The organism is Blastomonas sp. AAP53, assembly GCF_000331245.1.
Lineage (GTDB): Bacteria > Pseudomonadota > Alphaproteobacteria > Sphingomonadales > Sphingomonadaceae > Blastomonas.
Map to the genome: position 1 here is coordinate 285,970 of NZ_ANFZ01000009.1, position 56,496 is coordinate 342,465.

Genomic DNA, 56,496 nt, shown 5'->3' on the forward strand with positions numbered 1-56,496 from the left:
CCGAGCGCAGACGCGGAGCCCGGCACCGTGGTGCAGGAACTGCAGGCAGGTTACATGATCAAGGATCGTCTGCTGCGCCCGGCGCTGGTCGCGGTGGCCAAGAAGCCCGACTAAACCGGGAAGGGCAGGATCTGCCGATAGGTGGCAAGCGGCGGTGCTCCTGGCACCCCGCTGCCCTGGCGGATCATGAAGGCATGGCGGACCAGTTCCGCCTGCTGCTCCAGCCCGTATTTGGCAAACCGTTGCCCGGGCTTGATGGCATAATCATAGCGGCAGAACGGGTGGCGCTTCAGCGGCAGGAAAATGCCGTGCTGATACTGCCAGACATGCACCATCTCGTGGATGAACAGCCCCTGGCGGGACACGCTGGCGCAGCTGAAATCGTCGCAATAGGCGGTACCGCCGGGGTGAAAGTGGATATGCCCCATCGGAGCCATGATGGTGCGCCGGGGTTGAAAGAAAATCCATTTCTTCAGCCGGATGCGCACCTTGTCATAGGCAATCGTATCGCCAAACACCGACCGCGCAAGATCGATCTCCTGCGCGGTCAGCGGCCTGTCGATAACGGGTCGGCCCATTAATGCGCCATACCGTCTTCGGGCTTCATCGCGTCGATCCTGGCATCGACTGCGATCTTTTCGCCGTTGCCGAAGGCAAAGACGAACTCCGCCTTGCCGGCCTTCTTGGCGGCTTCATCGATGCCCCAGATCATCACATGCTTGCCGCCCGGTGCGAACTCGACCGTACCGCGCTTGGGCACCTCGACCGCGCTGATCGGCCGCATCATCGACATGCCGTTTTCCTCGACCGTCTCGTGCATCTCGAGCCGCAGGATCCAGGGCGAGGTGATCGACCGCAGATCGGTGTCTTCCGGGCCTCCGCGCACGGTGAAATACAGCACCGATGGGTTATCGGCGACCGGGGAGAGCTTCACATAGGCTTTTTCCACCAGCAACTGGGCGGGCGGCTGGCAAGCGGAAAGCAGCGCGAGCGCAAGCCCTGCGACCACCATATAGACTGTACGCAGCATCGGGATTTCATCCTCCTCACCATGTGCCGAAATCGGCCAGATCGGCCCTGTGCACCATGTAGATACTGGGATGCCTTGTGCCAAGCGAAAGCAACCCTATATCCGCCATCGGGGACGGAATTGCCGGATGCTTGGGGGCATGACGGCGGTTCGTATTCTTTCATCTGCATATCGAAAGTTACGTGGGAAAAGCATTATGGCAAAAGTAATCGGTATCGACCTTGGCACCACCAACAGCTGCGTGTCCGTCATGGACGGCGACAAGCCCAAGGTTATCGAAAATTCCGAGGGCGCACGCACAACGCCGTCGATCGTCGCGTTCACCAAGGATGGTGAGCGACTGGTCGGCCAGCCGGCCAAGCGCCAGGCGGTGACCAACCATGAAAGCACCATCTTCGCGGTCAAGCGCCTGATCGGTCGTCGCTTCGACGATCCGCTGACCAAGAAGGACATGGAGCTGGTGCCTTATGGCATCGTCAAGGGCAGCAATGGCGATGCGTGGGTCCACGCGGGCGGCAAGGATTACTCGCCCGCTGAAATCAGCGCCTTCACGCTGCAGAAGATGAAGGAAACCGCCGAGAGCTATCTCGGCGAAACCGTCACGCAGGCCGTCATTACGGTTCCGGCGTACTTCAACGACGCCCAGCGTCAGGCCACCAAGGATGCAGGCCGCATTGCGGGCCTCGAAGTTCTGCGCATCATCAACGAGCCGACTGCGGCGGCCCTGGCCTATGGTCTCGACAAGAACGACGGCAAGACGATTGCCGTCTATGACCTTGGCGGCGGCACGTTCGACATCTCGATCCTCGAAATCGGCGATGGCGTGTTCGAGGTGAAGGCGACCAACGGCGACACCTTCCTGGGTGGTGAAGATTTCGACTCGAAGCTGGTCGAATTCCTGGCTGAAGACTTCAAGAAGGTCGAAGGGATCGATCTCACCAAGGACAAGCTGGCTCTGCAGCGTCTGAAGGAAGCGGCTGAAAAGGCGAAGATCGAACTTTCGTCGGCGCAGACGACCGAGGTCAACCTGCCCTTCATCACGGCCGACCAGAACGGACCCAAGCATCTGGTCAAGACGATCAGCCGCTCGGACCTCGAAAAGCTGGTCGCCGATCTGATCAAGCGCACGCTCGATCCGTGCAAGAAGGCGCTGGAAGACGCAGGCCTCAAGGCCTCCGACATTGACGACGTCGTGCTCGTCGGCGGCATGACCCGCATGCCGCGCGTGCGCGAAGTGGTGAAGGAATTCTTCGGCAAGGAACCGCACACCGGCGTCAATCCCGATGAAGTCGTCGCCATGGGCGCGGCGATCCAGGCAGGCGTTCTGCAGGGCGACGTCAAGGATGTGCTGCTGCTCGACGTCACCCCGCTGTCGCTGGGTATCGAGACGCTGGGTGGCGTGTTCACCCGGATGATCGACCGCAACACCACGATCCCGACCAAGAAATCGCAGACCTATTCGACCGCTGACGACAACCAGCAGGCAGTGACGATCCGCGTGTTCCAGGGCGAGCGTGAAATGGCGGCAGATAACAAGCTGCTGGGTCAGTTCGACCTGGTCGGCATCCCGCCCGCACCGCGCGGCGTGCCGCAGATCGAGGTCACGTTCGACATCGACGCCAACGGCATCGTCAACGTCTCGGCCAAGGACAAGGGCACCGGCAAGGAGCAGGTGATCCGCATCCAGGCATCGGGCGGCCTCAGCGACGCCGACATCGACCAGATGGTCAAGGATGCCGAGCGTTTCGCCGAGGAAGACAAGAAGCGTCGTGAGGCGGCCGAAGCGAAGAACAACGCCGAAAGCCTGCTGCACAGCACCGAAAAGCAGCTCGAAGAGCATGGCGACAAGGTGGACGCTGCGATCAAGGGCGAGATCGAAACCGCGATCGCTGAACTCAAGACAGCGATCGAGGGCAACGAGCCCGAGGCGATGAAGACCAAGACCGAAGCTCTGGCGCAGGCAGCGATGAAGCTGGGCCAGGCGATCTACGAGAAGGAACAGGCTGCGGCAGCCTCTCCGGCGGCAGATACTGCTCCGGCTGAGGACAATGTCGTCGATGCCGAGTTCTCGGAAGTGGACGGCGACGCGAAAAGCTGATTGCCGGATTGATGACCGACGGTTTGACCGGGCGGGATTGCGGGGCAGGGGTGGTCAAGGCCATCCCCGCTACGCCGTCCCGCCCGGTCGCTGCATGATGAATCGCGACCCATGACCATGACCATAGCCCAAGATTATTATGAGCGGCTGGGCGTGTCCCGCACTGCGGACGACGCCACGCTCAAGTCCGCGTATCGCAAGCTTGCGATGCAGTGGCACCCCGACCGCAACCCCGGTGACGCCGATGCCGAAGCGCGCTTCAAGGCGATCAGCCAGGCCTATGATTGCCTGAAGGACCCGCAGAAGCGCGCAGCCTATGACCGTTACGGGCCGGAAGCCTATGAAAACGGCATGTCCGGTGGCGGCGGCGGGCGAGGTGGCGCTGAAGGCTTTTCCGACCTTGGCGACATTTTCGACACCATTTTTGGCGGTGGTTTTGGTGGCGCAGGCGGGCGTCGCGGCCCGGCGCGTGGCGCGGACCTGCGCTATGACATGGAAATCTCGCTCGAGGAGGCCTATCACGGTAAGGCCAGCGAGATCACGATCGATGTTGCGGCCACCTGCGAGACCTGTGACGGCAAGGGCGCAGAGCCGGGCACCAAGGTGCGCACCTGCAACCTGTGCGGTGGCAGCGGCAAGATGCGCGCGCAGCAGGGCTTTTTCGTCGTCGAGCGGACGTGCCCCAACTGCCATGGCAGCGGTCAGGTCATCGAGAGCCCATGCCACAGCTGCCGCGGTGAAGGCCGAGTCGACAAGCAGCAGACGCTGTCGGTCGATATCCCGCCGGGTGTCGACAACGGCACGCGCATCCGCCTGACCGGCAAGGGCGAGGCGGGGCCCAAGGGCTCTCCGCCGGGCGATCTGTATATCTTCATCCACGTCTCGCGCCATCGCATCTTCGAGCGCGACGGCACCACTTTGGTGACCCGCTGCCCGATCAGCATCACCACCGCTGCTCTGGGCGGCGAGCTGGAAATCCCCGGGCTGGATGGCAAGCGGCACCGCATCAGCATTCCAGCCGGCATCCAGTCGGGCAAGCAGTTGCGTCAGCGCGGCGCGGGCATGCCCGTGCTGCAGGGCCGGGGTACAGGCGACATGGTCATACAGATCGATGTCGAAACGCCCACCAAGCTGTCGGCGCGGCAGAAGGAGCTGCTGCGCGAGTTTCAGGCGACTGAAACAGGCCAGGAAAGCCCGGAAAGCACCGGCTTTTTCGCCAAGCTCAAGGAAATGTGGGACGGGATCGGCGAATAGCGCCTTCGGGCGTTAGCCGTCGCACTTAGCCACCGTACGGGGAGGCTGGCTCAGATATCCTGCGCCAGCCGGCCGTAGAGCTCGGGCCTGCGGTCGCGGAAAAAGCCCATGCCCGCGCGGTGGCGGCGTGCCTGCGCCAGATCGAGCGTCGCCACCAGCACCCCGGTTTCTTCCGCGCCATATTCCAGCACCAGGTCGCCCCATTCGTTGGTGATGAAGCTGTGGCCATAGAAGCTCTGGTTGCCCTCGCTGCCGATGCGGTTGCTGGCGATCACCGGCATGCAGTTCGACACCGCATGGCCCTGCATCGCGCGCCGCCACATGCGGCTGGTGTCGAGGTCGGCGTCATAGGGCTCTGATCCGATCGCGGTCGGATAGAACAGCAGCTCGGCGCCCATCAGCGCCATCGCGCGGGCGGTTTCCGGATACCATTGGTCCCAGCAGATCCCCACGCCGATCCGCGTGCCAAACACGTCCCACACCTTGAACCCGGTATTGCCGGGGCGGAAATAGTATTTTTCCTCATAGCCCGGACCGTCCGGGATATGGCTCTTGCGATAGACGCCGATGATCTCGCCATCGGGGTTGATCATCGCCAGTGAATTATAATGGTGTGGCCCATCGCGCTCGAAGAAGCTGGTGGGAATGGCGACCTTGAGCTGCCGTGCCAGTTTCGCCATCGCGCGCACCGAGGGATGGTCTGCTGTGGGATAAGCGGTCGCAAACAGCGCCTCGTCCTCGACCTGACAGAAATATGGGCCCTCGAACAATTCGGGCGGCAGGATGATCTGCGCGCCCCTGTCGGCTGCGAACGCGACGAGGTCCGTCACCGCCTCGATATTCTCGGGCGTGGACGCGCCCAGGGGAAGCTGCAAGGCGGCGACGGTGATCTCGGTCATGGGTTGAAATTACTTCTTCTTGAACAACAGGGTCATGCGGTCGGATTCACCGATTGCGGCGTATTTGTCGCGGTCGACATCCTTGAGCGCATAGTTGGGTGGAAGCGTCCAGACGCCGCCGGGATAATCTGCCGTGTCCTTCGGGTTGGCGTTGATCTCGCTCATGCCCGCCAGTTCGAAGCCGTGCTTTTCGAACATGGCGACGACGTCGGCTTCCTTCATATAGCCCTTGGAGCCATCGACATAGGCTGCAGGGGCATCCGCCTTGGCGCGGTGCTGCTCGATGCCGACCATGCCGCCGGGCTTTAGCATGGCATGGATGGCAACCAGCTCGCTGCCCAGGATACCCGAACGATTGAGGTTGTGCAGCATGCGGAAGATCAGCACCCGATCAACCTTGCCCTTGAGCTCTGCAGGAACATCGTTGGTCACATAAGCGGCAATCTTGTCCGCCGCGATACCCGTCGCCTTGGCTGCACGCTCTGGGTAGGCGGTCGGATAGGCCGCCATCTGCGCCTTGCGCTCTGCGCTGAGCGACGGGCTGCTGGGTGATACGCCGAGTGCAACATATTTGCCGCTGTTGGCGGTCAACGGGGCAAGAATCTTGGTGTACCAGCCGCCATCAGCCGCATATTCGGCGACCACCATGTTCGGCGCGACCTGGAAGAATTCCAGTGTTTCCTTCGGGTGGCGGTACTTGTCGCGCGCCTTGTCTTCACCACGCAGTTCGGCAGCGACTGCGGCCTCGATGGCAGACGATGCACTGGCATCGGCAGCTTCGGTGGCGAAGCTTGGCGTGGCAGCGAGCAGGGGCAAGGCGGTGCCTGCAATCAGGGCACGGATGATCAGGTGGCGCATGGGGGGCAATCCTCTGTTAGGTTGTCTGGGAAATATAGGATGCTTGGCGGCTTCGGCTATACCCCGACCCGCAAAACCGATCAATCGAACTGCGGCATCTGCTGGCTGGCACAATGGAAGCTGCCGCCGCCCGCCAGCACCGCATCGGCGCGCAGGCCGATGGTGCGCCGGTCGGGGAAGCAGGCCGCAATCGCCTCGACCGCAGGGCCATCCGAAGCGCCGCCATAGATGGGCACAACGACGAGATGGCTGGTGATCGCGAAGTTCATGTGGCTGGCCGGTTGCACCTTCATCGCACCCTCCGCATCGACCCGTTCGACCAGACCGGGCGAGGGGATGGGAATAACCTTGAGCCCGAAGGCTTCGGCGCGATGACGGGCGTCGGCATAGATCGCAGCATTCGGATCGTCGTTCCCCGCAGCGACCGGCAGCGCCAGCGTCCCCGGAGCAACGAAGCGCGCGAGATTGTCGACATGGCCATCGGTGTGATCGTTGATCAGCCCGTCACCCAGCCACAACAGCCGCTCGATGCCCAGATCGCGCTGCAGCCGCGCTTCGATGTCTTCTCGCGACAGGTGCGGATTACGGTTGGGGTTGAGCAGGCACTGTTCGGTAGTGACGCCTATGCCCGTTCCATCGACGTCGATCGCGCCGCCTTCCAGCACCCAGTCCGCCCCGGTGGAGGTCAGCGCTGCCTCGTCGGCCAGCGCCGCGCCGATCCCGGTGTCGCCGGGCATCACATATTTGCCGCCCCAGCCGTTGAAGCCGAACAGCTGCGCGCTGGGCGTGCCGCCTGCTTCACGCACCACCAGCGGTCCGGTGTCGCGCAGCCAGATATCGCCGTAATGATGAACGCGGATGTCCACGGCATCGCCGGCAAGGCTGCGCGCCAGTTCGGCGTGCTCTTCATCCGGGCACACCAGGCGAGCGGGCTGGCCACTTTCGGCGACGGCCCGCGCAAAGGCTGCGATCTCGCCCTGCGCCGGCGCGAGGAACCCCTGCCATTCATCGGCAAGGTGCGGGAAGCCGATCCACAGCCATTGCTGCGGGCTCCACTCGGGCGGCATCATCTGGTTCATCGGTTCAGCTCACTTGCCTGCGCGGCTTTTGTCACGGATAGCGCGGAATTCATCGCCTTCCACCCAATTGGGCCAGCTTTGCGAGTTCGCCAGGCTGCGGCCGATGCGGTAATACAGCGAGAGGTCACCCATCACACCCGACCAGTCCCAGGCAGGATTATATTCGTCCTTGGGACCATGGTAGCGGTTCTCGGTATAGTCCTTGCCGGCCGCTTCACCCGCTGCCTTACCGCCTTGCACCAGATCGTCGCCACCATCGATATAGAGCATCGGCACGCCTTCCTTGGCGAGGCTGAAATGGTCCGAGCGATAGTAATAGCCGTTCTGCGGTGTCGGGTCGGGTTGCGCCACGCGCCCTTCCGATTTCAGTGCCGCAGCGAGAAAGTCGTCGAGTTGCGACTTGCCCTTGCCCACAACGGTCACGTTCCTTGACGGCCCTGCCATCAGGAAGGCGTCCATGTTGATGCCGCCCACTGTCTGCGCCAGCGGATAGATAGGGTTCTGGCCATAATAAGCCGATCCCAGCAGGCCCGATTCCTCTGCCGTCACCGCCAGGAAGACGATGCTGCGGTCGGGTGCTCCGGCTTTGCTGAACGCCTCGGCCAAAGCCACCAGAGCGGCGGTGCCAGTGGCGTTATCGACCGCGCCATTGCAGATATCATCGCCATCGGCTGCAGGCTTGCAGCGGCCCAGGTGATCCCAGTGCGCGGTGTAGAGCACATATTCATCGGGTCTCTTGGCGCCGGGCAATATGCCGATGATGTTGTTCGAGGCCATCGTCGAGACCGTGTTGTCGAATGATACGCTGGCCTTCACCCCCAGGGGCACGGGCTTGAACCCCTTGGTCCTGGCAGCAGCACTCAGGGCAGCCAGATCCTGGCCGCCACTGGCCAGCAGCTTTTCCGCCGCCGCCTTCTGAATCCAGCCATTGGCCATGGTTTCGCTCGCGCCCTTGTCGGCGCTCTGCGCGAAGAACTGTGCGCCGGTCCAGCTGGATTCGACAACGCCCCAGCCATAAGCGGCGGGGATCGTATCGTGGACGATCAGCGCAGCGGCCGCCCCCTGGCGCGCGGCCTCTTCGTACTTGTAGGTCCAGCGGCCATAATAGGTCATCGCTTTGCCGCCGAATTCGCCGGTCAGGTCGGCGCTGTCGTAATCGGGGTCGTTCACCAGGATGACCACCGTCTTGCCGCGTACATCGAGCCCGGCATAGTCGTTCCAGCCCTTTTCCGGCGCGTTGATGCCATAGCCGACGAACACGACCTCGCTGTCGGTGATCTGGGTGCGTGGTGCTTCGCGATAGCTGCCGACCACCATGTCGGTGCCATAAGCAAGGCTGAGCGGAGTCTTGCCACCAGTGAAAGTCAGCGGGCTGACGTTGCTCGCCTCGATCGAGACCAAAGGCACCGGCTGCAGCCAGCTGTTGCCATTTCCGGGCTTGAGCCCCGCCTTGGCAAAACGCTCGGTGAGCAGGGCGATCGTCTTCCGTTCACCGATGGTACCGGGCGCCCGGCCTTCAAACTCGTCCGACGCCAGCATCCGGGTGACGTCCTTCATCGTATCTTCGGCAATCGGGTAGGTGGACGTTTCCGGAATGTCGATGGTCGGTGCCTGCTGAGCGATCGCGGCGTTGGCGGTCAGCAAGGCAAGCGGGGCCGCAGCAAGTTTGAACAAGGTCTTGACGGTCATGGGCGCTCTTTTCGCAAAAATGGGAGACGGGCGGATCACGATACCGCCATGGGAAGGTGTGTGCCATCGCGATGACGGGCAGGCAAGCAAAGCCATTCACAGCCCGCCGACGCATGCTTGTGAAATGCAACGAATTTCCTTAACGCTCGTTGCCGAGTTAACATGTGTCAATGACGGACGGTTCAGCCACGGGGCGAATCGTCTTCCGACAGCCTTGATGTACAAGAAGGTCAGGCCTGCAATCCATGGCGTTTGACAGTTCCGCAGACGCCGCGCCAGAGGCTGCCATGCCGCTGGACGATGATGCGTTCAAGGCGCAGCTTGCCGCGCTGATCCCCCATTTGCGCGCCTATGGCCGTTCGCTCAGCGGAAACCGCGATGTGGCCGATGATCTGGTACAGGACACGATGCTCAAGGCATGGGCCGCGCGCGGCCGCTTTGCTGCCGGCACCAACATGCGCGCGTGGACGTTCATCATCCTGCGCAACTCCTTCCTGTCGCAGCGCAGGCGCGCGCGGTTCACTACCGAGTGGGACGATGTCGTAGCCGATCGCATCCTGTCGATGCCGGCTGGTCAGGGCGATCAGCTGCACCTTGCCGATGTGCAGCGGGCGTTGATGCAGCTGCCTGAAAGCCAGCGTGAAGCCTTGATCCTCGTGGGGGCTGGCGGTTTTTCCTATGAGGAAGCCGCCGATATCTGCGGCGTCGCGCTGGGCACGATCAAGAGCCGGGTGGCGCGAGGCCGGTCGTCGCTGTCTGCCTTGATCGAAGATACCGCAGCAAGCGAAAGCCGGGGCGAGCGCACCTCTGATCCGATGGCCGCGATCATGGCGGATGTCGATCGCGTCAGCGGCGGCCTGCCCGGGCGGATCGATGGCGACGATTGACGGTCTGGCCGAGCAGGTCATTGCCTATCGCCCGGTGGACGTTTAGCACCACAGGCGATGACAGCGCATTCCAGTTTTGCAGACGCCGCAGATCGCGCACGCGATCACGCACCGTTTCTGGCCTCCGCCATGGATCGCAATCCAGGCTTGCTGGACCGACTGGAAAACGAGGGCATCGATGCCACCCTGGCCTGGCTGGCGCAGGCCTATGGCGATGCTGGCGTCGCCGAGACACTGCGGCGACGCAAGAATGCGCTGGCTTTGGTGCTCGCGGTTGCCGATCTTGCAGGTGCGCTGAGCGTCGATCAGGTTACCCGGCATTTGTCAGACTTCGCCGATCAGGCGCTCGATGCATCGTTGGCCGATGTCTTTGCGCGGCGAACGCCCGATGCACCGGTACAGGGCTTTGCAGTGATCGCACTGGGCAAGCATGGCGGGCAGGAGCTGAACTACTCGTCCGACATCGATCCCATTTTCATCTACGACCCCGACACATTGCCTTGCCGCGCACGCGAGGAGCCGGCGGATGCGGCGCAGCGGATCGCGCGGCAACTGATCGACATGATGAGCCAGCGCGATGGCCATGGCTATGTCTTCCGGATGGACCTGCGGCTGCGCCCCGCCGCCGAGGTGACGCCGCTGGCCATTCCGGTCGACGCCGCCCTGTCGCATTATGAATCGCAGGCCCTGACCTGGGAGCAGGCCGCCTTCATCCGCTCGCGTGCGGCTGCGGGGGATCGGGGGCTGGGGCAGTATTTCATGGACGCGCTGCGGCCGTTCATCTGGCGGCGCTCGCTCGATTTCGGCACCATCGATGAAATCGCCTCGCTGACCCGGCAGATCCGCGATCATTATAACAAGGGCCAGAAGCTGGGGCCAGGGTTCGACCTGAAACGTGGGCGTGGCGGCATTCGCGAGGTCGAGTTCTTCACGCAGGCGCATCAGCTGATCCATGGCGGGCGCGATCCGGCGCTGCGTGTCAGACCGACGCTGGAGGCTCTGCCAGCATTGGCAGCGCAAGGGATCGTGCCCGCCGAAGAGGCTGATCTTCTCGCGCAGCATTACCGCACCTTGCGCACGTTCGAACACCGGCTGCAGATGGTCGACGATCAGCAAACCCACAGCCTGCCGATTGATCGTGATGCGATGGACAATGTCGCGCGGTTGCATGGATTGGCCGATGGTGCAGCAATGGTGGAAGAACTGCGCACCGCGACCGGCGATGTCGCCACGATCTATGACGGGCTGATCGCATCGCAGAAGGCGAGCGAGGATGATGCTGCGATCACGCTGAGCAGCGATCCCGAGTTGCTCGCCGAGGCACTGGCCGGGGCAGGGCTGGCCGAGCCCGAGGCGCTTGCCGTGCGGGTGCAGGCCTGGCGCGGCGGCGCGGTGCGTGCGCTGCGCAGCGCCGCTGGTCGCAAGGCCTTCGAGGAGGTTCTCCCGGCGCTGCTGGCGGCCTTTGCCGATGCGCCCGATCAATCAGCGGCTCTCAACCGCTTTGACGATGTGCTGCGCCAGTTGCCCAGCACCGTGAACGTTTTCCGCCTGCTCCAGGCGCGGCCTGCGCTGATGCAGACCCTGGTCGATGTTCTGAGCCATGCGCCGACCTTGGCGGAATCGCTGGCGCGGCGCGGTGACCTGCTCGACGGGCTGATCGATGCGAGTGCCTTCGATCTGGTCGGCGGCGTCGATGCCATCGTCCAGCGGCTGTCGCGTGAGGAGCCGGGCGATGACTATCAGCAGCGGCTCGATGCGGTGCGGGTGCGGGTGGGCGAGATGCGGTTTGCGCTCGGCGTCCAGCTGATCGAGGGCAGGCATGATCCGGTGGATATTGCAGGCGGCTATGCCCGGGTGGCGGAAGCGGCAATCGTGCGTCTGGCCAATTGCGCAATTAGCGAGTTTACGGCGGTGCACGGGCAGATGCCCGAAAGCGAGCCCGTCATCCTGGCGCTGGGCCGGCTGGGTGGCGGGGCGCTGACCCATGCGTCGGACCTTGACCTCATCTTCCTGTTCAGCGGAGAGATCGGTGGCGAATCCGATGGGCGTCGCCCGTTGGGCAGCACCCAGTATTACAACCGTCTGGCGCAGCGGGTCATCGCGGCGCTGACCGTGCCGACCGCCGCCGGCGCGCTGTACGAGGTTGATACCCGTCTTCGTCCCAATGGCGCGCAGGGGCTGCTAGCCGTGTCGTTTGCCAGCTTTGACGCATATCAGCGCAGCCAGGCCTGGACATGGGAGCATATGGCGCTGTGCCGGGCGCGTGTTGTCTATGGGTCGCAATCCAGCCGCGATCGGTTGGAGACGATCATTGGCGAGGTTCTGCATGCCCCGCGCGATGTGGCGCAGACCGTCGCCGATGTGCTGAAGATGCGCACCGACATGGCTGCGCACAAGAAGCCCCTCGGGCCGCTGGACGTGAAGCTGCTGCCTGGTGGCCTGGTCGATATCGAGTTCATCGTCCACGCCCTGCAGTTGACTCATCGCACCGCGTTTCATCCCGATCTGCGCACGGCGATTGCGGGGCTGGTGGATGCCGGGCTGGCTGAACCTGCGCTAAGCGAGGCGCACGACCTGATGGCGCGGTTGCTAATCACTTTGCGGCTGGTGGCGCCCGATTGCGCGGTGCCGCCGCCTGCAAGCCAGGCGTTGATTGCCCGGGCTTGCGGTCATGCTGACTGGGCGGGGCTGGTACAGGCCGTCGAAGCGGCACGCGCCAGTGTTCAAACCGCCTGGGAGAACCTATTTGGGACGCTGACGTCCGCACGATGAAGAGGATATGATGATGAGCGATATTGGTGACAGCATTCCACCGGTGGCACTCACCCGGCCCGATGGCAGCAGCGTGTCTGCTGACGACTATCAGGGACAGGCCTGGGTGCTGTATTTCTACCCCAAGGATGACACCACCGGCTGCACCAGGGAAGCGCAGGAGTTCAGTGCGCAGCTGGAGGCCTTCGAAGCCGCTGGTGTTTCGGTTCTGGGGGTGTCGAAGGATCCACCCAAGAAGCACCTGAAGTTCATCGAGAAATATGGCCTCACCGTGCCGCTTGCCAGCGATGCGGAAACCGATGGACTGGCAGAGGCGATGGGCGTGTGGATAGAAAAATCGATGTACGGCAAGAAATACATGGGCATGGACCGCTCCACCTTCCTCGTCGGCAAGGATGGCAAGATCGCCCGCGTCTGGCGCAAGGTGAAGGTGGCGGGGCATGTCGATGAGGTGCTGGCCGCTGCCAAGACGCTCTGACTGCGCACGCAACTTTGGATGGATCAAGAGGCTCGCCGCGAATCGCGGCGGGCCTTTTTCGTGGGCCATGACGGAAATATGCAATCGGCGACCGAGGCAATTGGTTAATGGAACGGCTCAGGGAGCATCGGTTCGACCCCGATTCTGGGGTGGGCCGAACCGCAAAATGCCCGAAATTCGGCATATTTGACCCTCTGCAAAACGATTCAACGCGCCAGCCAGCCGGTTTAACGCTCCATCGCCTCGCGTGGGTTGCAGCGCACAATCTTTTGCCTCTACTCACAATCCAACGAAATCGGAGGGAAGGGGTTCCAACGATTTTAGTGTTTTTCTACCCCGCCTCGCATGGGGCTGAGGGAAAGAAGGACAGCCGCCATGGCTCAACGGCCAGACGCGCTGCCCGGTAAAAAGGTGCTGAATATTCATGGTCGCAACCAGAATTATCGCTACGGTCCTTACCACCACCTCAGCAGGTCTGCTGTGCGCTGCATCACCCGCCTTTGCTGAAAGCAGCTCCACCGATGTAGCCGCTACCGTTCCTTCGGTTGCTGCCGAAACCAGCCTGGGGGCTCAGGACACCGAGTTTCGCGCCTTGTTCGCCGACTGGAAATCCCTCGAAAATCGTGACACCGGCCGGGTTGCCATTCCTTCGCGCAAGCCTGTCGACAGCTTCAAGCTCACCAGCCAGTATGGCTTCCGCGCCGATCCGTTCGCTGGCCGCCGCGCCCGCCACAAGGGCGTCGACATGGCCGGCCCCATCGGCACCCCCATCTATGCAACCGCTGACGGCATCGTCGGCCGTGCCCAGTGGGTCGGTGGTTATGGCCAGTATGTCGAACTCAACCATGGCGGCGAAATCCAGACCCGCTACGGCCACCTCTCGCAGATCATGGTGCAGCCCAACCAGCGCGTCACCAAGGGCCAGGTCATCGGCCTGATGGGCTCGACCGGTCGTTCGACTGGCAGCCACCTGCATTACGAAGTGCGCATCGCCGGCAACTCGGTGAACCCGATGCCCTTCATCTCCTCGCGTGATTATCTGCTGGCGATCAAGGACGGCAGCCGGGTTGCTCAGGGCGGTCCCGCCGAATAACTCGGTTTCACCTTCCTTCTGGATGACATCAAGCGCCGGTTTCCCCGGCGCTTTTTGTTTGTCTGCTGCTGGAATCTGGCGGAATCTCGTTGCTTTAATCGCGCGATTAAACAATGATGAGCGCCAAGACGGGAATCGTCCTGAGACATGCCGAACGGCAGGCGGGGCAGGTTCTTCATGCGCAGGAGGGAATGTCGCAATGCATCCATCGATCCACGCCCAAAGCCAGGGTGACAAGCCTGCCGTGATCATGGCGGGTACGGGCCAGCAGATCAGCTACGACGCGCTGGATCGCCGGTCCAACCAGATTGCCCAGTATCTGCGTCAGCAGGGAATCAGCATTGGTGATACCGTTGCCTTGTGCCTCGAAAACCGGGCCGAATATTTCGACATCGTCTGGGGTGCGCAGCGCGCGGGGCTGATCTTTGTTGCGATATCGAACCGGCTTACGGCGGATGAGATCGGCTATATCCTTCGGGATAGCGGTGCCAAGCTGCTGTTCACGTCCGACTATCTGACGCCGCACCTCGATGGCATCCGCAGTGCGTGCCCTGCCACCCCGATCGTCAGCCTGGATGATGCCGCGACCTTGGCCGCGATCGATGCGATGCCCGATACGCCGATCGCCGATCAGCGTGCCGGATCGGACATGCTCTATTCGTCCGGCACGACCGGGCGGCCCAAAGGCGTTCGCCTTCCGCTGCCCGAGGACGGTAACATCGCCGCCAGCAATACCCTGGTCGCTTTGGCGCAGGGCGCGTTCGGTTTCGGCCCGGACAGCATCTACCTGTCGCCCGCGCCACTGTATCACGCCGCGCCGTTGCGCTGGTGCATGACGGTGCACAAGCTCGGCGGCACTGTAATTGCGATGGAAAAGTTCGACCCCGAAATCGCGCTGAGCCTGATTGAAAAATACCAGGTCAATGTCAGCCAGTGGGTGCCGACGCACTTCACCCGAATGCTCAAGCTGCCCGAAGAGGTTCGCGCGCGCTATAACGTGTCCAGCCTGAAATCGGCCGTCCACGCCGCGGCGCCGTGTCCGGTGCCGGTCAAGAAGGCGATGATCGACTGGTGGGGACCGGTGCTGAAGGAATATTATGCCGGCACCGAAGGCAATGGCTTCACCTTCATCTCCAGCGAGGACTGGCTGACGCATCAGGGCTCGGTCGGCCGGGCATTGCTGGGTACCATCCGCATCTGCAACGAGAGCGGAGAAGAGGTCCCCGCGCGCACCGAAGGCACGGTCTATTTCGAAGGCGGCGGCAAGTTCGAATATCACAACGATGCCGGCAAGACCCGCGAGGCGACCCATCCGCAAGGCTGGACGACATTGGGCGATGTCGGCTGGGTCGATGAAGACGGCTTCCTCTATCTCACCGATCGAAAGAGCTTCATGATCATCTCGGGCGGGGTGAACATCTATCCGCAGGAGATCGAGAATCTGCTGGTCAGCCACCCCAAGGTCGCCGATGCGGCGGTGATCGGCGCGCCATGCCCCGACATGGGCGAACGCGTGGTCGCGATCGTCCAGCCGCTCGACCTCTCGCATGCCGGCGACGATCTGGCGGCGGAGCTCTCCACCTATCTGCGCGGATCGCTCTCGGGTGTGAAGATGCCGCGCCAGATCGACTTCCGCGACGAACTGCCGCGTCATGCGACGGGCAAGCTCTACAAGCGCTTGCTCCGCGACGAATACTGGGCCGCTACAAAAGCGGCCGAAGCGATAGCGGGAGCCTGAGCCATGGCCACCATCGCGCCCGCCACCCTGCCGCCCGAAGTTTCCGCCGCCATCGTCAACCCCACCGCTTACGGCGAGTGGAGCGGCATCAAGGAAACCTTCCGCTGGGCGAGAGACAACATGCCTGTCGGGCTGGTCCAGACAGAGGGCTATATGCCGTTCTGGGCGATCACCCGCCATGATGACATCATGACGGTGAGCAAGGACAACCAGCGTTTTCTCAACGCGCCCAAGTCGGTCGTGCTGGGGCCGGTCGCGGTGCAGATGCTCACGCACATGATCACCGGCGGCAGCCCGCATCTGGTGCGCTCATTGGTGACCATGGATGCGCCCGAGCACATGGACTATCGCAAGCTCACCCAAAGCTGGTTCATGCCCAAGAACCTCGCCAGCCTTGAGGACAAGATCCGCGGGATTGCCCGCGCCTCGGTCGACGCGATGGTCGCGACCGGTGGTGAATGCGATTTCGTGCATCAGGTCTCGGCGCTGTATCCGCTGCACGTGGTCATGCAGATCCTGGGCGTGCCGCACGAGGACGAACCGCTGATGCTCAAGCTGACGCAGGAGATGTTCGGCGGCGAGGACCCCGATCTCAACCGAGCGCGGTCGGTCGAACTGACGCCCGAGCAGGTGACGCAGTTCGTGATCGATGCGGTGCGCGATTTCGAAGGCTATTTCATGCAGCTTGCGGCCGACCGCCGCGCCAACCCCAAGGATGATGTCGCCACGGTTATCGCCAACGCCATCATCGATGGAGAGCCGATCAGTGACCGCAATGCGGCAGGCTATTACATCATCGTCGCGGCCGCCGGGCACGACACGACCTCGGCCTCGACCGCAGGTGCGATGTGGGCCCTGGCCAATGATCCCGAGCAGTTCGCCCGGATCAAGGCGGACCGCAGCCTGCTGCCCGGCCTGATCGAGGAGGCGATCCGGTGGACGACGCCGGTGCAGCATTTCATGCGCACGGCGGCAGAAGATTGCAAGATCGGCGGTCAAAAGATCGCCAAGGATGACTGGCTGATGCTGTGCTATGTCTCGGGAAATCATGACGAGCGGGTGTTTCCCGATCCCGATCGGTTCGATGCCTCGCGCAGTCCCAATCGGCATGTCGCCTTTGGCGCGGGGGTTCACCAGTGCCTGGGCCTGCACCTGGCGCGGCTGGAAATGAGGATCCTGTTCGACGAACTGCTCGACCGTATCGACAGCGTCGAACTGGCAGGCACGCCCAAGCGGGCGAGCAGCACCTTCGTCGGCGGGCCCAAGACCCTGCCGATCCGATTTGTGGCACGATGAATAGATAGTGGCATGCGGCGGGGCTGCGATGTAGCCTGCCGAACGACCGCCCATATGACACCAGCCCGCAAGCCTCCCAAGGGGACCGGGGACACTTCACAGGAAAGGAATGTTACGATGGTTCAGCAGTACAGCGTTCTCATCAACGGCCAGCTCGAAAAGCCCGGCAAGTGGCTCGACGTCGTCAACCCCGCGAACGAGCAGGTGATCGGCCAGGTTCCCGATTGCGGCAAGGAAGAGCTGGATCGGGCTGTGGCGGCTGCGCGCACGGCGTTCAAGACATGGTCGAAGACTCCGATCGACGATCGCCGCGCGGTGATCATGAAGATTTCCGGCGCGATCAAGGAGAATGCCGACGAATTGATGCGGCTGCTGACCAGCGAACAGGGCAAGCCGCATGCGCAGGCAACTGGCGAGATCTATGGTGCTGCAGGCATGGCCGCAGCCCAGTCGACGCTGAGCCTGGAAGACGAGATCAACGAGGACAGCGAAACGCGCCTGTCGCGCACCCGCCGCGTGCCCGTTGGCGTGGTCGGCGGTATCGTGCCGTGGAACTTCCCGGTGATGATGGCGGTGCAGAAGATCGTCCCCGCTCTGCTGTCAGGCTGCACCATGGTGCTCAAGCCCTCGCCGTTCACGCCGCTGGCGACGCTGCGCATCGTCGAACTGATCGCCAGTGAAGTCCCCGCAGGCGTGCTCAACGTCATTACTGGCGGCGATGATCTTGGCCCGCTGATCACCGCGCACCCGGACATCGACAAGATCACCTTCACCGGCTCCACCGCGACCGGCAAGCGCGTGATGGAAACCGCCTCGAAAGACCTCAAGCGCATCACGCTGGAACTCGGCGGCAACGATGCCTCGATCGTGCTGCCCGATGCGGATGTGAAGAAGGTCGCCGAGCAGCTGTTCTGGTCGAGCTTCACCAACGCCGGCCAGATCTGCGTCGCGGCCAAGCGCATCTATATCCACGAGGATATCTATGACGAGCTGTCCGCCGCGATCGCCGAATATGCCCGGCATGTGAAGGTGGGCGATGGTGCGGAGCAGGGGACTGCCGTAGGGCCCATCCAGAACAAGAAACAGTATGAGCGCGTGCTCGAGCTGATCAAGGATGCCAAGGACAATGGCTATAAGTTCCTGGTCGGCGGCGATCACGACCCGTCGATCCCCGGCTATTACGTGCCGATCACCATCCTCGACAATCCGCCCGAGGATGCGCGCATCGTGGCCGAGGAGCAGTTCGGTCCGGTGATGCCGCTGATGAAGTTCGCGACCGTCGAAGAGGCGATCGAGCGCGCCAATGCTTCGGATTACGGCCTGGCGGGCGCTGTATGGACCAGCAATCCCGAAGAGGGCGTGCGCGTGGCCGAACAGCTGGAAACCGGCACGGTATGGGTCAACGAGTTCCTGCACCTTTCGCCCTTCGCGCCTTTCGCGGGGCACAAGCAGTCAGGCTTTGGCGCCGAATATGGCAAGGAAGGCCTGCTCGAGTTCACCTACCCCCAGGTGATCACGGTCAAGCGCGAAAAGGCGATGGCGTAAGCATAGCAGCCCGTTCTCCCAGAAGGGGGAACGGGCAGCCTTCGCCGAGCTCCTTTCCGTTGACGTAAGTTGCAAGCCGGTTTAACCGTTCGATTAAACCCGTGTCGGAGTCGCAATCGGCGCGTCACCAATAGTGTCGTTATTCATACAGGAGAGACCTTATGGCTCATGCTTATATCGTAGACGCGGTGCGCACCGCAGGCGGGCGCCGCGGCGGGCGTCTGGCCGGAATTCACCCGGTCGATCTGGGGGCGGCCGTTTTTGATGCGATCGCTGCGCGCAACGATTTCGATCCCAAGGCGATCGAGGACGTGATCACCGGTTGCGTCGGCCAGGGCGGCGAGCAGACGATGGACTTGGGCCGCAACGCGGTGCTGGCATCGAAGCTGCCCGACAGCATCCCCGCCGTCACCATCGATCGCCAGTGCGGTTCCTCGCAGCAGGCGATGCAGTTTGCAGCCCAGGCAGTGATGAGCGGCACGCAGGATATCGTTCTGGCTAGCGGCATCGAGAGCATGACCCGCGTTCCGATGGGAACGCCGGCGGTGCTGTTCATGAAGGCTGGCCTGGGCAACTACAAGTCGGCGCGGCTTGAAGAAGCATTCCCTGGCGTGATGTTCAGCCAGTTCGATGGTGCAGAAATGATCGTCAAGAAGCACGGCCAGACCAAGGAGCAGCTCGACAGCTATTCGCTCGAAAGCCACCGCCGTGCTGCGGCGGCGACGCAGGCGGGCGCGTTCGATAACGAGATCGTGCCGGTCGAGATCGAAACTGCCGACGGCAAGGAATGGCACAAGGTCGACGAAGGCATTCGCTTCGACGCCACACTGGAAGGCATTTCGGGGGTCAAGCGGATCACCGAAACCGGCCTGCTGTCGGCTGCCAACGCCAGCCAGATCTGCGACGGCGCCTCTGCCGTGCTGATCGTGTCTGAAAAGGCCCTCAAGGACCATGGCCTGACGCCGCGCGCGCGCATTCATCACGTCTCGGTGACGGCGGGCGATCCGGTGATCATGCTCGAAGAGCCGCTGTTTGCGACGGAACGCGCACTCAAGCGTGCGGGCATGAAGATCGACGATATCGATCTGTACGAGGTGAACGAGGCGTTCGCTCCGGTTCCGCTCGCATGGCTCTCCTATCTGGGTGCCAGCCATGACCGGCTGAACGTCAATGGCGGCGCGATCGCCCTGGGCCACCCGCTCGGCGCATCGGGCACCAAGCTGATGGCAACGCTGCTCAACGCGCTGGAAACGCGCGGCGGCAAATACGGCCTGCAGACGATGTGCGAAGGCGGCGGCCAGGCCAACGTCACGATCATCGAACGGCTGAGCTGAGCTCAACGAAATCCTCTCCATTGCGGGGAGGGGGACCGCGGAACGGCGGAGGGGAAGCGTCCGGGAGGGACGCGGTCACCCCGAAGCCATTCCGTCGGTCCTGCTGATTGCCCCTCTCCGACCAGGGGAGGGATGAATTTCAAATCCATTCCAGGAGACATCTGATGATACTCGATTCCAGCATTTCTGCCGTCGTCACCGGCGGCGCATCCGGTCTTGGCGCGGCCACCGCGCGCGCGCTTGCAGCCAAGGGCGTGAAGGTCGCGATTTTCGACCTGCAGGAAGAAAAGGGCACCGCACTCGCCAATGAAATCGGCGGCGTGTTCTGTGAAGTCAACGTGACCGACGATGCCAGCGTGGATGCAGGCTTCGCCAAGGCGCGTGCCGCCATCGGCCAGGAGCGCATCCTGGTGTGCTGCGCTGGCACCGGCAACGCGATCAAGACCGCCAGCCGCTCGAAGGAAGACGGTAGCATCAAGCACTTCCCGCTCGATGCGTTCAACTGGATCATCCAGATCAACCTCGTCGGCACCTTCCGCTGCATCGCCAAGTCGGCTGCCGGCATGATGACGCTCGACGTGCTTCCAGACGGTGATCGCGGCGCGATCGTCAACACCGCATCGGTCGCAGCCGAGGACGGGCAGATCGGTCAGGCCGCCTATTCGGCATCGAAGGGTGGTGTCGTCGGCATGACCCTGCCGATTGCGCGCGATCTTTCGAACGAGGCCATCCGCGTCAACACCATCCTGCCCGGCATCTTCAACACGCCGCTGCTCGCTGCCGCACCGCAGCAGGTCAAGGATGCGCTGGGCGCGTCGGTGCCTTACCCCAAGCGTCTGGGCAATCCGGAAGAATATGCGCAGCTCGCCATGACCATGATCGAATGCGGCTATTTCAACGGTGAAGACGTCCGCCTCGATGGCGGCATCCGCATGGCACCGCGCTGATGTGACACAGGCCTCGCCCGGCGTACCGGGCGGGGCCGCTTCTTTTCGGGATTGCATCATGGCCTACACGACCATTCGCTACGACGTTGCAGGGGGCATCGCGACCATCACGCTTCATCGCCCCGAAAAGATGAACGCCTTCACCAATGTGATGTGCACCGAGATGATCGACGCCTTCGACCGGATCGACGCCGACGACGAGGTCAAGGCAGTGATTGTCACAGGCGAGGGCAGGGCGTTCTGCGCTGGCGCTGATCTGACCCCGGACAGCGGCGGCGGACCGTTTTCGAGCGACGATCCCGTCACCGACCTGTCCGACCCTCGCGTGCGCGATGGTGGCGGGCTGCTTACCCTTCGCATCTTCCAGTGCCAGAAACCTGTGATCGGTGCGATCAACGGTGCTGCCGTCGGTATCGGCGTGACGATGCAATTGCCGATGGACATGCGGCTGGCCTCGACAAACGCTCGGTTCGGCTTTGTGTTTGCCCGGCGCGGGATCGTGCCCGAAGCTGCATCCTCATGGTTTCTGCCGCGCCTTGTCGGCTATCAGCAGGCGCTGGAATGGTGCATGACCGGGCGGGTGTTCGGTGCCGATGAGGCGCTCGCCGGGGGCTTGGTACGATCGGTTCATGCGCCCGAGGATCTTCTGCCTGCAGCGACCGCACTGGCCCGCGAAATTGCCGACAACACGGCTGCCGTGTCGATTGCGCTCACCCGCGCGATGCTGTGGCGGCTGCCCTCCGCGCCGCATCCAATGCACGCGCACCGGATTGACAGCCGCGCCATCTACACCCGGTCGCGCTCTGGCGATGCTGCCGAGGGCATTTCGAGCTTCCTTGAAAAACGTGCCGCGAGCTATCCTGACCGGGTTGCATCCGACATGCCGCAATTCTATCCGTGGTGGGATGAACCCGTCTATGAATGAACCCGCGCCGCAAGGCGAACCCAATGCCCGTGATCAGTTGATCGAGGCTGCCAGCCAGATCATGCGGGATGGCGACACTGTCGATCTGTCGTTGAGTGAACTGTCATTGCGGTCGGGGCTCAACAGTGCGCTGGTCAAATATTATTTCGGCAACAAGCAGGGGTTGATGCTGGCGCTGCTCGAGCGGGACATGCGCAATATCGTCACCAGCCTTGACGCGCTGCTGGCCAAGGATCTGGCGCCGGACGAGAAGCTGCGGGTACACATTCGCGCGGTCATCAGCACCTATTTCCGATTTCCGTACCTCAACCGCCTGCTGATGCGTCTGGTTCGCGATGCCGCTCCTGAAGTGTCGCGCAAGATCGCGGACGATTATCTGCGGCCGATCTCCAATGCCTATACGCGTTTGATCGACGAGGGCGTGGACAAGGGGCTGTTTCGTCCGATCGACCCTCAACTGTTCTATTTTACAGTCACGGGCGCTGCCGACCGTTTCTTTTCGGCGCGGCTGGTTCTGCATCATTGCTTTGGCTTGAGCGATGTTACGGAACAGATGCGCGACGATTACGCGGATCATACCCTGGATATCATCATGCCGGGTCTGTTGAAGGCTCCCGGCGGGGCATGACACCGGTTAACTGTGACGCTGCGATGAGGCGTTAGTTACATACGTTCGGGTTACGGTAATAAACTTACAACGCAGCGCAATTTTCTCTAGAGGCAGGGTATGTCCAATCCTGCCTCTCGATTCCCTGTGCCATCTTGCAATCCCCCCAAAGCCGGGGATAGCCACAAGGGTGCCATATCCGCTGCCGACGAGCAGGCCTTTGTCGCTGCCAGTGAACGGTTGACGGCTGCCCTGGAGCAGGCGGGCAGTGGGCGGACGCACGAGGACATTGCGATTGCACGCCAGCGCCTGCGCGAATTGGCCGTGAAACTGCGGGATGCAGGCTATTGGCGGTCGGACAAAAAGGGCCTGCGGGCCACTGTTTCGCTGCTGTGGCAGGCGGATCGTTACGTCAGCGATATCGCCCTACGCCCGGGCGATCGCGATTGATGGTCTGAGGACAAATTCATTGAACCACCATCTTCAAGCCTGCCGGGTCGCAACCGGATGCAGGGGCGAAGCGACGGGTCGGCAGCGGCTTTGAGGCAAGTTACGCGCCGACCCGTCATAAACAAATATCAACGTTACGGTTTAATGACACGAGCACTGCCAAAATGTAACGGTTGTTTTATTTTGACTGCGGTTACTTTGCGGGTGTCCAGACCTGTTCCTGACAGAACATGGCAATACAGCCCTCGACGCTGAGCGTTCCACTCTTGCCGGGGCCGACGATCGACCGATAGGTCTTGCCACTTTCCGGATCGTAGATCTTACCGCGCCACTTGTTTCCATCCGCTACAAAGCCGGTGAGGATCGGCAGACCCACCAGCTTGCGCTTTTTAAGCACCGGGTCGGGATTGTTGACATCGGTGGTCACGCCGTCCTTCGGTTGTTCGATGAACCGCGTGATGCGGCCGCACATGTTTGCGCCACATGGAGCAATTGTCACCACTGCGCGCTTGCCCTTGGTGTACCACTGGCCCTGGATCGATGCTGATGCCTGGACTGGCGCGGCGCCGGCCAGCAGGCCTGCGGCCAGAATTGTGGCGGATGCCAGCATGCGCATATTGTTCTCCATCCTTGTTGCGACTAGCCTGCTATCAAGGCCCGCTGAAGACGGGTTTGCGACGAATGAGGCACGCGGGTAATAACCCGGAGAGGGATGAGCATGAAGCGGAAATTTGCAGGCCCAATGTCACTGCCTGTGCGGTCACTGTCATTTGTGTCACTGGCCGCATTGGCGCTGGCGACCCCGCTGGCGGCCAAGGATATCGTTGTCGCATCGGGCGCTGGCGCTCAGGAACGATTACAGGAAGCGCTGATCATGGCGCAGCCCGGCGATGTCGTGCTGCTGGGCGATGGCCGGTTCGAGCTGACCGATGGGCTTTCGCTCGACGTTGCAGGGGTGACCGTCAAGGGGGCAGGGCCCGATCGATCGGTGCTCAGCTTTGCCGGACAGCTCGCAGCAGGCGAGGGGCTACTGGTCACGTCCGACAATGTGGTGCTGCGCGACTTTGCGGTCGAAGACAGCAAGGGCGACGCGATCAAGTCCAAGGGCGCGGACAACATCGTCTATCACAACATCCGCGTCGAATGGACCGGCGGGCCCAAGGAAACCAACGGTGCCTATGGCATTTATCCGGTGGAATCGCAAAATGTGCTGATCGATTCGGTGCTGGTGATCGGGGCGTCGGATGCCGGGATCTATGTCGGCCAGTCACGCAACATCATCGTGCGGGATTCGATCGCGCGCTTCAATGTCGCCGGGATCGAGATCGAGAACTGCTTCAACGCCGATGTGCACGACAATGTCGCGACCAGGAACACAGGTGGCATCCTGGTGTTCGATCTGCCGAACTTGCCGCAGCAGGGCGGCCACAATGTCCGGGTGTTCGACAATCTGGTGGTCGTGAACGACACCCCCAATTTCGCACCCAAGGGCAATATCGTCGCCAGCGTTCCGACGGGTACTGGCGTGATGGTGATGGCCAACCGGGACATAGAGATTTTCGATAACGTCTTTGAGGGCAACGGTTCGTCGAACATCATGGTGATCGGCTATCGCCAGACATTCGATGACCCTCAGTACCAGCCGATGGTTCGCAACGTTCGCATCAGCGACAACGCGCATGGCAAGACCGGCTTTGCTCCGCAATTTGCAGGCGGCGAAATGCTGGCGGCCGCGTTTGGCGGCAGCGTTCCCCCGATCATCTGGGATGGCGTTGGCGGAGCGGGGGCGAGCATTGTGTCCAGCGACGATGTGCCGGTACTGAACCTGGGCATGACCCGTGCCGACCAGCCGATCGAAACGGCGCAGCCTTCGCTTGCCCAGTTGACCGGCGATGCGGCGCCCAGGCTTCCCAAAATCGTGATGCCGGCGGCGATGGAGGCTGCAATCCGGTGATTGCATTGAGGGCCATCGGTGCCGTCGCGGCTGCTGCGGCGCTGCTGGGCGCGCAACCTTTGCCGGACCCAGTAAACGACAGTGTGATCGTGGACCCGGGACTTCCGCGCCAGCTTTCTCAATTCGGCTTTTTTGCAGGCAAGGGCGTGTCTACCCCTAACCGCGCGCTCATCCGTTACGCCCTGCGCACACCTTTGTTCTCCGATTACGCGGACAAGCAGCGCTTCATGTATATCCCTGCAGGATCGCGCGCGCAGGTAAAGGAAAATGCAGATGTCGAGTTTCCAGTCGGCAGCGCGCTGATCAAGACATTCGGTTATGGCAGCGGCGCAGACTTCAGGCCGATCGAAACTCGTGTCCTTCTGCGTCGGGCGAGCGGCTGGGAGGCGCTGCCCTATGTCTGGAACGCGGATCTGACCGATGCCGACCTGAAAGTCGCCGGCACCCGCCTGCCGATAGCAGTGACCAAGCCATCGGGCGATAAGGTCCAGATCAGCTATGCCGTGCCCAACAAGAACCAGTGCAAGGAATGCCACGCGAACAACGGCCGTGTCACCCCTATCGGGCCGTATTTTCCCAATATGGATTTGACCTTCGGCGAGTTGAGGCGCTTTCGCAGTCAGGCGAACTTCCCGAAGGTTCCGGTCGTGAATAATGGCCCGGTGTGGAACGACCCCGCCACCGGATCGCTCGACGCCCGCGCCCGCGCCTATCTCATGACCAATTGCGCGCACTGCCACAACCCCGCCGGATCGGCGAGCAATTCGGGGCTGTTCCTGAATGCGGATGCAGCGTCCGACCGCGTCGCAACCGGCATCTACAAGCGCCCGGTCGCTGCCGGCAGGGGGAGCGGCGGGCATGATTTCGCCATCGCGCCGGGTGATCCGGATCGCTCGATCATGGTCCACCGCATGTCCTCGACAGAGCCAGGCGTCGCGATGCCCGAGGTCGGGCGCTCGATGGTGCATGATGAGGGGGTCGCTTTGATCCGCGAATGGATTTCCTCGCTCTCCCAGGATTAGGGCCAAAGATTAGGTATTGCACCTGCTGTCGCCTGCTTTAGTTCCGGGTAGAACCGGTTTTGAGGGGCTTGGACGATGAGTGAATGGACCATTGGCGTGATCGGAGGATCGGGCCTGTATGCGATCGACGGTCTTGAAAACGCCCAATCGATCCGTGTCGACAGCCCGTTTGGCGAGGCCTCGGACAATCTTGTGATCGGCGCGCTGCATGGCCATCGCTTCGTGTTTCTGCCGCGCCACGGCAAGGGGCACCGGCTGAGCCCGACCGATGTGAATGCCCGGGCGAACATCGATGTCCTCAAGCGCGCGGGATGCACCGACATCCTGGCCATTTCCGCCATCGGGTCGCTGCGCGAGGAGCTGCCGCCGGGGTGCTTCGTAATGGTGGACCAGTTCATCGATCGCACTGTCGGCCGCACCAGCAGTTTTTTCGGCACCGGCATGGTGGCGCATGTCTCGATGGCCGAACCTGTGTGCCCGAGGCTGGCCGGTCATGCGGCAGCCGCAGCCCGCGCAGCAGGCGCGCCGGTGCATGAAGGGGGTACCTATCTGGCAATGGAAGGCCCGCAGTTTTCCAGCCGGGCAGAAAGCCATATGTACCGTGCCTGGGGATGCGACGTGATCGGCATGACGGCGATGCCGGAGGCCAAGCTCGCGCGCGAGGCCGAGCTTCCGTACGCGCTTGTCGGCATGGTGACCGATTATGACTGCTGGCGCGAGGGCGAAGCGCATGTCGAGGTCGGCGCGATCATCGCACAGATGAACAGCAATTCGGCCAAGGCCCGGCAGATGGTGATGGAACTGGCCAAGGCGCTGCCGGAACGGCGCGAGGCCAGCCCGATCGACACCTGCCTCGATTTTGCGCTCATCACCGCGCCGGAGGTCCGTGATCCCGAACTGCTGGCACGGCTCGATGCGGTCGCAGGCCGAGCTCTTCGACCCCGCTAGCCGGTCACTCAGGCCCCGCCACTGCGCACTGTGCTGCCTGATGAGAGCGCCCACCGGGTAATCGCGGCCATTCCAGTGGTGCCTCCTCGCACCGCCAGACGGGCGGGCAGCGAGATCGAAAGACCGTGCATCGATCGGGCCCAACGCGGCAGCAGGTCGACACCCGCCTGCATGGTCATGTGGTGAAACGGAGCGAGGCCGGGCGACGATGGTGGCTGGCGCATCAGCAGATCTGCTATCTCGCGGGTGCGGGCATCAAAACGCAGACGCGGGCGTGCCTGCAGAACGATCTTCTGCGCCTCGCGGTAGGTCAGCGGCACCGGATCAGCCCCCAGCAGCTGGCCGATCTGCGCCATTTCGACGAAATAGCGGTCCCGCTCCGCCAAGCTCATGTGCGGTTTGCGGTAGCGGATATAACTATCGAGAAAACAGAGGCTTTCGGTCACATGAACCCAGGCCAGCGACTCCGGGTCATTGGCGTGATAGGGCGTGCCATCCGGCAGGGTTCCGCGGACGTGATCATGCACGCGGCGGATGCGCGCGATCTCGCCCAAGGCCTGCGCACGGTCGCCGTAGGTCGTGCGCGCCAGGAAGGCTGCCGTTCGGCGCAGACGCCCGCGCATGTCCTTGCGGAACACCGAATGATCCCAGACACCGGCCAGAACCTTGGGCTCCAGCATCTGGAGCAGTAACGATGCTATTCCGCCGATCATCATCGATGTGACGTCGCCGTGCACCTGCCAGCAGACCGAACCTTGGCCGAACAGCCCAGGGTCTTCACGCGAGATTTCGATGGGTTGGCCACCCGGTTCCGTAAAGATGCGGCGGATTTCGGTTCCGATGGAATCACGCAGTGTAGCCATAGGCGGAATATGGGGTGTGCACCGTGCTGTGCAATGGCCAGCCAGGGGACGACGCATCGTCCAGAATGCCCGATTTTACAAGGTTTCGCGCTGTCTTGCCGGGCGTTGGTAACGCTTTGCTAATCGCGCAGCGCTATGGCATCCTCGATGTTCGGACAGAAGCAATCAGACTTGGTATCGGGCGAGGCGCCAGCCGCTGGCCTGCTGTCTGCGCGATCGCTGCTGGCAATCTGCGCGCTGTGGCCGATTGTGATGGGCGTCCGATCGGTCGCCATGTTGTTGGCGTTTGCGGCCACCGGTTTTTCGCTCGAAGTGATGACGGTGCCGTTCATGGTCACGGCAACGCTTTCGATGCTGATCGACCTGTGGATTTACCTGCCGTCACGCAGTGACAGGGCACGCCATACGGTCGGCAACAGATTTCCAAACCTGCTGTCAGGCGTCGTGTGCGCGTCCTCTACCAGCTTTGCCTTCGCTCTGGTCAGCCTGGTAGCTGATGCGTCCGAAGCCAGCATTCTGGTGGGCATGATGGCGCTGCTGGGCGCGATGCTGCCCACGCTGGCCGTCATTGTGCCGCACCGCACGATGATGTTTGTGGTCAGCATGGCCACAAGCCTGGGCGTGCTGCTGGCTAGCGGGGATCTGCGCTTTGCCGTGGGCACGCTGGTCTTTCTGCCTGCAATGCTGCTGGTGGCGATGATCCGCAGCAAGGATGATCGCGAGGAGGAGGCGGCGCTCGATCAGCAGAAGCTGAACAACGAGCGCGCCCGCTATCTGCTCTCCGATTATGAAAAGTCCGGACGCGGCTGGTTCTGGGAAACCGATCGCCATGGCCGCATCGTCTATATCAGCGCTGAGGCGGTAACCGCGATCGAGGCCGACCCTGGCACGATCATCGGCCAGCCGCTCAGCTCGGTGATCTGTTCGCCGGGGGCCGAAGGCGGTGGCAGCGAACGGACGTTCAACTTTCATTTCTCCGCGCGCACGGCGTTCAGCGACCTGGCGGTCCGTGTGGCCCAGTCGGAAGAAGAGCGCGCCTGGTCGCTGTCGGGTGCGCCGTTCTATAACGAGCTTGGCCAGTTTGTCGGCTTCCGCGGCCATGGAACCGATCTCACCGAGGTCCGGCGGTCGCACGAGGCGGTCACCCAGCTTGCACGTTATGACAACCTCACGGGGTTGGCCAACCGCCTGTATATCAAGGAACTGTTCGAGAAGGCCCTGATTGGTCATCGCGGCGAACCGAGCCCGTGTTCGCTGTTCCTGCTTGATCTCGACCGTTTCAAGCAGGTCAACGATACGCTGGGCCACCCGATTGGCGATGCGCTGCTGAAGCAGGTGTCCGAGCGCTTGAAGCGCACCATTGGTGAAAGTGGCGAGGTCGGCCGGCTGGGCGGTGACGAATTCCAGGTCGTGCTGCCGGGGATCATCAGCGAGGATCGGCTGGCGGATATCGCCCGGTCGGTCATCGTCAACCTGAGCCACCCCTATATGGTGGAGGGCAACCAGATCGTCATCGGTGCATCGGTCGGCATTGCCATCGCCGATGGGCTGCAGCATCCGGGCGCCGAAACGCTGATCCGCAATGCCGATCTTGCGCTGTATTCCGCCAAGGAAAACGGACGCGGCATCTGGCGCTTCTACAGCGAAGACATGCACAAGGTCGCGCATGAACGGCGGGCCTTGGAGGGCGAACTGCGTGCTGCCCTGCAGGCAGGCGGGATGAGCGTCGCCTATCAGCCGGTGATCAACGTGGCGAGCGAGACGATCAGCGGTTTCGAGGCTCTGGCGCGCTGGAACCACCCGGTGCGCGGCCCGATCAGCCCCGGCGTCTTCGTGCCGATCGCCGAAGAATCGGGCCTGATCATGCAACTGGGCGAATGGGTGCTGCGCACGGCCTGCGCCGATGCTGCCGCATGGCCGCGTCAGGTGCGTATTGCCGTCAATGTGTCCCCGATCCAGTTCGCTGACCCCGCCTTTCCGTCGATTGTGCTCAATGCCCTGGCGCAGAGCGGGCTGGAGCCCGAGCGGCTCGAGCTGGAAATCACCGAGAGCGTGTTCCTGGATGACAAGCTGGATGCAACGCGCATCTTCGAGCGTCTGAAGGGCATCGGCGTCCGACTGGCGCTCGACGATTTCGGCACCGGCTATTCGGCATTGGGCTATCTGCGCACCGCGCCGTTCGACAAGATCAAGATCGATCAGAGCTTCGTGCGCGGTGCCGCGCAGGCCGGCAGCACCAACAGCGCCATCATTCGCTCCATCGTCTCGCTGGCCGAGGCGCTCAACATGGAGACCACGGCCGAGGGCGCTGAAACCGTTGACGAGCTTGAACTCATTCGCTCGCTTGGATGCAGCCACGTTCAGGGCTATATCTATGGCAAGCCTGTGGGTCTGGCCGAGGCGAACGAGCGGCTGGCGGGTCTCGACAGCCATGTCGAGCCGATCGGACACAAGCACAGCCGTGAGTCCCGCTACAAGGTGTTGCGCACGATCGGGATCTACCACGATGGATATTGCTACCCCGCCAAGATCAAGAACATCTCTCCGGGGGGTGCGCTGATCGAGGGATTGTGGGATGTGCCGCCGGGTACGCAGTTTGAGGTCGCACTCGGTGCGAACATCAAGGTGCGCGCCGAGGTGCGCTGGTCGATCGATGACCGCACCGGACTGCAGTTTGAAATGCCGATCAGCCTCGAACGGTTCCGTCAGTCGAGCCCGCCGCAGATCAGCACTGGCAGCATCGAGAAACTGCGCGCTTGACCGCGTGACAGCGCCGCCAAGGGCGGATAAATAACAGGAACTTTCCGTCGTTTGGAGGTTCCCCTAATGATCCGCACGCTTGCTCCTGCCTTGCTCTTGTTGCCCGCTCTTGCCCTGAACGCTTGCACACCGTCCGAAGACAAGGCCGAAGCGCCTCTGCCTGCTGGCGCGTGGCAACTCGCAGCCGACCAATCGAATGTCGCGTTCGTCTCGGTCAAGGGGGGCAATGTCGGCGAAGCCCACAGTTTCAAGAGCCTTGAAGGGTCGGTGCAACCCGATGGGACGGTGGGCGTGGACATCGATCTGGTCAGCGTCGACACAGGCGTCGATGTGCGCAACGAACGGATGCGCGAGATGCTGTTCGAAGTGGCCAGCTTTCCTCAGGCCAAGCTGACCGCCAAGATTGATCCGGCGACGATCAGCGGGCTCAAACCCGGCGAGCGCAAGGCGATGACGGTGCCCGTGACGCTGGACCTGCATGGAACGACCAATAGCATTGACGCGCGGCTGATGGTCACGCGGCTCGCGGGCGATACCGTTCTTGTAGAGACTGCCGCGCCGCTGATCCTTGATGCTGCAGCGGTAGGCCTGGGCGAGGGTGTGGAAAAGCTTCGGGCGATCGCCAACCTGCCGGCAATCAGCAGCGCTGTCCCCGTCACTGCCTCGCTGGTGTTCAAACCCAAAGTCTGACGCTTCAACCCGGCCCTTGCGCTGGACAATAAACCGTCATAGCCTGTGTCAAAATGTGGCCTTGTGCTGCTGGCACATTGGGAGAGGTGCGTTGTCCGGTTTGAAGCCAATTGCGATGATGGCGACGGCAGTGGCGATGGCGGTAGCGGTAGCGGTGGCGGCGGCGGGGCCTCCGGCGGCAGGGCCACCACGTCCAGATTTAGCTAACGCGTCACTGCCAACTGCAGCGAGGCCGGGAAAACCACCCAATTTCGTCGTCCTGCTCGCCGACGATCTCGCCCTGATGGACCTGGGGACTTACGGGGGCGAGGCTCATACGCCCAATATTGAGGCGCTTGCCATCCGCGGGCGCATATTCAAGCGCCACTATACCTCGCCGCTGTGTTCGCCTTCGCGAGCCATGTTGCTCACCGGGCTGGACAACCATCGTACCGGCGTCTCGACCATTCCCGAGGTGATCCCCAAGGAACATGTCGGCAAGAAGGGCTATTCGCTCAGCTTCGAGCCTGGTGTGACGACCATTTCCACGCGGCTCCGCCAGCGCGGCTATCGGACCTACATGACCGGCAAATGGCATCTGGGCAGCGGCAAGGGCGACCTGCCCAACGCACACGGCTTCGACCGGTCGTTCGTGCTCGATGCCTCGGGCGCGGACAACTGGGAACAGAAATCCTATATCCCCTATTACGCCACCGCGCCGTGGTTCGAGGATGGCAAACCTGCCACCTTGCCCAAGGACTTCTATTCCTCGCGCTTTCTGGTTGATCGGATGATCGACTATATCGATGCCGGTGATGCGCAGCAGCCGTTCTTCGCATACATCGGCTTCCAGGCCATCCACATCCCGGTGCAGGCGCCCGAAGAGTTCACGCGCAAATACGCCGATACCTATCGCGAAGGCTGGGCGGCGATGCGCAAGGCCCGGTGGCAGCGTGCGCAGGCCATTGGCCTGATCCCGCAAGGGGCTCCGCTGGCCGAACTGCTGCAGAGCTTGCGCCGCTGGGAGAGTCTGTCAAAAGGCGAGCAGGCGCTGTTCGCCCGCCATATGGCGATCAACGCCGGCATGATCGAGGCCATGGATCATCACATCGGCCGGCTGGTCGCGTATCTCAAGCGCACTGGCCAATATGACAACACCGTGTTCGTGTTCACCTCCGACAACGGTCCCGAGCCCAGCGATCCGATGGCGACATCTGCGACCATGGAGCTGTGGACCCGCGCAAATGGCTACAGCGTTTCTGCCGACAATTGGGGCGAGAAGGGGACTTACGCCTTCATCGGGCCAGAGTTTGCCAATGCTGCCGCATCCCCCGGCGCGATGTTCAAATTCTATACCAGTGAAGGGGGCCTGCATGTTCCGATGGTTATTGCCGGGCCGGGGGTTGCGCCTGCAGAGCCGAGCGCGGCGATGACCACGGTCAGCGATATCGCGCCGACCCTGCTCGCGTTGGCCGGGGGAACCGCGCAGGACCAGGCGTTCGATGGATCGTCGCTGGTGCCTTTGCTGAGCGGAGCCAGTGAAACGGTGCGTTCTGCTGACACCGCGGTCGGGTTCGAAGTGTCGGGCAACGCAGCGCTCTTCAAGGGCAGCTACAAGCTGGTGCGCAACCTTGCGCCTTATGGCGATGGTGTCTGGCGGCTGTTCGATATCGCGAGCGACCCGGGTGAGACGCGGGATCTTCGCAAGGCCGAGCCTGCCAGGTTCGACGAGCTGATGCAGGATTATCGCGCCTATGCCCGGCGCAATGGTGTGCTGGAAATGCCGGCTGGCTATGATTCGACACAGCAGATCGCCAAGAACACCGTGCGGAAAATGGCTGCCCGCTATGCTTGGTACCTGCTGGCAGGGGGCATTGCCATCGTGCTGCTGGTGTACGGGGCGGTGCGCTGGATCCGGCGTCGCCGCAAGGCCTGGCCTGCTTGACCTCCTCCGCATATTGACATAGCCTCTGCCAATAAAAATAACGGTGGAGATCAGGATGCATGCTGTCGAACTGCTGGGGGCTCCAGGCTCTCCGTATACGCGCAAGATGCTGGCGCTGCTGCGCTATCGCGCCATTCCGTACCGGATGATCTGGGGCAGCCATATGCAGCCCCCGCCGGGCTATCCGGTGCCCAAGGTCAAATTGCTCCCCACCTTCTATTTCGGCGCAGGCGATGCGCGCGAGGCGATGGTCGATTCCACGCCGATCATCCGCCGACTCGAGGCGGAATATCAGGGCCGTTCGGTGCTGCCCGATCACGAGCTGCTCGCCTTTCTCGACCTGCTGATCGAGGATTTTGCCGATGAGTGGATGACCAAGGCGATGTTCCACTATCGCTGGCATTACGCCGAGGACGCTGCGAACGCCGGGCCGCTGCTGATCTTCTGGCAGAACCCAACCTATCCCGATGACACCGCACGGCAGATGGCGGATGGATTTGCCAAGCGACAGATCGACCGGCTGTATGTCGTCGGATCGAACGATGTCACCGCGCCGATCATCGAGGCAAGTTACCTCCGGCTGATCGGTATTCTGGACCGCATGGTATCGCGCACCGGCTTTGCGCTCGGCACCCGGCCTTCGGCGGCGGATTTTGCCATTTATGCGCAGCTCACCCAACTGGGGATTGTCGACCCCACGCCTGCGCAGCTCATGGCAAGCAGCGCACCGCGCCTGCGCGCCTGGCTTGACCGGGTAGAGGATCTGTCCGGCCTGCCCGACGGCGCCTGGCTGGCCGAAGATGCGCTGGCCGAGCATCTTGGCGAGCTGCTGGGCGAGATCGGACGCGTCTATGTGCCGTTCCTGATCGCCAATGCTCACGCCGCCGCTTCCGGACAGAGCGATTTCGAGACCGAGATCGATGGCGCACGGTGGACCCAACCGGTGTTTCCCTATCAGGCCAAGTGCCTGATGACGCTGCGCGCGGCGCGTGACGCGCTTTCGGCAGAGGCGCGCGATGCGCTTGACGGTCTGCTTGCAGGCAGCGGATGCGAGGTCCTGTTCGCTGACGAGGTGGCGGCATGATCCGCAAGGCGTTCCTGGCACTTCTGGTGCTGCTGATCGCCGGCGGGACCTGGGCGTGGTTCAACAAGAGCACCGTGCTGCTGTTTGCCGCATCGCATTTCGGCAAGCACGACGTCGCCCCCAACCGTGCGGTTGCATGGCAGAAAGGGCCTGACGTACCGGCTTTGCCGGCAGACAAGCGGCCACCCAATATCGTGTTCATTCTGGCCGATGATCTGGGGATCAACGACATTTCGACCTTTGGTGGCGGTGTCGCGGGCGGGCGCGTGCCCACGCCGAATATCGATCGCCTGGCAGCGGAAGGCGCGCTCTACTCCAATGCCTATGCCGGAACCGCGAGTTGCGCGCCATCGCGCGCGATGATTCTGACAGGGCGTTATCCGACCCGTACCGGTTTCGAGTTTACGCCGACCCCCGATGGCATGGGTCGGATTGTGTCGGCGCTGTCTGCGGAAATGGATTCAGGCCTGCCGCCGTTGACCTACAAGGAAGCCGTCGTCGAAGGTGCGCCCAGTTTTGACGGGCAGGGCCTGCCCGGCAGCGAGCGGACGATTGCCGAAATCCTCAAGCCGGCGGGCTATCACAGTGTGCATATCGGCAAATGGCATCTGGGCGACGGGCCAGAGTTCAGCGCCAATGCTCAAGGGTTCGATGAAAGCCTTCTGATGGCGAGCGCCCTGCACCTTCCCGAAGACGATCCGTACACGGTCAACGCCAAGCTGGATTTCGACCCGATCGACAAGTTCCTCTGGGCGCGGATGCAATATGCCACCAGCTACAATGGCTCAGACTGGTTCAAGCCCAAGGGTTATCTGGCGGATTACTGGACCGACGAGGCGATCAAGGTGATCGAGGCAAACCGCAACCGCCCGTTCTTCCTCTATCTGGCACATTGGAATGTCCATACGCCACTGCAGGCGACCAAGGCCGATTATGAGGCGGTCGGTGACATCAAGCCGCACCGTCTGCGCGTTTACGCCGCTATGGTGCGCGCGCTCGACCGCAGCGTCGGGCGGATCATGGCGTCGCTCAAGGAGCAGGGGCTCGACGACAACACCATCATCGTGTTTTCCAGCGATAATGGCGGTGCCGGCTATATCGGACTGCCACAGGTCAACGCCCCCTATCGCGGATGGAAGCTGACGCTGTTCGAAGGCGGCATTCGCGTACCAATGTTCGTGCGCTGGCCAAGCCGGATCAAGCCGGGCACCCGGATCGACACGCCGGTGGCGCATATCGACCTCATGCCCACCTTCGCCAAGGCAGGCGGTGCCGCGATGCCGGCAGACCTTCAGATCGATGGTGTCGATCTTCTGGGCGATGATCCGGCCAACCCCGTCGGCAAGCGACCCGATGATGCGATCTTCTGGCAGAGCGCCTATTACCGGGTTGTCCGCCAGGGCGATTGGAAGCTGCAGGTAACCGAGCGACCGCGCAAGACCTGGCTGTTCAACCTGAGGCAGGACCCCACCGAGAAACGCGACCTGGCCGCCAGCAATCCGGCCATGGTCGCGCAGTTGAAAGCCCTGCTCGACAAGCACCAGAAGGGCGCACGCAGGCCGCTGTATCCGCACACGATCGAAGCACCGGTGGCGATCGACAAGCCGCTGGGAGTCAAGTTCAACAAGGGCGACCCCTATATCTACTGGCCCAATTGATGGCCGATTTGCTGCCCGCGCCCGACAGTTCTGTCGCACCGACCGCACCGTCCCGGTTTCTGGCGCTGTGTGGGGTGCTGGCGGTCATCCCGGGCAGCATTCACGTGTTCCTGCCCGATGGCGGCGCGGGCATTATTGCCGGAATCGATCTGACCCATGGCGGTGAACGGATTGTCGGCGTCTTCGCATGGGCAGGCGCCACGCAGATCGCATGGGGTCTGATGATGCTGGCGGTGGCACTGCGATATCGTGCGCTGGTGCCACTGGCGCTGGCGTTGCTGCTGCTCGAGCGGGGTCTGCATGCGCTTAACTTCTGGGCGCTCAAATCCGGAGGCCATCACCCGCCGGAAAGCTATGCCGTACTGGTCGCACTGCCGATCATTGCGCTGTTCCTGCTGCTGGCGCTGCGGCGTCGCGGATGATGCGGAAGCCGATATGGTTCGATGAAAAGTCGTTTTCCTGCGGTTGGCGGGCCGCCGGGCGATAACGGGCGCAGAAATTGGCGGCACACAGCCAGCTTCCGCCCTTGATGATCATGTGCGCATCGTCCGCCGGACTGTCGGTCCATTCCCAGACATTGCCGATCAGGTCATGCAGGCCGTTGCGATCTGCCGGGAAGCAGCCTGTGGGTGCCGTTCCCGAAAAGCCGTCCACGCCCAGGTCCTTGACCGGAAAGACACCCTGCCAGTGATTGGCGCGGGGTTTGCCGCTGTCTTCGACAGCGCCTGAAAAGCGATTGCCAGGGTCGGGAAGGCCGAGGCTCGCGGCATATTCCCACTCTTCTTCGGTTGGCAGACGGCCGCCTGCCCAGTCCGCATACGCGCGGGCATCGGCCAGCGTCACGTGCACCACCGGATGGCGTCCCTTGCCCTGGATTGTTGTTTCCGGCCCTTCGGGCGTGCGCCAGGTTGCGCCCTTGCGCAGCACCCAGCGCCCGTTGAGCCCGGCCTTGTCCCGCACGAAAAGTGCAGAGCCTGCTGCAGGATCATCGCTGGCCAGCGCTTTTTCCGCTTCGGTGACATAGCCGGTGGCTTTGACGAACGCAGCGAACTGGTCGTTGGTGACCTCATGGGCCTGTATCGCAAAGCCATCGACCCGCAGCCGCATCGAAGGGCTTTCTTCGGGGTATAGCGGATCGGCACCCTTGAGATACGAACCGCCAGGCAGGGTCACAAACTTCCCCTGCTCGAATTCGGCCGTTGGGCACTTGCGCATGATGGCTGGTGGTGCGTCGGGCGGCTGTGAACCTGCTGAACAGGCCGCCAGTGCCAGCGCGCAGACCAGAGCCGGTAGCGCGCGTGGCAAGATCAATCCACCAGCCGGGCGATCGTCAGCTTCACGACCTTGCCGGCCTCATCGATGCTGAGATTCTGGTCCTGCCGCAAGCGACGCCATGTCTGGAAGCCAGCGCACATTTCGACCGCGGAAAACAGCGTCGCATCCCTGCGGATATTTTCCGGCAGCACGCCTTCCAGCCCGGTACGCTCCAGATGCAGGAAGCGCTGGTAGTTCAGCATCAGATATTCGGAGCTGAACCGGCGGATGCTCGCGGCAATCTTCAGCGGCATGATCCGGTCATAGATGATGGCGCGGCGATCGAGCAGTTGTTCGAGCTGCGAGCGCCACCCGTCGCCGGTGAACGGCTGCTGGATGATTGGCATGATCTCTGCCTCCATCCGCTCGGTCATTTCGCTGTAGAGGCTGTCCATTTCCTCGAAATGGCGGAACACCGTGCGCGCGCTGACGCCCGCGCGTTCGGCAATTTCAGCCGCGCTGGGCTCCATCTTGCCACCCATGATGAGTTCGAGCATGGCATCGACAATGGCTTTGCGACTGCGTTGACTACGTTGCTTGCGCCCATCGGGATGGCGGGCTGGAGATGAATCGTTCATGTAAAATCGCTTACCGCCATGCTCCGCATCTGTCACCCCTTGCTGCCAATCTGTTCGAGGAGCGGTTGAAGCCAGGGCATGTTGATCGCTTCTGCCGACAGCACGGTTTCGATGTTCAATTGCCCGTCGAGCCCGGCACTGCGGTGCACCGCGATCTCGCGCCATTCATCCGACATCGACATGCGCACCATGTCACCCCGCTTGGGATAGACGCCGATCGCGACCTCGTCCCACAGTTCACCGACCTGGCCGAGCGAAAGAAACGTGACGTCGGCGGCAAACATCGCGACGCCGCCGAATTTGGGCAGGAGCTGCGACACTGCCCGGCCGTAGATCATATAGGCCTCACGCCCGGTCAGATCGGTCTCGCGGCCATCTTCATACTCCGCCTTGTCCTTGAACTTGAGCAGGTTGATCATGAAGATCGGACCATCGGGGCCAGGCTGCATCAGCCCTGCCATGGTTTCGGGCTTGCCCGGGAACACCTCGTTGAGAACGGTAAACGGCTGCGGCATCGCGATGTCCTCTCCTGACCAATTGGTCGGAAGGCTATATTTTGACATACATCATGTCAATAAATTCGCGCAGGCGCGAGGCCCGGTCAGCCGATATGGTCGCGGATCACCTGCAGGAAGGCTTCGCCATAGGCTTCCAGCTTGCGCGTGCCGATCCCGGATATGCGCGAAAGCGCGTCCAGCGTTTCCGGGCTGCGTTCGGTCATCTCGCGCAAGGTGCTGTCGTGGAAGATGACATAGGGCGGAACGCCAGCCTGCTGCGCCAGATCGCGGCGGCAGGCCCGCAGGGCCTCGAACAGCGGATTGCTGACGGGATTGGACGTATCGCCGCCGCGCTTGCCCTTGCGCGTCCGCTTGGGCGGCAGCACCAGCGGCAGCTGCACCTCGTCGCGCAAAATCGCACGCGCCTGCGGCCCGAGCATCAGCCCGCCATGTTCGTTCGTGCCCAGCGCATCGCGAATCAGCAGCGCACGGGCAACGGGCTTGATCAGCGCCGCCTCGTCATCATTGACGATGCCGAACACCGAAAGCCGGTCATGCCCGCGCTGCTGCACCTTGTCGTTCGACTGGCCACGCAGCACGGATTCCAGATGGCCGATGCCAAAGCTCTGTCCGGTCCGGTACACGGCAGACAGCAGCTTGCGCGCGGTCTGAGTTGCGTCGATGCTGGCAGGGGGGGTGAGACAATTGTCGCAGTTGCCGCATTGTTCGGGTGGATCCTCGCCAAAGTGGCGCAGCAATACCGCGCGGCGGCATCCGCCGGTTTCGACCAGCGCTCCCAAGGCGGAAATGCGCGTGCGTTCGCCTTGCTGCCGTTCCGGCTCGATTTCGGCAATGCGCATCCGGGCACGAGCGAAATCGTCCGCTGCCCAGAACAGGTGCGCTTCGGCAGGTTCGCCATCACGTCCCGCACGGCCCGATTCCTGGTAATAGCCCTCGATCGACTTGGGCAGTCCGGCATGGACGACAAAACGCACGTCGGGCTTGTCGATCCCCATGCCGAAGGCGACGGTGGCGCACATCACCATGTCCTCGCTGGCGATGAAGGCATCCTGATTGGCGCGGCGTTCTTCGGGCGGCATGCCGGCGTGATAGGCGCGCACCTGCCGGCGACCATCGCGCCCCAGTTGCTCGGCCAGCTTTTCCGTCGCCGCGCGGGTTTGCGCGTAGACGATGCCGGGGCCCGGATTGGCCGAGACGAGGTCGCCGATCTGCCGGGTCAATCCATCGCGCGGATGGATGGCATAGCGGATGTTGGGCCGGTCGAACCCGGCGATGATCATGCCATCGGGCGTGATGCCCAGTTGCTTGAGGATATCCTGGCGGGTGTGCTCATCGGCGGTGGCGGTCAGCGCGAGCCGCGGGCAATCGGCAAAGCTGTCGAGCAATGGGCGCAACAAGCGATAGTCGGGCCGGAAATCGTGCCCCCATTCGGAGACGCAGTGCGCCTCGTCGATGGCAAACAGGGCAATCGGAGCGCAGCCCAGCAGGTTGCGGAATCCTTCGGAACTCGCGCGTTCGGGGGCGACATACAGCAGGTCCAGATCGCCTGCGCGGAACCGGTCCTGCGTCTGCTGCCAGTCGGCATCGACCGAGGTCAGGCTGGCGGCGCGGATGCCCAGCGCCTGGGCTGCGCGCAATTGGTCGTGCATCAACGCGATGAGCGGGGATATGACGACACAGCAGCCGTCAAGGGCGACGGCGGGCAGCTGATAGCACAGGGATTTGCCGGCCCCGGTGGGCATGATCGCCAGCGTGTTCTGCCCGTCGAGCACGCGGCTCACCACCTGCTGCTGCACCCCGCGAAAGGCGGAAAAGCCGAAAGTTTCTTGCAGGACATCGAGCGGATTGCGATTCATCCGCCCGCTCTTATGGACGCATTCGGGTGCAGGGAAGGGAAAAAGGCTCTCGGGCCCCGCGCGGCTCAGGCGGCGTTGTCGATGCCCAGCTCGGTCAGCTTGCGATAGAGGGTGGACCGACCAATGCCCAGCCTGCGGGCGACTTCGGTCATGCGCCCTCGGTAATGGCCGATCGCGAGGCGGATGACATCGGCCTCGATTTCCTCGAGCGGACGCAGGTTGCCGTCTTCGGCGTACAGGGTGATGCCGATGCCGTCGTGGCTGGTGGATGCCCGCCGCGGCTCCTCTTCGCCCAGCATATGGGTGAGCTGCGGAAACTCGGCGGTGGTCAGCGCATCGCCATCGCAGAAGATCGCGGCGCGGAACAGCGCGTTCTGCAGCTGGCGGACATTGCCCGGCCAATCGAAGCTGGAGAGCAGCTGCAGCGCCTCGTCGGTGATTCCAAGGCCGCGCAGGCCAGGCTGTTCGGCAATGCGCGCGAGGAAGTGGCGGACGAGGGCAGGGATGTCGCTGGTACGGTCGCGCAGCGCGGGAATCGTGATCTGCACTGGTGCAATGGCGAAATACAGGTCTTCGCGGAAGGTGCCGGCATCCACCATCGGCTTGAGCGGGGTGTTGCTGGCGCAGATGAAGCGAACGTCGCAGCGGAAACTGTGCCTCGCACCCAAAGGCTGGATTTCGCCTGCACGGATTGCGTCAGCCAATTTGGCCTGCGATTCCAGTGGAACCTGGTCGATCTCGTCGATGAAGATGGTGCCGCCGTCCACCCGCTGGATGACGCCGACATGGCGGTCGAATGCGCCGGGAAAGGCTCCGCGCTCGTGGCCGAAGAGATGCGATTCGATCTGCCCGCTGGACGCATTGGCGCAGGTCACCAGTCTCAGCGCGAGCTTGGAGCGCGGGCTGGCGGCATGGATGGCGCGTGCGATCATCTCCTTGCCGGTCCCGGTTTCGCCTTCGATCAGCACGGGCGAATGGGTGCGGGCGGATTTGGCGGCGATGGCCAATGCCGCGCGAAACCGCGGCGACGATCCGATCATCTCGTCGAAATCGAGCGGGGCTGCGATCTTTTCCGTGAGCGGGCGAAGTTCGGCAGCATCGTCGGTGCGTGCAGCTGCGTTCAATGCGGCGACCAGCCTGTCGGGCGCAATCGGCTTGATCAGGTAATCGGTGGCGCCTGCGCGCATCGCTTCCACCGCCAGCAACGGCGAGGTGCTTGTGGTGAGCATCAGGATAGGCAGGGCAGGGCGGCGGGCTTTCAGCTCGGCAATCAGTTCAGCGGCTTCATCGCCCGGGACCCATTGGTCGAGAATGATGGCATCAAGCATCATCCCTTCCTGGGTGCCCAGCATCGCAATGGCAGTTTCCGAATCGTGCGCAAACAGCGTCCGCCAGCCGGCCTTGGCAGCCAGCGCCGAGACGAGACGGCATTGCGCCGGTTCGTTGTCGATCAGCATCACCCGTCGGGTCTGCTGGTCTGCGTCAGTTCGTTCCTTTGCCATCGCCATCATGCTGTAACGACATGTGGTAAAAACCCCATTAAAGTTGCGCTTGTCACCCCCTTAACGATTTGAAGCTTGCGGGATTGAGCCACACCCGGCATTCGGTTAAGGCGAACCGAGTTAAATTCGGCATCAAATGCAATGGAAAGGGCTCTGACAATGGCCAACGACATGTCCAGCAACAACATCGAATCCGCGCGCCAGACCTATGAAGGGTTCATGGGCTGGATGAAGACGGGTTCCATCATCGCGGCGCTGGTGACGGCGTTCGTCGTCGTTCTCATCGCCAGTTGAACGGCGGCGGCATGAAGATCGCGGTCCTCAAGGAGCAGGCATCGGGTGAGCGGCGCGTTTCGGCGAGCCCTGAAACGGTCAAGAAGTTCATCGCTTTGGGCGCGGACGTCGCGGTGGAAACCGGGGCGGGCGAGTTTGCATCGGTATCGGACGCAGATTTCGCAGCCGCAGGGGCCACCGTGGCCGCACGCGCTGACGTGGTGGGCGGTGCCGACATCATTTTCGGCGTCCAGGGGCCGGACCCCGCCAGCCTTGCAGGGGCCAAACCAGGCGCCATGATCGCGGCCTCGCTCAACCCCTTTGGTGAGCGTGCCCGGATTGATGCTTATGCTGCAGCCGGGTTTCAGGCGCTGGCGCTGGAATTCATGCCGCGCATCACGCGTGCCCAGTCGATGGACATCCTGTCATCGCAGTCGAACCTCGCCGGCTACAAGGCAGTGCTCGACGGCGCTTCGGAATATGGCAAGGCCTTCCCGATGATGATGACCGCAGCAGGCACCGTGTCTGCTGCCAAGGTCTTCGTGATGGGGGTTGGCGTGGCAGGGCTTCAGGCGATCGCCACCGCACGCCGTCTGGGTGCGCAGGTGTCTGCCACCGATGTGCGTTCGGCGACCAAGGAACAGATCCAGTCGCTGGGTGCCAAGGCGATCTTCGTGGAAAACGTTGCGGGTATCGAGGGCGAGGGTGCGGGCGGCTATGCCACCGAAATGTCCGACGAGTACAAGGCGGCGCAGGCCGAGTTGGTATCGGCTCATATCGCCAAGCAGGACATCGTCATCACCACCGCACTGATCCCGGGCCGGGCTGCACCGCGCCTGGTCTCGGACGCGCAGATCGCCAGCATGAAGCCGGGCAGCGTTCTGGTTGACCTGGCGGTCGAGCAGGGCGGGAATGTCGAAGGCGCAGTCGCTGGTGAGGTCGTGGTGAAACATGGCGTCAAGATCGTCGGCCATCGCAACGTGCCTTCGCGCCTCGCGACGGACGCATCGGCGTTGTTTGCCCGCAATCTCTACAACTTCTTCTCCGCTTTCTGGGACAAGGACACCAAGGCTCCCGTGTTCCCCGACGACGATGAAATCGTGCAGGGCGTGCGTGTGACCATGGGCGGCAAGGTTGTCAGCGAACGGCTGCTCCCCAGCTGAGCTTGCGCAATTGAACATTTGACCGGCCTGGCCCGGACCTTTCCCGCGCGATGGCATGGCCGATGCGCCGGGACGAATGGAGAATATGAAGATGGACTTCATCTCAATCCTCTCGATCTTCGTGATGGCCTGTTTCGTGGGCTATTATGTCGTCTGGTCGGTGACGCCGGCGCTGCACACCCCGCTGATGGCGGTGACCAACGCGATTTCATCGGTGATCATAGTCGGTGCGCTGATTGCCAGCGCCGAGGCGGGCTCTGCAGTGGCCAAATATCTGGGGCTGCTGGCGGTCGTGTTCGCGTCGGTCAACATCTTCGGCGGCTTTGCCGTCACCGAGCGCATGCTTGCGATGTACAAGAAGAAGGAGCGCAAGTGATGGCTCTGGGGGCAGCAATGAACTTTACCCGCCGTTCTTTCCGTCAAGGTCCCTTGGCCTTCGCCGCCGCTGCGGCAAGCGCATTGACCTCGGTTCCCGCGTTCGCTGCGGGCGGTGATGCCGCACCGGTGAGCCCTTGGGTATCGCTGGCCTATCTGGTGGCGGGCGTGTTCTTCATCCTCGCGCTGCGCGGGCTTTCGAGCCCCGAGACCAGCCGCGATGGCAACCGCTTCGGCATGATCGGCATGGGGATCGCAGTCATCACGACGCTGATCACGCATGATATCGCCAATATCGTCGAAATCATCGCTGCGATTGCAATCGGCGGCGTCGCCGGCTTCGTCATCGCCCGCAAGATCAAGATGACCGACATGCCGCAGCTGGTCGCCGCCTTCCACTCGCTGGTCGGTCTTGCCGCCGTGCTGGTGGCGCTGGCAGCCTGGCTCAATCCCGAGGCGTTCGGCATTCTCGATGCTACCGGCCAGATCCTCGCGGTCAGCCGCGTCGAAATGGGCCTGGGCGTGGCGATCGGTGCGATCACCTTCTCGGGCTCGGTCATCGCGTTCCTGAAACTGAACGGCAACATGTCGGGCTCGCCGATCATGCTGCCGGGGCGCCATGTCATCAACCTGGGCGTGCTCGCCGCAATCCTCGGCATGATCGCCGTCTACACCGTATCGCCCCAAGGCGGCCCCGGCGAAGGCTGGCTGTTCCTGGCGATCACCGTGCTGGCGTTCATCATCGGCTTCCTGCTGATCATTCCCATCGGCGGCGCGGACATGCCGGTCGTCGTTTCCATGCTGAACAGCTATTCGGGCTGGGCGGCAGCGGCGATGGGCTTCACGCTCTCGAACACCGCGATGATCATTACCGGCGCGCTCGTCGGATCGTCGGGTGCGATCCTGTCCTACATCATGTGCAAGGCGATGAACCGCAGCTTCATCTCGGTCATCGCAGGCGGCTTTGGTGCCGATGCTGGTGGCGGCGGCGGTGCAGGTGCGGCCAAGGTCGACCGTCCGTGGAAGCGCGGCAGCGCCGAAGATGCGGCGTACATGATGAAGCAGGCCGAAAGCGTGATCATCGTGCCCGGATACGGCATGGCGGTGGCGCAGGCGCAGCACGCGCTGCGTGAAATGGGCGATCTGCTCAAGAAGGAAGGCGTCAGCGTCAAATACGCGATCCATCCGGTCGCAGGCCGCATGCCGGGGCACATGAATGTGCTGCTCGCCGAGGCCAACGTGCCGTATGATGAGGTGTTCGAACTCGAAGACATCAACAGCGAATTCGCGCAGACCGACGTTGCCTTCATCATCGGTGCGAACGACGTGGTCAATCCGGCGGCCAAGACCGACAAGTCCTCGCCGATCTACGGCATGCCGGTGTTCGATGTCGACAAGGCAAAGACGGTGTTCTTCATCAAGCGCTCGATGGGCGGCGTGGGCTATGCGGGCGTCGACAACGACGTGTTCTACATGGACCAGACGATGATGCTGCTGGCCGATGCGAAGAAGATGGTCGAGGATATCTGCAAGAACCTGGGGCACTGAGCTTCATGCGGAAAATTGGCCTGATCGGCGGGATGAGCTGGGTCTCGACCGAAACCTATTACCGCCTGATCAACAAGGAAGTGCAGAAACGCGCCGGGTCGCTGTGCAGCGGCCCGATCGCGATCGAAAGCCTCAACTTCTGCGATATTTCGCAGATCACGACGCCCGAAGGTTGGGATCACGCCGCCGAACGCCTGATCGCGGCGGCGCGCTCGCTCGAACAATCGGGTGCGACCGCAGTCCTGATCTGCGCCAATTCCATGCACAAGGTCTATGACCGGGTGCAGGCGGCGGTCGCGGTACCTATCATCCATATCGCCGATTGCGTCGGCGAGAAGATGCAGGCCGACGGCATCAAGCGTGCTGCGATCATCGGTACGCGCAACGTGATGCTCGAGAGCTTCTACCGGCAGCGGCTGGTCCGCCATGGGATCGGCCTGCTCGCACCGCAGATGGAGCGCGTCGAGGAGATCGACCGAATCATTTATGACGAGCTGATGGAAGGCCGCGTGGTCCGCGAATCGGAACGCACGATGAAGACCTTCCTCACCAACATTGCCAAGGAAGACGTGCAGGCGGTTGTGCTGGGCTGCACCGAGCTGGAAATGATCATCGACACCAAGGCCAATGTGCTGCCAATCTATGATGGCACAGAGATCCATGCGCATGCCGCAGTCAACTGGATCATGGGCGAGGGTTGAGTCTCACGGTGGCTTGAGCCTAAAGCGCATCGACCTTTGCCGGATAGCGGCGAAGCTACCGGAGTCGCCCCAAGCCATGCATCCTCGCGCACCCTTTGCCTGCGATCCAGACGCCACGCGCGGGCGGCAACATGCCGAAAGCGGCGCGCCCACCCGGGGCCCGCGCGGAGCGTTCCAGCGCGATCGCGATCGCATCATCCACTCGATCAGTTTCCGGCGTCTGCGGCACAAGACGCAGGTCTTTGTCGCGCCCGATGGCGACCATTACCGCGTGCGGCTGACCCATAGTCTGGAGGTCGCCCAGATCGGGCGCACGATTGCGCGATCACTAGGTCTGGATGAGGATCTGACCGAGGCTTTGTGTCTGGCGCACGATATCGGTCATCCCCCATTCGGCCATGCGGGCGAAGATGCGTTGCAGGAAGCGATGGCAGGGCAGGGCGGGTTCGACCATAATGCGCACACACTGCGCGCGCTGCACGTTCTGGAGTCGCCTTACCCGCTCTGGCAGGGGCTGAATCTCAGCTGGGAAGTCTTGGAGGGGCTGGCCAAGCACAACGGCCCGGTCGCATCCGCGCCCTGGGCGCTGGCGGAAATCGACGCAGCATTCGATCTCGATCTCAAGCGCTTCTCGTCGCTGGAGGCGCAGGTTGCCGCAGTCGCCGACGACATCGCCTATGACAATCATGACATTGATGACGGCCTGCGCGCCGGGTTCCTGTCGTTTGACGATCTGCTGTCACTGCCCAGTGCCATTCGGCAGTGGGATGCCATTCGGTCGCGCTTTCCCGGGGTTGCCGAAGACCGGTTGCGGTCCGAATTTGTGCGCGACCAGATCGGGCTGATGGTCAATGACGTCATAGCGTCAACCCGGCAGCGAATCGCAGACCTTGGCATCGGCGATATCGAGGATGTCCGCGCAGCTGGGCAAATGATCGCAGGCTTTTCCGATGCGATGGCGGCACAGGAGCGCGACCTGAAGGCGTTCATGTACGCGCGCGTCTATCATCATCCCCGGCAGCTCGAGGCTGCCGAGCTGGCGCGGCAAGTGATTGCGGCGCTGTTTGCCGCCTATCATGCCGACCCGGCGCTGCTGCCGGAGGACTGGCGCTCGCGTCTGCCCCAGAGCGAGCCGTGGAAGAGCCGCCATATCGCCGATTTCCTGGCGGGCATGACCGACCGCTTCGCGCTCACCTGCCACCGGCAGATTTTCGGTCACGCGCCCGAGGGGCTCAGCCACGTGTGAGATGCGTATATTGCATCGCAGCGTAATTTGATTGACAGCCCTCGCACGATTGCCCATTCCCCGTCTCGTCAATGGGGCGAAAGCTCCATGAGACGACACGGGAGAGCGCGGTGCCCCGGCACCGCCACCGAAGGAGCAACCGCCCCGGAATCTCTCAGGTCATCGGGACCGTGTCGTTGATCGGCGCTCTGGAAAGCGAGTGGCCCTGCTGGGCTGCTCCACCGAAGGGGTAAATGGACGGGTCTTTCCCGGTCATGAAAGCTCTCAGGTTCAAGTGACAGAGGGGGTTGGACGCGGTTCATGGCCTTTGGGTTGTGGGCGTTGTTCAGCCTCATGCCACCGGAGTACCCTGATGACCGACTTTATCGCCGAAATGATGGAACGCCTGCCCGATCGGCTGCTGCCGCTCGATGCCTGGCATCGCGAGCGTGGTGGCCGGATGGTGCCGTTCGCCGGCTATCAGATGCCCGTCCAGTATGAAGGCGTGATGGCCGAGCATCTGTGGACGCGTGAAAACGCCGGTCTGTTCGACGTCAGCCACATGGGCCAGGTGCTGCTGACCGGCGATGCCCCCGATGTTGCGCTGGAATCCGTCGTGCCCGGCGAGATCCAGAAGCTGGGCGTCAACCGCATGCGCTATTCGGTGCTGCTGAACGACGAGGGCGGCATTCTGGACGACCTGATGGTGACGCGGCGCGAGCGCGACCTGTACCTGGTCGTCAATGGCGCCTGCAAATATGACGATCTGGCGCACATGCGCGAGGTGTTTCCCGACGAGGTGGTGATCACGCTGCTCGACGAGCGCGCGCTGTTTGCGCTGCAGGGCCCCAGGGCGGGCGAGGCTTTGGCCAGCCTGATCCCCGATGTGGCGTCGCTGTACTTCATGCAGGCCGGCGCGTTTACTTTCGATGGCATGTCGCTGTGGATCAGCCGCTCGGGTTATACCGGAGAGGATGGCTTCGAGATCAGCGTCGATTGTGATCATGCAGCGCAACTGGCTGACCGGCTGTGCGCGCTCGAAAGCGTCAAGCCGATCGGCCTGGGCGCGCGCGATTCGCTGCGGCTTGAAGCAGGCCTGCCACTGTATGGCCATGACCTTGATGAAACGGTGAGCCCCACGGAAGGGGATCTGGCATTTTCGATCAGCAAGCGTCGCCGCAGCGAAGGCGGTTTTGCAGGGGCCGAACGCATTCTCGAAGAGCTGGCCGAAGGCGTTGATCGCAAGCGCGTCGGCCTGATGGTCGAGGGGCGCCAGCCGGTGCGCGAAGGCGCCGAGCTTTATGTCGGCGATCGCATGGTCGGCAAGGTGACCTCGGGCGGGTTTGCCCCCACGCTGGGTGCGCCGATCGCGATGGGCCTGGTCAAGGCTGCCTTCATCGACATGGGGACCGTGCTGGAGGCCGAGGTGCGCGGCAAGCGCATCCCCGTCACGGTCGCGCCGATGCCGTTCGTGCCGCACCGCTATCACCGCGCCAAAGCTGTCTGATTATCTCACGAGTTGATGGAGCCACAACATGAGCCGTTATTTTACCGAAGAACATGAATGGGTTGAAGTCGAGGGCAAGGTCGCCACGGTCGGCATCACCGAATATGCGCAGGAACAGCTGGGCGATGTCGTGTTCGTCGATGTGCCTGCCGAAGGCAAGCAGTTCGACAAGGGCGACGAAGCCGCCGTCGTTGAATCGGTGAAGGCCGCAAGCGACGTGTACAGCCCGGTTTCGGGAACGATCGTCGAAGGCAATGACGTCCTCGCCGACGAACCCGCGCTGGTCAACACCGACCCCGAAGGCGACGGCTGGTTCTTCAAGCTCGAACTGTCTGATCCGAGCGAACTGGACGGCCTGATGGATGAGGCTGGATACAAAAAGTTCGTTGCAGGTCTCTGATATAAAACGATTACCGAATCTCATTGGCATTATGCCCAAAAGGATATGAACCGGCGATGCGTTACCTCCCCCTCAATACCCAAGACCGCGTATCGATGCTCGCCACCATTGGTGCTGGCTCGATCGATGATCTGTTTGTCGACATTCCCGAAGAGGCCCGGCTGACCGGACCGATTCGCGGCCTGCCGATGCATGCGCCCGAAATGGCGGTCGAACGTCACATGAAAAAACTCGCCGGCCAGAATCTGGTCGCGGGTGAAGTGCCGTTCTTCATGGGGGCAGGCGCGTATCGCCATCATGTGCCGGCTTCGGTCGATCACCTGATCCAGCGCGGCGAGTTTCTCACCGCCTACACGCCCTATCAGCCGGAAATCGCGCAAGGCACGCTGCAGATGCTGTTCGAATTCCAGACGCAGGTCGCGCGGCTGTTCGGGTGCGATGTTGCCAATGCGTCGATGTACGACGGCTCCACCGCCTGCTGGGAAGCGGTCACCATGGCGCGCCGGATCACCAAGCGGGGCAAGGCGTTGCTCTCGTCTGGCCTGCATCCGCACTATGTCGGCGTCGCCAAGACGATGGCGCGGTTCACCGGCGATGCGCTGGTGCATCAGGCTCCCAGCCTGAATGCCGAGACGGATGTCGATGCGCTGATCGGCCAGATCGACAAGGATACCAGCTGCGTCGTGGTGCAGTATCCCGATATCCTGGGTCGCGTCAGCGATCTGACCGCGCTGGCCAGCGCGACGCAGGCGGCAGGCGCGCTGCTGATCGCGGTGGTCACCGAGCCGGTCGCGCTGGGCGCGCTGCGCAGCCCAGGTGAAATGGGCGCGGACATCGTCGTGGGCGAAGGCCAGTCGCTGGGCGTCGGGCTTCAGTTCGGCGGGCCGTATGTGGGCCTGTTCGGCTGCAAGCAGAAATATGTTCGGCAGATGCCCGGTCGCCTGTGCGGTGAAACCGTGGATGCCGAGGGCAAACGCGGGTTCGTGCTGACGCTGTCGACCCGCGAGCAGCACATTCGCCGCGAAAAGGCGACGAGCAACATCTGCACCAACAGCGGATTGTGCGCGCTGGCATTCAGCATTCACATGACATTGCTGGGCGAAAAGGGTCTGCGCGGCCTGGCCGATGTCAACCATGGCATGGCGGTCACGGCTGCCAACCGGCTGGCACAGGTGCCTGGCGTCGCCGTGTTGAACGACAGCTTTTTCAATGAGTTTACCTTGGTTCTTCCCAAGGATGCACGGACCATCGTGCGCGAACTGGCCGATCGCGAGATCCTGGGCGGCGTATCGCTGGGCCGCCTCTATCCCGATGAGCCGGGGCTGGCCAACGGGCTGGTGGTCGCCGTTACCGAAACGACGACGCCGGAAGACATCGAGTCCTTCGCAACCGTCTTGCAGGAGTTGCTGGCATGAGCATGAACAATCAGGGTCGCCCCACGCGGCAGGTCGAAGACGTCGCCGCTGGTTCGGAGCGGACCACTAGCACCGGCAATCGCGCCTTGATGCTGGAAGAGGCGCTGATTTTCGAGATTGGCGACAGGAACCGCACAGGGGTCGATCTGCCCGAGGCGCCGAAGGTCGCATCGCGGCTTGGTGGTCTGGAACGCAAAGCGGCGATCAGCTTGCCCGGCCTGTCGGAGCAGGAGACGGTGCGCCATTACACCCGGCTCAGCCGTCAGAACTACGCGATCGATCTGGGGCTTTTCCCGCTGGGATCGTGCACGATGAAGCACAACCCGCGGCTGAACGAAAAGATGGCGCGTTTGCCCGGTTTTGCCGATATCCACCCGCTGCAGCCGATCCAGACCGTGCAGGGCGCGCTGGCCGTCATCGACGAACTCGGCGAGTGGCTGGTGAAGCTCACCGGAATGGCAGGCGTGGCGATGTCGCCCAAGGCCGGTGCGCATGGCGAATTGTGCGGCATTCTGGCGATCCGGTCTGCGCTCGAAGCGCGCGGTGACAAGCGCTCGGTCATTCTCGTTCCGGAAAGCGCGCACGGCACCAACCCGGCAACGGCGGCGTTTGCAGGCTATCAGGTTGAGGATATTCCGGCCAAGCCCGACGGCCGTGTCGATGTCGACGCGCTGATCGCGCGGCTCGCCCCTGATGTTGCCGGTGTGATGATCACCAACCCCAACACTTGCGGGCTGTTCGAGCGCGATCTGAAGGTCATTTCGGATGCGGTCCATGCAGCAGGCGGCTTTGTCTATTGCGATGGCGCGAACTTCAACGCCGTCGTGGGCAAGGTGCGTCCGGGTGATCTCGGCGTCGATGCGATGCATATCAACCTGCACAAGACCTTCTCGACCCCGCATGGCGGCGGCGGTCCGGGTTCCGGCCCGGTGGTGTTCTCCGAGGCTCTTGCCCCGTTTGCACCGCTCCCGTTTGTCGAGCGTCTCGATGACGGCAGGCTCGCGCTGATCGAAGAGGAAAGCGCCCAGGATCATCACGCATCCAGCTTTGGCCGGATGGTTGCGTTCCATGGCCAGATGGGCATGTTCACCCGCGCGCTGGCCTATATCCTCAGCCACGGCGCAGACGGGCTGAAGCAGGTCGCGGAAGATGCGGTGCTCAACGCCAATTACGTCCTGCGCTCGCTCGAAGACGTCCTCGATGCGCCATTCGGGGCGGCAGGGCCGTGCATGCACGAGGCCTTGTTCTCTGATGCCGGATTTGCCGAGGGCTTCTCGACCATCGATCTTGCCAAGGGACTGATCGACGAGGGCTTCCACCCGATGACGGTCTATTTCCCGCTGGTGGTGCACGGTGCCATGCTGGTGGAACCGACCGAGACCGAGAGCAAGGCTGCGCTCGACCAGTTCATCGGCGCTTTGCGCTCGGTGGCGTTGCGGGCCAAGCAGGGGGATGCATCGCTGCACAGCGCACCGCATTTCGCCCCGCGTCGTCGCCTCGATGAAACGCTGGCCGCGCGCAAGCCGGTGCTGGTGTGGACAGAGCCTGCAATCGAACAGGCCGAAGCCGCCGAGTAAACGCTTCAAACCCGCCCGGTCGCACACCGGGCGGGTTTTTCATATCCAGCGGCGAACTCGGGCGCAGTAATCTGCAAACGGTTTGCCAAATCTTTCGGCCAGGTATTTCTCTTCCTTGGCAATAACGGCCCGGTCGATGGCGATAAAGGCAAAGGGCACGAAGGTCAGCACGCCCATGCTGCCGTCCCAGATCGCATAGCCCAGCTGGATCGCCAGCATGCCCAGATACATCGGATTGCGACTGTGCCGATAAGGGCCGCGCGCAATGATCGCCTGGCTGGGAGTCCAGGGCTCAGGGTTCTCGCCATAGGCGCGGAACAGCCCCAGAGACACGATCAGCAGGCCGATACCGCCCGTCATCATGGCAAAGCCCACCCAGCCGATCGACCGGCTCATGGGGATCGGCGGCAGTCCCAGCAGCCGGTCTGCGAGCAGCCCCAGCAGGATGAAGCCCAGGAACACGAGCGGCGGCGGAAAGCCGACGGCAGGCGCGATGCTGGCATCCACGCGCGGCAATTGAGGTGGTTCGTCGTTGATCATGACCCAAACTGGCGCTTTGCCGGGCCGCTTGCAAGCGCTGCGATTGCCTGTGCTTGTCAATGGCGGCATGGTGCGCAGCATGACCGAACCCAAACCCTGGCTGATTGACGAGGCGGGCGCCGAAGCCCGCCGCCATGCCCCCGCCACGCTGCGCAACCGTGATGCTATCGCCGAAGTCTTGAAAGACTGGCTCCCGGCGCACGGCGTCGTGCTGGAGATTGCCAGCGGCAGCGGTGAGCATGCGGTGCATTTTGCGGGCAAATTCCCCGCGCTCGAATGGCAGCCCAGCGATTGCGAACCTGCCGCACTCCAGTCGATCGCCGCATGGACGGCCGAGTCCGGCCTTGCCAACATCCTTCCGCCCAAGCTGATCGATGTCGAAGCGAAGGCCTGGCCGATCGACCATGCCGATGCCCTGCTGTGCATCAATATGGTCCACATAAGTGCGTGGAATGCGACGGTGGGATTGTTCAAGGGTTGCGCTCGGGTGCTCACCGAGCAGGCGCCCCTCCTTCTCTATGGGCCTTATCTTGAGGAGGGCGTGGAGACGGCGGCATCCAATCTTGCCTTCGATGAATCGCTCAAGGCGAGAAACCCGGCATGGGGCCTGCGCCACCTCGGTGAAGTGGATCGGGTAGCATCGGACCATGGCTTCGCGCGCATCAGCCGCCAGGAGATGCCAGCCAATAATCTCATGCTGGTTTATCGGAGGCCTTCGACGTAAAGTCATGAATCTCTGGGCTGTGTCCGCTTTCTGTCAGCGTGAGGAAAAAGCTGCTGTTGAGGAAGCGACCCCATTGCGGTCGTCGGCTAAGTCGGTCATCCATATCGTGATGCGTATCTTTTCTGATTTTCGGATATTCGAGCGGCCTCCTAAGCCCGGTCTCCGGCTGTTCCGATGGATAGCTTGGCGCTGGCTCGCCCTCGGGGTCCTGTTCACAAGCTTCATCCTTGTATTCGCCGTCAGTCATTTCATCGGTGGCGAGCCGATCTACTACACAAACGAGAAGCGTAACCTAACCGACGCCGAAACTTGGGAGATGATCCAAATGTTCCTGTCGGGCGGCGGGTTCTTCTTTATCGTCGGTCTGATAGGCGTGCTCTCCCTGCCGAAGCGCTGAGTCCGTTTCCGATCCAGTTTAGTTCATCCAAGCTGCAGATTCGAGGTCCTGTAAGCGGACCTCCGGACCCTACCGTGAATGAATATGCTCCACATCAGCCCTTCGACCGCCAGCGCCGGTCTGTTCCGGCAGGCTCCTGACCTGCTTTCGCGTGGCACCATGCTGTATCCCTATGGGCCATTCGCGCGTCATGACGTCATGACGGCACAGAACAATCCGGCATTCGAGGCCTCTCTGAAGCAGCGCAATTCCTGTTGGGGGCTGCGCAATCTGGCGGATATCGATGCGATAGCCCAGGGCCATGGCTTTGCTCCCGCAGCGTTGATCGCGATGCCCGCCAACAACCTGTCGCTTCTCTATCGTCGCTGCTGACGCATATCTATTGTCAAGCGGTCGGCTTTGTGACTAGCTTTCGTCTTGAGGGCAGGATCAAAAGGTTCGCCCACCGCCACATGTGGGAGAGAGATATGCTGGCCAGCGTCACCGAAGCGCGTACCGACCTAGGCTCCACCGTGCGATACTGGGCTGAGGAACGTCCCGATGCCATCGCGCTGGATGATGGCACCACCCGGATCAGCTACCGCGAACTTGATCGGCAGGTCGATCTGTATGCGCGCGCGTTTGTCGCTGCAGGGCTTGAGCCCGGCACCCGGATCGCATGGCTGGGCAAGAACGCCAGCCTGTATTTCACGCTGCTGGTCGCGGCAAGCCGTGCGGGGCTGGCGATGGTGCCGGTGGGCTGGCGGCTGGCGGTGCCCGAAGTCCGCTATATTCTCGCGGATACCGGCGCAGCTTTGCTGGTGTGCCAGCCTGGCTTCGCAGCAACCGCCAAGGCGGCTGCGGATGGGCTAGGTACGCTGCACACCGTGCTGCTCGATACGGCTGATGACGACTCCGGGCTCGAGGTGCTGGATGACTGGGCTGCCTCGCAAGGCTCTGCCGGACTGCCGGATGTCGACCCGGAACGCGGCGTGCTGCAACTCTATACATCGGGAACCACCGGCAATCCCAAGGGGGCGGTGCTGTGCAACCGCAACATGTTCGCGCTGCGCCCGGTGATCGAGGCGTCTGATGTGGATTGGTACAAGATCAGCAGCGACGATTCGATGCTGGTCATCATGCCGGTCGCGCATATCGCGGGCTCGGGCGTCGGAACAATCGCGTTCTACAACGGCTGCCGCGCGGTGATCCGGGCCGAGTTTTCGCCCGATGCGGTGCTCGATTGCGTGCAGGATGGCGTCACGCACATGTTCCTGGTGCCCACCGCGCTGCAGATGGTGGTCAATCATCCCCGCGCTGCCGGCACCGACTGGTCGCGGCTCAAGCTGGTGATGTACGGCGCAGCGCCGATCCCGCTGGAGCTGCTGCGCCAGTGCATGCACACCATGGGAGCGCAGTTCTGCCAGCAATATGGCATGACCGAAACCACCGGAACATTCTGCGCCTTGCCGCCAGAGGACCATGACCCCGCCGGCAATGATCGGATGCGCTCGGCGGGCAAGGCTCTGCCCGGCGTGGAAATCCGCATCGTCGACGGCATGGGCCAGCCCGTGCCCAATGGTACCATCGGCGAAATCGCGACGCGCTCTGCGCTCAACATGGTCGGCTATTGGCGCAACGACGCCAAGACGCGCGAGACCGTGGATGGCGATGGCTGGCTGCTCACCGGCGATGCGGCCTATATGGACGATGATGGCTATGTGTTCATCCAGGACCGGGTCAAGGACATGATCATATCGGGCGGCGAGAACGTGTATCCGGCGGAAGTCGAGAATGCGATCTTCGGCCATCCCGATGTGCTGGAAGTCGCCGTGATCGGCATTCCGGACGAGAAATGGGGCGAGGCGGTCAAGGCCGTGGTCGTGCCCAAGGCCGGGCACGAGGTCGATCCCGCGTCGGTCATCGCCTGGGCGCGCGAGCGGATTGCGCCGTTCAAGGCACCCAAGACCATCGACATCATTCAGGAGATGCCGCGCAATGCCACTGGCAAGATCTTGCGGCGCGAATTGCGCGCGCCGTATTGGGAGGGGCGCGAACGCCAGGTGGGCTAGTCGCCGCGCTGGGCGGTCAACCCCTGCGTTGCCGCGCCAATTGGTTTTCGCGCCAGGCGATGTATAGGCCCGATCCGATGATCAACGGTGCCCCGATCCAGGTCGCGGGCACCGGCCAGTTTTCCCAGATCAGCCAGCCGGCGAGCGCAGCCCAGATCAGGCTGGAATAGTCCATCGGCAGCACGACCGATACCGGGGCCAGCCGCAGCGACCAGGTGATCCCCAGCTGCGCGCCTGCTCCGAACAGCCCCATCAGGCCGATGATGGCCCAGGTCTCGGCATCGTGCATCTTGCCCACGAACAGCATGGCGATACCCAGCGGGATCATCGAGCTCAAAGAAAACCAGAACATTGTCGTCACCGGGCTTTCGGTCTCGCCCAGCTTGCGGATGATGATGCTGACCCAGGCGGTAATCGCGACGCCGGCGATGCCGACCAGCGCACCGGCAAGTGGAATGTGTCCGCTGCCCGGCTGCACGACGATCAACACGCCTGCAAGCCCGGCGGCAATCGCCCCCCAGCGATGCAGGCCCACGGTTTCGTGGAGCAGGAAAATCGACAGTAAAGTCGCGATGATCGGGACCATGAAGCCGATCGCGGTCGCCTCTGCGATCGGCAGCAGCGCGAAGGACAGGAAGTTCAGCGACATCGCCACCATGCCGATCACCATCCGTCCGGCGTGGGTCCATGGTATCGATGTCCTCAGCAAGGCCATGCCGGGGCCGGCCACCGCGACAGGGATCAGCACCAGCACGCCAGTCAACTGACGATAGAACACGCTTTCAAGCACATGCACCCCATGGTTCGATGCCAGCTTCACGCAGGCGAACATTGCGGTGATCGAGATTGCGGCGAACAGTCGGATGACAATGGCCACCAGCGCCTGGTTGGCAGGCGGGCTGCTGGCAGGCGTCGCAACGGGGGCAGGCTGGGGTTCGGGCAGGGCCATC

53 protein-coding genes and 1 riboswitch (1 of these 54 only partly in view) are annotated in these 56,496 nt (G+C 62.7%); of the genes, 38 read left to right on the forward strand and 15 right to left on the reverse strand.

The annotated features are described in order from the left end of the window. On the forward strand, positions 1-114 hold the 3' portion of the coding sequence (gene grpE, locus D618_RS0108295) for a nucleotide exchange factor GrpE (RefSeq protein ID WP_017671041.1). It extends 513 nt beyond the left edge of the window; the window shows 114 of its 627 coding nt (coding positions 514-627); its start codon lies beyond the left edge, outside the window; it ends in the stop codon at positions 112-114. On the opposite strand, the gene D618_RS0108300 is transcribed toward grpE, so the two are convergent. Then, positions 111-578 (reverse strand): hypothetical protein, encoded by a 468-nt coding sequence (locus D618_RS0108300; RefSeq protein WP_017671042.1) that lies wholly within the window; start codon positions 576-578, stop codon positions 111-113. The two genes, grpE and D618_RS0108300, sit on opposite strands and share 4 nt — an antisense overlap. Further along, the gene (locus tag D618_RS0108305) at positions 578-1,030 is read right to left on the reverse strand and encodes a copper chaperone PCu(A)C (protein WP_017671043.1); all 453 of its coding nucleotides are present in this window, start codon (positions 1,028-1,030) and stop codon (positions 578-580) included. Before D618_RS0108305 ends, D618_RS0108300 begins: the two co-directional genes overlap by 1 nt. Positions 1,031-1,226: 196 nt before the next feature. Here D618_RS0108305 and dnaK point away from each other — a divergent pair, with 196 nt between their 5' ends. Both dnaK and dnaJ read left to right on the forward strand, forming a co-directional pair. Beyond that, positions 1,227-3,128 carry a molecular chaperone DnaK gene (gene dnaK / locus D618_RS0108310; protein ID WP_017671044.1) on the forward strand — a complete coding sequence of 634 codons (1,902 nt, stop codon included), beginning with the start codon at positions 1,227-1,229 and terminating at the stop codon, positions 3,126-3,128. Between the two features lie 117 nt (positions 3,129-3,245). Beyond that, the gene (gene dnaJ, locus D618_RS0108315) at positions 3,246-4,382 is read left to right on the forward strand and encodes a molecular chaperone DnaJ (RefSeq protein WP_026091448.1); all 1,137 of its coding nucleotides are present in this window, start codon (positions 3,246-3,248) and stop codon (positions 4,380-4,382) included. 50 nt (positions 4,383-4,432) lie between these two features. Here the strand turns inward: dnaJ and aguB are convergent, their stop codons facing one another. From aguB to D618_RS0108335, 4 genes are all read right to left on the reverse strand, one after another. Next, positions 4,433-5,281, reverse strand: coding sequence for an N-carbamoylputrescine amidase (gene aguB, locus D618_RS0108320; protein ID WP_017671046.1), 849 nt, complete (start codon positions 5,279-5,281; stop codon positions 4,433-4,435). Positions 5,282-5,290: 9 nt separating this feature from the next. Continuing rightward, the gene (locus D618_RS0108325) at positions 5,291-6,139 is read right to left on the reverse strand and encodes a class I SAM-dependent methyltransferase (protein WP_017671047.1); all 849 of its coding nucleotides are present in this window, start codon (positions 6,137-6,139) and stop codon (positions 5,291-5,293) included. Between the two features lie 80 nt (positions 6,140-6,219). Next, entirely contained in the window at positions 6,220-7,218 is a 999-nt protein-coding gene (locus tag D618_RS0108330) for an agmatine deiminase family protein (protein ID WP_017671048.1), read from the reverse strand. A 9-nt stretch (positions 7,219-7,227) separates the two neighbouring features. Then, positions 7,228-8,907, reverse strand: a complete 1,680-nt coding sequence (locus tag D618_RS0108335) for a M28 family metallopeptidase (RefSeq protein WP_017671049.1) — start codon at positions 8,905-8,907, stop codon at positions 7,228-7,230. 287 nt (positions 8,908-9,194) lie between these two features. Here D618_RS0108335 and D618_RS0108340 point away from each other — a divergent pair, with 287 nt between their 5' ends. The 12 genes from D618_RS0108340 (at position 9,195) to D618_RS19680 (ending at position 22,979) form a co-directional block, all read left to right on the forward strand. Beyond that, positions 9,195-9,794 (forward strand): sigma-70 family RNA polymerase sigma factor, encoded by a 600-nt coding sequence (locus tag D618_RS0108340; protein ID WP_017671050.1) that lies wholly within the window; start codon positions 9,195-9,197, stop codon positions 9,792-9,794. Between the two features lie 57 nt (positions 9,795-9,851). Continuing rightward, positions 9,852-12,566, forward strand: coding sequence for a bifunctional [glutamine synthetase] adenylyltransferase/[glutamine synthetase]-adenylyl-L-tyrosine phosphorylase (locus tag D618_RS0108345; RefSeq protein WP_017671051.1), 2,715 nt, complete (start codon positions 9,852-9,854; stop codon positions 12,564-12,566). A 13-nt stretch (positions 12,567-12,579) separates the two neighbouring features. Then, the gene (locus D618_RS0108350) at positions 12,580-13,044 is read left to right on the forward strand and encodes a peroxiredoxin (protein ID WP_026091449.1); all 465 of its coding nucleotides are present in this window, start codon (positions 12,580-12,582) and stop codon (positions 13,042-13,044) included. 424 nt (positions 13,045-13,468) lie between these two features. Further along, a complete protein-coding gene (locus tag D618_RS0108355) occupies positions 13,469-14,137 on the forward strand; it encodes a M23 family metallopeptidase (RefSeq protein ID WP_017671053.1) in 669 nt (222 codons plus the stop codon). Between the two features lie 199 nt (positions 14,138-14,336). Continuing rightward, the gene (locus D618_RS0108360; protein ID WP_017671054.1) at positions 14,337-15,875 is read left to right on the forward strand and encodes an acyl-CoA synthetase; all 1,539 of its coding nucleotides are present in this window, start codon (positions 14,337-14,339) and stop codon (positions 15,873-15,875) included. 3 nt (positions 15,876-15,878) lie between these two features. Next, a complete protein-coding gene (locus D618_RS0108365; RefSeq protein WP_017671055.1) occupies positions 15,879-17,171 on the forward strand; it encodes a cytochrome P450 in 1,293 nt (430 codons plus the stop codon). Between the two features lie 117 nt (positions 17,172-17,288). After that, positions 17,289-18,716 (forward strand): aldehyde dehydrogenase family protein, encoded by a 1,428-nt coding sequence (locus D618_RS0108370; RefSeq protein WP_017671056.1) that lies wholly within the window; start codon positions 17,289-17,291, stop codon positions 18,714-18,716. Between the two features lie 161 nt (positions 18,717-18,877). Then, positions 18,878-20,050, forward strand: a complete 1,173-nt coding sequence (locus tag D618_RS0108375) for an acetyl-CoA C-acetyltransferase (RefSeq protein ID WP_017671057.1) — start codon at positions 18,878-18,880, stop codon at positions 20,048-20,050. Between the two features lie 164 nt (positions 20,051-20,214). Beyond that, a complete protein-coding gene (locus tag D618_RS0108380) occupies positions 20,215-20,997 on the forward strand; it encodes an SDR family NAD(P)-dependent oxidoreductase (protein ID WP_017671058.1) in 783 nt (260 codons plus the stop codon). Positions 20,998-21,055: 58 nt separating this feature from the next. After that, complete coding sequence (locus D618_RS0108385) at positions 21,056-21,922, forward strand: crotonase/enoyl-CoA hydratase family protein (protein ID WP_017671059.1); 867 nt, start codon at positions 21,056-21,058, stop codon at positions 21,920-21,922. Then, positions 21,915-22,550, forward strand: coding sequence for a TetR family transcriptional regulator C-terminal domain-containing protein (locus D618_RS0108390; RefSeq protein ID WP_017671060.1), 636 nt, complete (start codon positions 21,915-21,917; stop codon positions 22,548-22,550). The genes D618_RS0108385 and D618_RS0108390 overlap by 8 nt, the downstream gene beginning before the upstream one ends. Positions 22,551-22,649: 99 nt before the next feature. Continuing rightward, complete coding sequence (locus tag D618_RS19680) at positions 22,650-22,979, forward strand: hypothetical protein (protein WP_152414603.1); 330 nt, start codon at positions 22,650-22,652, stop codon at positions 22,977-22,979. Positions 22,980-23,172: 193 nt separating this feature from the next. Here the strand turns inward: D618_RS19680 and D618_RS0108400 are convergent, their stop codons facing one another. Beyond that, on the reverse strand, positions 23,173-23,595 hold the full coding sequence (locus D618_RS0108400; protein ID WP_152414604.1) for a DUF2147 domain-containing protein: 423 nt from the start codon (positions 23,593-23,595) through the stop codon (positions 23,173-23,175). A gap of 126 nt (positions 23,596-23,721) precedes the next feature. Here D618_RS0108400 and D618_RS0108405 point away from each other — a divergent pair, with 126 nt between their 5' ends. The 3 genes from D618_RS0108405 (at position 23,722) to D618_RS0108415 (ending at position 26,903) form a co-directional block, all read left to right on the forward strand. Then, positions 23,722-24,933: a parallel beta-helix domain-containing protein gene (locus tag D618_RS0108405; protein ID WP_026091450.1), complete on the forward strand. Its 1,212-nt coding sequence runs from the start codon at positions 23,722-23,724 to the stop codon at positions 24,931-24,933. Further along, a complete protein-coding gene (locus tag D618_RS0108410; RefSeq protein WP_026091451.1) occupies positions 24,930-25,955 on the forward strand; it encodes an SO2930 family diheme c-type cytochrome in 1,026 nt (341 codons plus the stop codon). Before D618_RS0108405 ends, D618_RS0108410 begins: the two co-directional genes overlap by 4 nt. 75 nt (positions 25,956-26,030) lie before the next feature. Further along, positions 26,031-26,903: an S-methyl-5'-thioadenosine phosphorylase gene (locus tag D618_RS0108415; RefSeq protein WP_017671065.1), complete on the forward strand. Its 873-nt coding sequence runs from the start codon at positions 26,031-26,033 to the stop codon at positions 26,901-26,903. A gap of 8 nt (positions 26,904-26,911) precedes the next feature. Here the strand turns inward: D618_RS0108415 and D618_RS0108420 are convergent, their stop codons facing one another. Then, complete coding sequence (locus tag D618_RS0108420; RefSeq protein ID WP_017671066.1) at positions 26,912-27,766, reverse strand: oxygenase MpaB family protein; 855 nt, start codon at positions 27,764-27,766, stop codon at positions 26,912-26,914. A gap of 147 nt (positions 27,767-27,913) precedes the next feature. Here D618_RS0108420 and D618_RS0108425 point away from each other — a divergent pair, with 147 nt between their 5' ends. The 6 genes from D618_RS0108425 (at position 27,914) to D618_RS19015 (ending at position 36,304) form a co-directional block, all read left to right on the forward strand. Next, the gene (locus D618_RS0108425; protein ID WP_026091452.1) at positions 27,914-30,526 is read left to right on the forward strand and encodes an EAL domain-containing protein; all 2,613 of its coding nucleotides are present in this window, start codon (positions 27,914-27,916) and stop codon (positions 30,524-30,526) included. Between the two features lie 66 nt (positions 30,527-30,592). Next, positions 30,593-31,216, forward strand: a complete 624-nt coding sequence (locus D618_RS0108430) for a YceI family protein (protein WP_017671068.1) — start codon at positions 30,593-30,595, stop codon at positions 31,214-31,216. A gap of 136 nt (positions 31,217-31,352) precedes the next feature. Continuing rightward, positions 31,353-33,140 carry an arylsulfatase gene (locus D618_RS0108435; RefSeq protein WP_081590491.1) on the forward strand — a complete coding sequence of 596 codons (1,788 nt, stop codon included), beginning with the start codon at positions 31,353-31,355 and terminating at the stop codon, positions 33,138-33,140. A 55-nt stretch (positions 33,141-33,195) separates the two neighbouring features. Next, positions 33,196-34,224 (forward strand): glutathione S-transferase family protein, encoded by a 1,029-nt coding sequence (locus D618_RS0108440; RefSeq protein ID WP_040370478.1) that lies wholly within the window; start codon positions 33,196-33,198, stop codon positions 34,222-34,224. After that, on the forward strand, positions 34,221-35,882 hold the full coding sequence (locus D618_RS0108445) for a sulfatase (protein WP_017671071.1): 1,662 nt from the start codon (positions 34,221-34,223) through the stop codon (positions 35,880-35,882). The genes D618_RS0108440 and D618_RS0108445 overlap by 4 nt, the downstream gene beginning before the upstream one ends. After that, positions 35,882-36,304, forward strand: a complete 423-nt coding sequence (locus tag D618_RS19015) for a hypothetical protein (protein ID WP_017671072.1) — start codon at positions 35,882-35,884, stop codon at positions 36,302-36,304. The genes D618_RS0108445 and D618_RS19015 overlap by 1 nt, the downstream gene beginning before the upstream one ends. On the opposite strand, the gene D618_RS0108455 is transcribed toward D618_RS19015, so the two are convergent. The 5 genes from D618_RS0108455 to D618_RS0108475 all read right to left on the reverse strand — a co-directional run bounded on the left by D618_RS0108455 (position 36,261) and on the right by D618_RS0108475 (position 41,659). Further along, on the reverse strand, positions 36,261-37,055 hold the full coding sequence (locus D618_RS0108455) for an SUMF1/EgtB/PvdO family nonheme iron enzyme (RefSeq protein WP_238550624.1): 795 nt from the start codon (positions 37,053-37,055) through the stop codon (positions 36,261-36,263). The genes D618_RS19015 and D618_RS0108455 overlap by 44 nt on opposite strands. A 134-nt stretch (positions 37,056-37,189) precedes the next feature. Further along, the gene (locus D618_RS0108460; protein ID WP_017671074.1) at positions 37,190-37,693 is read right to left on the reverse strand and encodes a TetR/AcrR family transcriptional regulator; all 504 of its coding nucleotides are present in this window, start codon (positions 37,691-37,693) and stop codon (positions 37,190-37,192) included. Positions 37,694-37,806: 113 nt separating this feature from the next. Next, positions 37,807-38,289: a hypothetical protein gene (locus tag D618_RS0108465; protein WP_017671075.1), complete on the reverse strand. Its 483-nt coding sequence runs from the start codon at positions 38,287-38,289 to the stop codon at positions 37,807-37,809. Positions 38,290-38,375: 86 nt separating this feature from the next. Further along, a complete protein-coding gene (gene recQ, locus D618_RS0108470) occupies positions 38,376-40,148 on the reverse strand; it encodes a DNA helicase RecQ (RefSeq protein ID WP_017671076.1) in 1,773 nt (590 codons plus the stop codon). Between the two features lie 65 nt (positions 40,149-40,213). After that, entirely contained in the window at positions 40,214-41,659 is a 1,446-nt protein-coding gene (locus D618_RS0108475; RefSeq protein ID WP_017671077.1) for a sigma-54 dependent transcriptional regulator, read from the reverse strand. Between the two features lie 162 nt (positions 41,660-41,821). On the opposite strand from D618_RS0108475, the gene D618_RS0108480 reads away from it, so the two are divergent. The 10 genes from D618_RS0108480 (at position 41,822) to gcvPB (ending at position 51,834) form a co-directional block, all read left to right on the forward strand. Further along, the gene (locus D618_RS0108480) at positions 41,822-41,944 is read left to right on the forward strand and encodes an aa3-type cytochrome c oxidase subunit IV (protein ID WP_193746699.1); all 123 of its coding nucleotides are present in this window, start codon (positions 41,822-41,824) and stop codon (positions 41,942-41,944) included. 11 nt (positions 41,945-41,955) lie between these two features. Then, complete coding sequence (locus tag D618_RS0108485; protein WP_026091456.1) at positions 41,956-43,086, forward strand: NAD(P) transhydrogenase subunit alpha; 1,131 nt, start codon at positions 41,956-41,958, stop codon at positions 43,084-43,086. Between the two features lie 91 nt (positions 43,087-43,177). Further along, the gene (locus D618_RS0108490; RefSeq protein ID WP_026091457.1) at positions 43,178-43,462 is read left to right on the forward strand and encodes an NAD(P) transhydrogenase subunit alpha; all 285 of its coding nucleotides are present in this window, start codon (positions 43,178-43,180) and stop codon (positions 43,460-43,462) included. Next, positions 43,462-45,009: an NAD(P)(+) transhydrogenase (Re/Si-specific) subunit beta gene (locus tag D618_RS0108495; protein ID WP_238550625.1), complete on the forward strand. Its 1,548-nt coding sequence runs from the start codon at positions 43,462-43,464 to the stop codon at positions 45,007-45,009. The genes D618_RS0108490 and D618_RS0108495 overlap by 1 nt, the downstream gene beginning before the upstream one ends. Before the next feature lie 5 nt (positions 45,010-45,014). Next, the gene (locus D618_RS0108500) at positions 45,015-45,710 is read left to right on the forward strand and encodes an amino acid racemase (protein WP_026091459.1); all 696 of its coding nucleotides are present in this window, start codon (positions 45,015-45,017) and stop codon (positions 45,708-45,710) included. A gap of 76 nt (positions 45,711-45,786) precedes the next feature. Further along, the gene (locus D618_RS0108505; RefSeq protein ID WP_017671083.1) at positions 45,787-46,956 is read left to right on the forward strand and encodes a deoxyguanosinetriphosphate triphosphohydrolase; all 1,170 of its coding nucleotides are present in this window, start codon (positions 45,787-45,789) and stop codon (positions 46,954-46,956) included. An 88-nt stretch (positions 46,957-47,044) separates the two neighbouring features. After that, positions 47,045-47,137: riboswitch (glycine riboswitch) on the forward strand. Positions 47,138-47,308: 171 nt separating this feature from the next. Next, positions 47,309-48,442 (forward strand): glycine cleavage system aminomethyltransferase GcvT, encoded by a 1,134-nt coding sequence (gcvT, locus tag D618_RS0108510; protein WP_017671084.1) that lies wholly within the window; start codon positions 47,309-47,311, stop codon positions 48,440-48,442. A 28-nt stretch (positions 48,443-48,470) separates the two neighbouring features. Then, on the forward strand, positions 48,471-48,842 hold the full coding sequence (gene gcvH / locus D618_RS0108515; RefSeq protein ID WP_017671085.1) for a glycine cleavage system protein GcvH: 372 nt from the start codon (positions 48,471-48,473) through the stop codon (positions 48,840-48,842). A gap of 56 nt (positions 48,843-48,898) precedes the next feature. Beyond that, positions 48,899-50,257: an aminomethyl-transferring glycine dehydrogenase subunit GcvPA gene (gene gcvPA / locus D618_RS0108520; protein WP_017671086.1), complete on the forward strand. Its 1,359-nt coding sequence runs from the start codon at positions 48,899-48,901 to the stop codon at positions 50,255-50,257. Further along, the gene (gcvPB, locus tag D618_RS0108525) at positions 50,254-51,834 is read left to right on the forward strand and encodes an aminomethyl-transferring glycine dehydrogenase subunit GcvPB (protein ID WP_017671087.1); all 1,581 of its coding nucleotides are present in this window, start codon (positions 50,254-50,256) and stop codon (positions 51,832-51,834) included. The genes gcvPA and gcvPB overlap by 4 nt, the downstream gene beginning before the upstream one ends. Before the next feature lie 39 nt (positions 51,835-51,873). Here gcvPB and D618_RS0108530 read toward each other — a convergent pair whose 3' ends face one another. Further along, positions 51,874-52,374, reverse strand: coding sequence for an isoprenylcysteine carboxylmethyltransferase family protein (locus tag D618_RS0108530; protein WP_017671088.1), 501 nt, complete (start codon positions 52,372-52,374; stop codon positions 51,874-51,876). A gap of 79 nt (positions 52,375-52,453) precedes the next feature. Here D618_RS0108530 and D618_RS0108535 point away from each other — a divergent pair, with 79 nt between their 5' ends. From D618_RS0108535 to D618_RS0108550, 4 genes are all read left to right on the forward strand, one after another. Next, complete coding sequence (locus D618_RS0108535; protein ID WP_026091462.1) at positions 52,454-53,098, forward strand: DUF938 domain-containing protein; 645 nt, start codon at positions 52,454-52,456, stop codon at positions 53,096-53,098. 4 nt (positions 53,099-53,102) lie between these two features. Beyond that, positions 53,103-53,495, forward strand: a complete 393-nt coding sequence (locus D618_RS0108540) for a hypothetical protein (RefSeq protein ID WP_017671090.1) — start codon at positions 53,103-53,105, stop codon at positions 53,493-53,495. A gap of 78 nt (positions 53,496-53,573) precedes the next feature. Next, positions 53,574-53,867: a DUF938 domain-containing protein gene (locus D618_RS18070; protein WP_017671091.1), complete on the forward strand. Its 294-nt coding sequence runs from the start codon at positions 53,574-53,576 to the stop codon at positions 53,865-53,867. An 80-nt stretch (positions 53,868-53,947) separates the two neighbouring features. After that, entirely contained in the window at positions 53,948-55,546 is a 1,599-nt protein-coding gene (locus tag D618_RS0108550; RefSeq protein ID WP_238550626.1) for a long-chain-fatty-acid--CoA ligase, read from the forward strand. A 16-nt stretch (positions 55,547-55,562) separates the two neighbouring features. Here D618_RS0108550 and D618_RS0108555 read toward each other — a convergent pair whose 3' ends face one another. Beyond that, complete coding sequence (locus tag D618_RS0108555) at positions 55,563-56,495, reverse strand: DMT family transporter (protein ID WP_017671093.1); 933 nt, start codon at positions 56,493-56,495, stop codon at positions 55,563-55,565. Position 56,496: the final 1 nt, after the last annotated feature.

What these genes read in the sequence shown, in the direction of transcription:
- D618_RS0108300 (WP_017671042.1), bottom strand. Translation starts at nt 578, where the DNA reads ATGGGCCGACCCGTTATCGACAGGCCGCTGACCGCGCAGGAGATCGAT.
- D618_RS0108305 (WP_017671043.1), bottom strand. Translation starts at nt 1,030, where the DNA reads ATGCTGCGTACAGTCTATATGGTGGTCGCAGGGCTTGCGCTCGCGCTG.
- dnaK (WP_017671044.1), top strand. Translation starts at nt 1,227, where the DNA reads ATGGCAAAAGTAATCGGTATCGACCTTGGCACCACCAACAGCTGCGTG.
- dnaJ (WP_026091448.1), top strand. Translation starts at nt 3,246, where the DNA reads ATGACCATAGCCCAAGATTATTATGAGCGGCTGGGCGTGTCCCGCACT.
- aguB (WP_017671046.1), bottom strand. Translation starts at nt 5,281, where the DNA reads ATGACCGAGATCACCGTCGCCGCCTTGCAGCTTCCCCTGGGCGCGTCC.
- D618_RS0108325 (WP_017671047.1), bottom strand. Translation starts at nt 6,139, where the DNA reads ATGCGCCACCTGATCATCCGTGCCCTGATTGCAGGCACCGCCTTGCCC.
- D618_RS0108330 (WP_017671048.1), bottom strand. Translation starts at nt 7,218, where the DNA reads ATGAACCAGATGATGCCGCCCGAGTGGAGCCCGCAGCAATGGCTGTGG.
- D618_RS0108335 (WP_017671049.1), bottom strand. Translation starts at nt 8,907, where the DNA reads ATGACCGTCAAGACCTTGTTCAAACTTGCTGCGGCCCCGCTTGCCTTG.
- D618_RS0108340 (WP_017671050.1), top strand. Translation starts at nt 9,195, where the DNA reads ATGCCGCTGGACGATGATGCGTTCAAGGCGCAGCTTGCCGCGCTGATC.
- D618_RS0108345 (WP_017671051.1), top strand. Translation starts at nt 9,852, where the DNA reads ATGACAGCGCATTCCAGTTTTGCAGACGCCGCAGATCGCGCACGCGAT.
- D618_RS0108350 (WP_026091449.1), top strand. Translation starts at nt 12,580, where the DNA reads ATGAGCGATATTGGTGACAGCATTCCACCGGTGGCACTCACCCGGCCC.
- D618_RS0108355 (WP_017671053.1), top strand. Translation starts at nt 13,469, where the DNA reads ATGGTCGCAACCAGAATTATCGCTACGGTCCTTACCACCACCTCAGCA.
- D618_RS0108360 (WP_017671054.1), top strand. Translation starts at nt 14,337, where the DNA reads ATGCATCCATCGATCCACGCCCAAAGCCAGGGTGACAAGCCTGCCGTG.
- D618_RS0108365 (WP_017671055.1), top strand. Translation starts at nt 15,879, where the DNA reads ATGGCCACCATCGCGCCCGCCACCCTGCCGCCCGAAGTTTCCGCCGCC.
- D618_RS0108370 (WP_017671056.1), top strand. Translation starts at nt 17,289, where the DNA reads ATGGTTCAGCAGTACAGCGTTCTCATCAACGGCCAGCTCGAAAAGCCC.
- D618_RS0108375 (WP_017671057.1), top strand. Translation starts at nt 18,878, where the DNA reads ATGGCTCATGCTTATATCGTAGACGCGGTGCGCACCGCAGGCGGGCGC.
- D618_RS0108380 (WP_017671058.1), top strand. Translation starts at nt 20,215, where the DNA reads ATGATACTCGATTCCAGCATTTCTGCCGTCGTCACCGGCGGCGCATCC.
- D618_RS0108385 (WP_017671059.1), top strand. Translation starts at nt 21,056, where the DNA reads ATGGCCTACACGACCATTCGCTACGACGTTGCAGGGGGCATCGCGACC.
- D618_RS0108390 (WP_017671060.1), top strand. Translation starts at nt 21,915, where the DNA reads ATGAATGAACCCGCGCCGCAAGGCGAACCCAATGCCCGTGATCAGTTG.
- D618_RS19680 (WP_152414603.1), top strand. Translation starts at nt 22,650, where the DNA reads ATGTCCAATCCTGCCTCTCGATTCCCTGTGCCATCTTGCAATCCCCCC.
- D618_RS0108400 (WP_152414604.1), bottom strand. Translation starts at nt 23,595, where the DNA reads ATGCGCATGCTGGCATCCGCCACAATTCTGGCCGCAGGCCTGCTGGCC.
- D618_RS0108405 (WP_026091450.1), top strand. Translation starts at nt 23,722, where the DNA reads ATGTCACTGCCTGTGCGGTCACTGTCATTTGTGTCACTGGCCGCATTG.
- D618_RS0108415 (WP_017671065.1), top strand. Translation starts at nt 26,031, where the DNA reads ATGAGTGAATGGACCATTGGCGTGATCGGAGGATCGGGCCTGTATGCG.
- D618_RS0108420 (WP_017671066.1), bottom strand. Translation starts at nt 27,766, where the DNA reads ATGGCTACACTGCGTGATTCCATCGGAACCGAAATCCGCCGCATCTTT.
- D618_RS0108425 (WP_026091452.1), top strand. Translation starts at nt 27,914, where the DNA reads ATGTTCGGACAGAAGCAATCAGACTTGGTATCGGGCGAGGCGCCAGCC.
- D618_RS0108430 (WP_017671068.1), top strand. Translation starts at nt 30,593, where the DNA reads ATGATCCGCACGCTTGCTCCTGCCTTGCTCTTGTTGCCCGCTCTTGCC.
- D618_RS0108435 (WP_081590491.1), top strand. Translation starts at nt 31,353, where the DNA reads ATGGCGGTAGCGGTAGCGGTGGCGGCGGCGGGGCCTCCGGCGGCAGGG.
- D618_RS0108440 (WP_040370478.1), top strand. Translation starts at nt 33,196, where the DNA reads ATGCATGCTGTCGAACTGCTGGGGGCTCCAGGCTCTCCGTATACGCGC.
- D618_RS0108445 (WP_017671071.1), top strand. Translation starts at nt 34,221, where the DNA reads ATGATCCGCAAGGCGTTCCTGGCACTTCTGGTGCTGCTGATCGCCGGC.
- D618_RS19015 (WP_017671072.1), top strand. Translation starts at nt 35,882, where the DNA reads ATGGCCGATTTGCTGCCCGCGCCCGACAGTTCTGTCGCACCGACCGCA.
- D618_RS0108460 (WP_017671074.1), bottom strand. Translation starts at nt 37,693, where the DNA reads ATGCTCGAACTCATCATGGGTGGCAAGATGGAGCCCAGCGCGGCTGAA.
- D618_RS0108465 (WP_017671075.1), bottom strand. Translation starts at nt 38,289, where the DNA reads ATGCCGCAGCCGTTTACCGTTCTCAACGAGGTGTTCCCGGGCAAGCCC.
- recQ (WP_017671076.1), bottom strand. Translation starts at nt 40,148, where the DNA reads ATGAATCGCAATCCGCTCGATGTCCTGCAAGAAACTTTCGGCTTTTCC.
- D618_RS0108475 (WP_017671077.1), bottom strand. Translation starts at nt 41,659, where the DNA reads ATGATGGCGATGGCAAAGGAACGAACTGACGCAGACCAGCAGACCCGA.
- D618_RS0108480 (WP_193746699.1), top strand. Translation starts at nt 41,822, where the DNA reads ATGTCCAGCAACAACATCGAATCCGCGCGCCAGACCTATGAAGGGTTC.
- D618_RS0108485 (WP_026091456.1), top strand. Translation starts at nt 41,956, where the DNA reads ATGAAGATCGCGGTCCTCAAGGAGCAGGCATCGGGTGAGCGGCGCGTT.
- D618_RS0108490 (WP_026091457.1), top strand. Translation starts at nt 43,178, where the DNA reads ATGGACTTCATCTCAATCCTCTCGATCTTCGTGATGGCCTGTTTCGTG.
- D618_RS0108495 (WP_238550625.1), top strand. Translation starts at nt 43,462, where the DNA reads ATGGCTCTGGGGGCAGCAATGAACTTTACCCGCCGTTCTTTCCGTCAA.
- D618_RS0108500 (WP_026091459.1), top strand. Translation starts at nt 45,015, where the DNA reads ATGCGGAAAATTGGCCTGATCGGCGGGATGAGCTGGGTCTCGACCGAA.
- D618_RS0108505 (WP_017671083.1), top strand. Translation starts at nt 45,787, where the DNA reads ATGCATCCTCGCGCACCCTTTGCCTGCGATCCAGACGCCACGCGCGGG.
- gcvT (WP_017671084.1), top strand. Translation starts at nt 47,309, where the DNA reads ATGACCGACTTTATCGCCGAAATGATGGAACGCCTGCCCGATCGGCTG.
- gcvH (WP_017671085.1), top strand. Translation starts at nt 48,471, where the DNA reads ATGAGCCGTTATTTTACCGAAGAACATGAATGGGTTGAAGTCGAGGGC.
- gcvPA (WP_017671086.1), top strand. Translation starts at nt 48,899, where the DNA reads ATGCGTTACCTCCCCCTCAATACCCAAGACCGCGTATCGATGCTCGCC.
- gcvPB (WP_017671087.1), top strand. Translation starts at nt 50,254, where the DNA reads ATGAGCATGAACAATCAGGGTCGCCCCACGCGGCAGGTCGAAGACGTC.
- D618_RS0108530 (WP_017671088.1), bottom strand. Translation starts at nt 52,374, where the DNA reads ATGATCAACGACGAACCACCTCAATTGCCGCGCGTGGATGCCAGCATC.
- D618_RS0108535 (WP_026091462.1), top strand. Translation starts at nt 52,454, where the DNA reads ATGACCGAACCCAAACCCTGGCTGATTGACGAGGCGGGCGCCGAAGCC.
- D618_RS0108540 (WP_017671090.1), top strand. Translation starts at nt 53,103, where the DNA reads ATGAATCTCTGGGCTGTGTCCGCTTTCTGTCAGCGTGAGGAAAAAGCT.
- D618_RS18070 (WP_017671091.1), top strand. Translation starts at nt 53,574, where the DNA reads ATGAATATGCTCCACATCAGCCCTTCGACCGCCAGCGCCGGTCTGTTC.
- D618_RS0108550 (WP_238550626.1), top strand. Translation starts at nt 53,948, where the DNA reads ATGTGGGAGAGAGATATGCTGGCCAGCGTCACCGAAGCGCGTACCGAC.
- D618_RS0108555 (WP_017671093.1), bottom strand. Translation starts at nt 56,495, where the DNA reads ATGGCCCTGCCCGAACCCCAGCCTGCCCCCGTTGCGACGCCTGCCAGC.